Raw genomic sequence first — 57,671 nt, forward strand, 5'->3', positions numbered from 1 at the left:
AATAGGCTTCCAAACTTTGGAAAGAAAGGTTGGAGCAGGCGCTACTATTAATGTTGTTTTAAGTACCGAAACCAATACCTTAAATGAAGTTGTGGTTGTGGGGTACGGCGTACAAAAGAAAAAATTAACTACAGGGGCCAACCTTCAGGTTAAAGGAGATGATCTGCAAAAGCAAAACACGACAAATGCACTACAGGCATTGCAGGGACAAGCACCTGGAGTTCAGGTGACGTCTACTTCCGGACAGCCTGGATCAGGAATGAATGTGGTGATCAGAGGTAAGGGAACTATTGGTAATAGTTCTCCGCTTTATGTAGTTGATGGTGTAATTACTGGTGATATATCCTATCTCAACCCTGCAGATATTGAATCTATGGATGTGCTTAAGGATGCAGCGTCTGCCGCTATATATGGTTCCCAGGCAGCCAATGGTGTTGTCCTGGTTACTACACGTACCGGTAGGGTTAATCAAAAGGCTGTCGTTACTTTTGATTCCTACGTAGGTACACAAAATGTTGCCTCAAAAGCCCGGATGCTTAATGCGAAGGAATTTGCAACGATTATGAATGAAGCTGCTATCAACTCGGGCAGCGCGCCATTTTTCACAAATGCTGCTATATCGGGAATGGCTAGCGGGACTGATTGGTTAGATCAAATGTTAGTCAGCAATGCCGGTACCCAGAACTACTCCCTGGGTATACAAGGAGGAACAAAGGTTACCGCTTATTCAAGTGCACTTTCTTACACCACCCAGGATGGGATAGTTGGGGGAGGTGATCTTTCTAGCTACTCCCGTATTAACTTCAGGGTTAATACAGAACATAACCTTTATAAAGATATCATTAAACTCGGTCAGCATGCAACCTATAGCTATACAGAGAACAGAGGCATCGGAGTAGGGGGGCTCTATAACAATAGCCTGAGAGGAGCCTTTAACACCAGTCCTCTGCTTCCGATGTACGACGAAACCGGTAAGTTCTTCAACGCCAGGAGCTCTGACTGGAACAACGGGGAATCTAATCCTTATGCAGAATTAGTGTATAACAATCAGAACAAGAGTAACGGCCAACGCCTTTTGGGAGATGTTTACCTTTCTGTTGAACCTATAAAAAACCTAAGGTTCAGGACTAGCCTAAGTGTTAATTTTAATGATCACAACAGAAGAGCGTACCGCCCTGTTTATGATCTCTCTATCTACTCGTTCAATAACGTAAATAGCGCGAGCGACAGTACAAGCAGGGGGAGGTCAGTTATGTTTGACAACCTTTTAAGCTACCGTTTCAATGTTAAAAAAGCCCATAACATTGAAGTATTGGCCGGAACCTCATCCTATACGCAAAGGGGAAGTAATTTTAGAGGAGGAAATACAGATCTAAGGTTTGAAGGATTCGATTACGCTTACCTGGGTAATGCTGAGGGCCAGAGTATTGCAAATATTATTGTTTCAAGCTCGCCCTGGGAACAGGATAAAAGGTTATCCTACTTTGGTAGGGCAAATTACAATTACAAGGAAAAGTATTTGTTAAATGCTACTTTCCGTGCCGACGGGTCATCGAGGTTTGCAAGAGGTAATCGATGGGGATATTTTCCGTCTGTGGCAGCAGGTTGGGTAATTACAGGAGAAGATTTTCTAAGTAATACAACTAACTGGTTGGATTACCTCAAGCTTCGTGCTAGCTGGGGCCAGGTGGGTAACCAAAACATCGAATACTTCCAGTATTTACAAACTGTCCAGTTCAGTAATGCGAATTATACTTTTGGAAATACAGAGGGAACCTTAGCTAGAGGAGCCTATCCTGATCGATTAGGAAACCCCGATGTTAAATGGGAAACTTCAGAACAAACGAACATTGGATTAGATTCGAGATTTCTAAAAGGAAAAGTAAGCTTTACAGCAGACTATTATATCAAGGACACAAAAGACTGGCTTATTGCAGCTCCCATCCTGGCGACAGCCGGCGCTAATGCTCCCTTTATTAATGGAGGCGACGTTCGAAATTCCGGAATTGAATTAGGATTCTCTTTCCGCAATAGGATCAATAATCTAAACTATTCGATCGGACTTAACGGCTCTTATAATAAAAATAAAGTTGGAAATATCCCTAACCTTGAAGGGATCATCCACGGGGCTACAAATACATTGTACAACAACTCTCCTGAATTCTACAGAGCACAAAACGGATTTCCGGTCGGTTATTTTTGGGGATATAAAACACAGGGCGTCTTTCAAACAGAGGAAGAGGTTAATGCTTATCGCTCTTCAACAGGAAAAGTTATACAACCTTCTGCTGCCCCCGGCGACCTAAGGTACGTTGACTTTAACGGAGACGGCCTGATATCAGATCTTGATAAAACAAACATTGGTGATCCAAACCCTAATTACACTTTTGGTATCAATCTTTCAGCTGATTATAAAGGTTTTGACTTTTTCCTGCAGGCAGGTGGTGTGGCAGGAAACCAGATTGTACAATCATGGAGAAATCAATCAGACGGAAAGGCAAACTTCTCTGAGGCAATACTTGGCAGGTGGCACGGTCCCGGTTCATCCAATTCTGTTCCCAGGGTAACTGTAGACAACAGGAACTTTACTCAGTTTTCTGACCTTTATGTGCAAAATGGCGACTATCTAAGGATAAACACCCTTACTCTTGGCTACGATTTTTCCAGGATTCTAAAAAGAAGCTATTTAAAGAATTTCAGGCTTTATGCTTCTGCCTTGAACCTGTACACGTTCACCAAGTACACGGGAATGGACCCAGAAATAGGCTATTCTGGTACGGATGACAATGCAAACTCAGGCAGGGCATTTTCTTCAGGAGTTGATGTTGGCTACTACCCTCGTCCACGCACTTTTATGCTCGGCACAAACTTTAGATTTTAATGGAGAAGCAAATCATGAAAACGAATAAACTTTATATAATTGCTCTATCCATCCTTACATTGGGTAGCTGCCAAAAAGATTTCCTTGATTCTGAGCCGATAACTAAGGGCACAGAACAAAATTTTTATAGAACAAAAGCAGATGCTGCAAGAGCTATAGTTGGGTGTTACGACGGGTTGCAAACAGTGTGGGCAGCTGGGATTGCCCTGCCAGTAGCAGCGGAGATTATGTCAGACAATGCATTTGGCGGAACGGGTAACTCGGACGGCTTTGGATATCAGATGATTGATGAGTTTGATAAGCAACGTTCTCCTGCAGATGTTACTGTTTTCGGTAGTAACTGGTCTGCCTACTACAGAGCTGTGTACAGATGTAATGTTCTTTTGAGTAAGATCTCGCAGATTAATTGGGAAGGGGATGAGGCTGCCAGAAAAGTCACTGAATCTGAAGCCAGATTCCTGCGGGCTTATCTGTACTTCGATATGGTTAGACTATGGGGGAACATTCCTTTACTTACCACACCTTCAGCAGAAAATGTTCCCCAGTCCAATGCCGATGAGGTCTACAAACAGATTGCGGAGGATTTAAAGTTCGCCGCAGATAATCTTCCTGAGACGCCCTATACTGCCGAATGGGCAAAAACTAACGGAGGCCGGATCACTAAATGGGCTGCAGAAGCTCTTATTGGCAGAGTGTTCTTGTATTACACTGGGTATTATGGAAAAACAGATCTTGCTGGGGTTATCACTAAAGCTCAGGCAGTAGCTTATTTAGAAAATGCCATAACTAAAAGCGGTCATGGTTTATTAACAGACTATACCACCCTATGGCCAGCAGCATCGGTAGAAAAATATGCTGGTGAAGATAATAAGGAAACTGTCTTTGCTATAAAATATACTTATACAAGTAATTACAATGGAAATACAGATGGAAATCACTGGATGGTGATGACAGGTATGCGCGAGCAGGCTAGTTATCCTTACGGAAACGGTTGGGGAGGCGCCACTGTAAATCCTAAGCTTTGGAATACCTTCAGCAATACAGATACCCGTCGCAATGCTTCTATTATATCTATTGCTGATGAAGGGATAAATTTCAGCAATAAGCCAAAGCAGAGAGAGTACACTGGTTACTATAACAAGAAGTATTCTCCGATGATCAATAAGGATGGAACAAGCATGGTGGAGTTATATACCACTAGCGGGAACTTCATGATCAGCCAATACCAAGATTATGTTTCCATCCGCTACTCTGATGTGCTGTTAATGGCTGCAGAGCTTGGCAGCGCTAATGCTCAGGAGTACTTTAATCAGGTACGTCAACGTGCATACGGCAATAATTACTCAGAAATAGCTGCTACAAAAGATAATATACTTAAAGAGAGAAGATTGGAGTTTGTTGGTGAAGGTTTAAGGTATTGGGACCTGCTGCGTCTGGGTGTGAACACTGCTGCTGCTGCTATCGCCGAAACTGTAACTCTTGAAAATGGCGGAGTTGCAACCCCTAAAACCATTTCAGCTACAAAAATTATCGAAACTAAAGGGCTTCAACAGATTCCGACAGATCAAATCAACCTCTCTAATAATGTACTGAAGCAAAATCAGGGTTGGTAAATAGTGATTAACAATCAGGGCCGGTACAACAATAAATTAATCCGGCCATGAATAAAGCTTAAAGTAATGAAGACTTTCAAAAATATACATTGGATTTTCCTGGCAGCTATTTCCTTAATAGCTTCTTGTTCAAAGAAAGAATATGATTTGGGATCCTTACCCGATAAAGCAAACCTGAAGTTCGAGGTCAAACAAGACTTGCAGAAAGATCCTGGTGGAAATACTGTGATCCTCGTAAATAATACCCCAGAAACCACGCCAGTCTGGGATTATGGGACAGGTAAATCTTACCGTCAGCGAGATACAATCCGCTTTGCATTTAAAGGGAACTATACCGTTAAATTCTCTGCAGTTACAGGAGCAGGGGTGGTTGAGGGAGATTCAATTGTTGTTAAAGTAACACAGGATAACTTGCAGTATGTCAACGATCCGCTATGGACTGCTCTTTCAGGAGGGCCTGGAAATGAGAAAACTTGGATATTGGATATAAAAGCTCAGTATTTTGATGGACCGTTGTTTTTCTATGGAACTAATAACGGCTGGCTGGCTGGTGGCGATAAAGGTTGTTACGGCGCAGACTGCTGGAATTGGAGTCCCGATTATAAAGGCAATACCTGGTTAATGGAAAATGGTGATTATGGTACCATGACCTTCAGCTTGAAGGGAGGGCCGTTTGTAAAGTCGACACATTTAAAGATTCCCTCCAGAGGAACAGAGAACGGGACTTACTATTTGGATAAAGATGCTAAAACACTTACCCTATCTGGTGCTTCTCCCTTGCATGATATAACTCGAGATCCCTGTGTTGCTAACTGGGGTAGTATTAAACTAATGTCTCTTACAGAAAATACGATGCAGCTAGCAGTTCTTCGTACCTCTTGTGAAGGACCTGCATTACTCGTTTATAATTATGTAACTAAAGAATACTCTGATAATTATGTGCCACCTGCAACTCCGCCTACGTCAACCTTTGATGAGGGTTTCAATCCTAAGTTCGGGGCAGGAGAGTTGTTGGATTATTTAACTGCCGCTTCATCACGACTCTGGACCCTCGATGCTACGGGAAATCCGATCGACTGGATCGGTAAAGGGAAAGGCTGGACTACAGGGCACGCCAGTTCTAGAGAATGGGGATGGAATAACAGCTGGGATGAGGCAGTTTCTGGTGCTTATATCAAATTTGAGAAAAATGGAATGAAATACACAAGGTTTCAAAACGGTGTTAAAACCACAGGAACCTTCTCCATAAACGAAAGTAAGAATGAAATTACTTTAACCGGTGGCACCTTGCTTCAAAATCCCGGAAGCACTTTAAATCCTACTCAAACAACTTTGAAGGTTGTAAAGGCTTTCCCTAATGATGTGGCTGGTAAAGGAATTTGGCTGGGAACAAGCTATGACACGGAAAAGGATGAGTGGTTTGCTTTCCATTACGTATTGTTCTGAATTGGTTAGTATCTGAGGTGCGGCCGTAATAGCTGCACCTCTTACTACTTTTATTAATGTTTCCAATATTGAACATAGAGCTTCAACCAAGTAGAAAGAAGTAATTTACTGCAGAAACCAAAATTTCACATGCATAAACACAGACTTAGAATAATCTTTTTAATAGTTCCACTTTTATTTCAGCTAATCACTGCCAGAGCTCAGAACCGGGTTATTCAGAACTTTGACAAAGGCTGGAAGTTCTATTTGGGAGATGAGCCAAAGGCAAGCGACAATTCTTTCGACGACAGCAAATGGCGATCCCTTTCTTTACCGCACGACTGGAGTATTGAGGGTAAATTTGATGAAAAAAATCCTGCAGGTCAGGGTGGGGGTGCTTTGCCCGGAGGAATAGGGTGGTACCGTAAAGCTTTCACTATGCCGTCATCCTCAAAGGGAAGATCTGTATTTATTGACTTTGGAGGTGTATATCGCAATAGTGAGGTTTGGATTAATGGCAAATCTCTGGGTACTCGCCCAAACGGCTATATTTCTTTCCGCTATGATCTTACACCTTACCTTAATTACGGTTCAACGAATATCATTTCCGTTCGGGTTGATAATGCTGAGCAACCAAATTCAAGATGGTATTCCGGATCTGGTATCTACAGAAGTGTATACCTGACAACAACAGGAAAAGTGTTTGTAGACAACTGGGGAACTTTCATAACTACCCCCAAAGTAACTCAGGCTTCCGCTCTTGTCAACATTCAAACCAAAGTTCGGAATACCTCTAAAAATGCAGGGAAAGCAGTATTGATAACGGAAATTTATTCCCCTAAAAGCAAGTTAGTAACAAGTGCATCCTCTTCTTTTACTTTAAGTGATGATTCGAAGGACTTTGTTCAGTCTGTCGCTATACCTAATCCTTCATTATGGTCGGATGTCCAACCACACCTTTATAAGGCCGTAACTAAAATAAGTATTGGCGGAAGAGCAGTTGATTCTTATGAAACCACATTTGGTATCCGTTCTTTCAATTTTGATGCCTCTAATGGCTTCTCGCTTAATGGTAAAAAACTGAAGATACGAGGTGTTTGTAATCATCACGACCTTGGCGCTCTCGGGGCTGCTTTTAACGTAAGGGCTGCAGAACGACAACTCGAACTACTAAAGGAAATGGGATGTAATGGCATCCGAACTTCTCATAATCCGCCCGCACCAGAGCTTCTTGATCTTTGTGATAAGATGGGCTTTATCGTAATGGACGAATCTTTTGATTTGTGGAAGAAGGGAAAGAATCCTTTTGATTATAGTAGGGATTGGGATAAATGGCATGTGAAAGACCTAGAAGATCAGGTATTTCGGGATAGAAATCACCCCAGTGTCTTTATCTGGAGCGTAGGGAATGAAATTCAGGAGCAATGGGGCGACGAAGCGAAGGGAGACACCTCTGGCAGGGAAATAACCCGAGAACTGGTTGGTATTGTTAAACGGCTCGACAAAACCCGTCCTGTAACTACTGCAAATAATGAAGTTAATCCCTGGAACAATTTAATTAAGTCTGGCGCACTAGATATAATCGGATATAATTACAACCACAGTAAGTTTAAAGATTTCCATAAAACCTGGGGTATTGAAAAGAAATTTATTGTTACAGAATCCGTCTCAGCTTTACAAACCCGTGGGCATTACGATATGCGTTCGGACAGTATACGTCTCTGGCCTCCTGCCTGGGACAAGCCTTTACTTACCGGAAACCCCGACCTTACTTGCTCTGCTTACGATAACTGCCATGCACCTTGGGGATCCACTCATGAAGAAACTCTAAAGGAGTTTGAGCGACTGGATCATGTCTCAGGAATGTACATTTGGACTGGTTTCGATTATCTTGGTGAACCAACTCCATACCCGTGGCCTGCTCGTAGTTCGTATTTCGGGATCATTGATCTTGCTGGCTTTCCAAAGGATTCCTATTATATGTATCAAAGTGTGTGGACTAAAAAGCCTGTATTGCATCTATTGCCCCACTGGAATTGGACACCGGGACAGGATATCGACGTCTGGGCCTATTACAATAACGCCGACGAAGTAGAACTTTTTCTGAATGGCAGGTCTCTGGGCTCCAAATCAAAAACCGACGACTACCATGTAATGTGGAGGGTTAAATATGAGCCCGGAGTACTAAAAGCTGTATCACGAAAGGACGGAAAAGTAGTCCTGACTAGGCAAATAAGCACAGCTGGGAAGCCAACAAAAATTGTTCTCACTGCTGATCGCTCAAAGATCAAGGCAGATGGCAAGGATCTTTCTTTCATAACTGCCAAGGTTGAAGATAACAATGGCAATATGATTCCGGATGCGGAACACCTCATTACCTTCAAGGTGCAAGGTGAGGCTGAAGTGACTGCAGTAGACAATGGATCACCGACCAGTATGGAATCGTTCAAGGCAAATTACCGGAAAGCATTTAACGGTCTTGCCCTTGCAATTATACGATCAATGGAAAAGAAAGGAAAGGTGGTGGTAGAGGCTGGTTCTGCCGGACTTCAAAGCGCAAGGATAGAGTTAGAACTCGAATAAGCGGAATCAATAGGCATATATACTAAGAGGACTACCTTAGTACCCTCATTTATCTTAATTAATTATACAATTCTGCATGTTTTCCAGATTGAAATATTTTTTAGTTCTGCTTGCTGCCTCACCCGCAATTGCGCAAACATTTGATCCCTTTGTTGCTCCCGAGAGAGGCTTTACGTCCTGGCAACCAGCACAGAATTGGGAACATAGTTTGTTGACAGGAAATGGTACTATGGGTGCCATGGTGATAGGCCAACCCCATGCAGAAACAGTAATACTAAGTCATAATCAATTGTATATTCCAGTAGCTGAGCCGAAAACTCCAATTGATCAAGCATCCAGGCTTTCAGAAATCCGGAAATTGATTATAGAAGGTAAAGGATCCGAGGCCGCGAAGATTCCGGTAGCTCTTAGAGAAAAAGAAGGCTTTACCCAGGCAAGAGATCCTTTTATACCAGCATTTGAAGTTAAAATAGAGCAGGAACCATCTAATATTACTAAATATCAGCGATCTGTTAATTTTTCTACGGGTGAAGCAACGGTAGCATGGCAAGATGGAAAGGGAACCTTTTCCAGGACTGTCTTCGCGTCTCGTCCGGATAGTGTTATCATTATATCTATTAAAGGAACGACAAAAATAAACGCCTCTTTTCATTTGGAAATGGTTCCTTACCAATGGACACAGTCTGAATTTGTTAAGAGAAATGTGGCAGAAACTAAGATCCAAGCCGAAGGCTCCTGGCTGAACTATCGTTGCCGGTTTAAGAATAACTATAAAGATGGGTTACAGGGTTATGAAGGGCTCGGTAAACTTATTGTTTTCAACGGCAAAAGTGAAACGCAGGGAAACAAAGTAAAGATTACCGATGCAGACGAGGTGCTTTTGTTAATTAAGATCCGTCCAACAAGAAATTACTCCACCTCAGGAACCGAAACTCTTAAGAGAGAGATAGACGAGCTGGGAAAGAGCTATGAAAATCTTCTTTCAAAACATATCGCTATTCATGGAGCTTTGTTTAATCGATCAAAACTAAGTTTAAATGCTTCAAAAGAAGCTCGTTTGCTTCATGCAGAAGAACTATTACTTCTTGCAAAGCAGACCGTTTCGCCTGCCTTGATTGAGAAGGTTTACGATGCTGGTCGATACAATATCTTAAGCTCAACGGGAACAAATCCACCAAACCTTCAAGGATTATGGAGCGGTACCTGGTCAGCTCCCTGGAACGGGGATTTTACTCATGATGGTAATCTTGCAACTGCAGTGGCTAGTTTATTCAGTGGCAATATGCCCGAATTAATGGAGGCATTCTTTGCATACCATGAGCGTTATTTGCCCACCTACAGGGAGAATGCAAATAGGCTTTATGGAGCAGGAGGAATTCGAATTCCTGCCCATACAAGCAATAGCGGTTTGGATACTGATTTCGGCGACATTTGGTGTCTGACCTTCTGGAACGGAGCCGCCGGCTGGACGTCAAAGTTCTTTTATGATTACTACTTGTATACGGGTGATTTCAAATTCCTTAAAGAAAGAGCATATCCCTTTATGAAAGAATCCGCACAATTCTTTGAGGATTTCCTTACTAAAGATAAAAATGGTAAGCTTATTTTTAATCCCTCTTATTCACCTGAAAACAATCCTTCGAACAATCCATCTCAGGCAACTATAAATGCTACAATGGACATAATGATAGCCAAGCAGTTGTTCCGCAACTGTATAGCTACAGCTAAGCTATTAAAGACTGATCAGGATAAAGTGAAACTCTGGGCAACAATCCTTGCATCATTGCCAGAATATGAGGTAGCAAAGGATGGTAGCTTAAGAGAATGGCTATGGGCAGGTTTGGAAGAAAATCATGCTCATCGACATTCATCACAACTATATGCCCTCTATGATGGTGTCGACCCCGATTTTAAACAAAACCCGATACTTCTTACCGCAGCAAATCGAACAGTAGACGAAAAAATGAAATTCAGGATTAAGGAAGGCGGGGGAGAGATGGCATTCGGTTTAGTTCAATTAGGTCTGGTAGCAGCACATCTGCATGAAGCCGAAAAAGCAGGTCAACTAGTGAACTGGCTTTCTTCTAAATACTGGTCCACCGGTATGGGGTCATTTCATAACGTGGGGGAGCTCTTTAATACAGATATAAGCGGAGGTTTACCTGCGGTAATAATAGAGATGCTGGCGCAGTCTGAAGTTGGAAAACTTGAGGTACTTCCTGCTTTACCTTCTGCCTGGGAGACCGGAACAATAGAAGGTGTTGGTCTAAGAGGACAAGTTGTTCTAAACAAACTTTCCTGGGCGGGTAAAAGCGTTGAATTAAAGCTTTATTCTCGAATTGATCAAAATATTGAATTAAAGTTTCCTCATGAACTGAAATCTCATTCAGGAGCAAAGCTTAACAAAATAAGGGATGAATGTTATTCAGTTAAACTTCTCAAAGGGAAAGAAGTGAAACTACTGGTTGAATTAAAATGATCGTTAAAAGATCTGTATCCAATAATGATACCTACTTTGATTTGAGTTTGAATTCATTGTCCAGGTTTAATCGAATTAATCTTGAACCGAAAGAATATTAAGATGTTACTATTTCCTTAGAGGCAAAATACTATAAACTAATACTACTACTTAACCGCACATGAAAAAAAATGTAATAGGATGCTTGATCCTAAGCTTCTTTATCTTTTCAAAGGCCCCGGTAAAGGCTCAACAGCAAAGAGATCCTGCTATCGAGGGGAAAGTTGAGGCACTGCTGAAGCAGCTTAGTTTGGAAGAAAAAATCACTATGCTGCATGGGAACTCTTCCTTCACATCGGGAGGTGTTCCGCGCCTGGGTATACCCGAGCTTGTTACTTCGGACGGCCCCCATGGTGTTCGTCCTGAACATGGTCGCGACTGGGTGCTTGATAACAAAGGGAACGATTCGTCAACCTACCTGCCTGTTGGATTAAACCTGGCTTCTACCTGGAACCCTGAACTAGGGTATAAGTTTGGTGCAGTATTGGGAAGCGAGGCGAAATGGCGAGGTAAAGACGTGATCCTTGGACCCGGAATTAACATTCTTCGTACCCCTCTTAACGGGCGAAACTTTGAATACATGAGCGAAGATCCCTATTTAATATCCAAGATGGTGGTAGGCTATATAAAAGGAGTACAGGACCAGGGAGTATCTGCCTGTATAAAGCATTACCTGGCCAATAATCAGGAGATCCGGAGGGATGGGATAAATGTAGAGATGAGCGAGAGGGCTTTAAGGGAAATTTATCTCCCTGGGTTTAAAGCCGCTGTAGTGGAAGGGGGAGTAAATACATTGATGGGGGCATATAATAGGTTCCGGGGCGAGTTCTGTACATATAACGATTACCTTATAAATAAAATATTGAAAGGAGAATGGGGCTTTCAGGGCTTGGTAATGAGTGATTGGGGAGCGATCCATTCTACGAAGGAGGCCCTGATGGGAGGGGCCGATCTTGAAATGGGTACAGATATTGGAACGCCGGCAAAAACATTTGATCAATTCTATATGGCGGCGCCAGCCTTACAGATGGTTAAATCAGGTCAGGTTTCAGAATCAGTAATAGATGATAAAGTGCGCCGTATTTTAAGGGTGATGTTCAAGACCAATATGATCAATGCAAAGCGTAGTCCGGGGGCTCATGCAACCTCTGATCATGCCGCAGTTGCAAAAAGGGTTGCAGAGGAAAGCATCATTATTTTGAAGAATAAGAATAATGTACTTCCACTTTCAAAAACAGGGGTAAAAACAATAGCAGTTATTGGTGCTAATGCTAACCGGAAGAACTCAATGGGGGGAGGGAGCTCCCAGGTACGCCCAAGATATGAAGTCACACCCTTAGAGGGTATCAGGGCTTGCGTTGGAAATACAGCTGGAATTAAGTTCGCCCAAGGTTACGCTATTACAAGAAAAGCAAAGGCCGACGAGAAACTTATCGCTGAAGCAGTCGACGCTGCGAAAAATGCAGAGGTGGCTGTTGTTTTTGGAGGGTGGACGCACGGCTATAATTACAGTATTTGGAACGACAACGCATTCGATGCTGAAGGTGTAGATAAACCAGATATGAATATGCCTTTCGGGCAGGACGAATTGATTTCTGCAGTTATTGATGCAAACCCCAATACAATAGTTGTATTATTCGGGGGCGGTCCTTTAGATATCACTAAGTGGGAGGGCAAAGCAAAAGCTATTTTACAAGTTGGCTATCCGGGTCAAGAAGGTGGAAATGCAATTACGGAAGTTTTATTTGGAGACATAAATCCCTCAGGCAAACTTACCTTTAGTTGGCCTAAAAAGCTGGAAGACTCACCTGCACATAAATTAGGTGAATATCCGGGTGATAGCATTAATGTTCATTACAAGGACGATATTTTTGTAGGGTATCGTTACTTTGATACTTATAAAGTGAAGCCTCAGTTTGCTTTCGGACACGGATTATCCTACACTAAGTTCGATTATAAGGGTTTGAAGGTAAGTAAGTCAGGTAGTACGGTTAGAGCTAGCTTTACCATAACTAATTCAGGGCAAAGGGCAGGAGCGGAGGTTGTGGAAGCTTATGTTAAAGACCCAAAGTCAGCAGTGAAGAGACCAGAAAAGGAGCTAAAAGCCTTTGAAAAAGTGTTCCTGAATCCTGGTGAATCGAGAGAACTTACCCTTACGTTCGATGAAAATGCTTTTATGTTTTACGATGAGAAAGCAGGTCAGTGGAAAATGGAGCTAGGCAAGTTCGAAATACTGGTGGGTGCAGCTTCTGATAACATCAAATTAAAGAAGAGTGTAAGACTGTAGGAGTTATTGTAACGAATCACGAAGGCTATTCAATTAGCCCACTTTTCCGGATTCTTTTTTATAATCAGGCCGTCTTTGACAGACGGCCTGATTATTATTTATAGAGTTCCTATTCCCGATGCAGGGTCTGGATTGGATGCAAAGCCATTTGTTTTTGGTTTTTCGTTCTCAGTCATTTTTGTAAACTGATCCTTTACCTGATTAATGTAAGGTTCCACCTTGTCCATATAAGGCTTTGCTTTTTCCTTCCATTCCGGCGCTTTAGCTTTAAAGTCATCCATCATTGACGTTCCATCAGGACGTTTCTTAGTAACGTAATGTACCCCTGCTGCTACGGCAGCACCTGTAAGTAATAATCGAAATAAGCCCATCGTTTTTTGAGTTTTATCTAATCTAAACAATTGAGTATTGTTTTTGTGTTAACCACTTAACAATGAGTTGATACTTGCTGATAATAAATACTACAGGCAAAGTCATGGTTAACTTTGGTACCCTAACTTTGTTAAATCTTAAACAAATACCGCTTTAAAACCTCTTTCTATTATCGAAAAAATATATTTTTGAAAGCATGCAGAGAGAAATTCCCGAAACAAAAAGAAAAGCACTCAGAATAAATCTTGACCCAGCCATTTACGGAACCTTTGCAGAGATCGGGGCCGGCCAAGAAGTTGCAAGAAATTTTTTTACAGCCGGAGCAGCATCTGGTACCATAGCTAAAACAATGTCGGCTTATGACATGGTTTTTAGTAATTCTATATACGGCGCCGAAAAATCAGGCCGGTATGTAAGTAAGTCAAGACTTGAGAAGATGCTGGCACACGAGTATGCCTTGTTGTCAGAACGTTTAATAGGGGATAAATATGCAGGTCATAAATTCTTCGCTTTTGCAGACACTGTTAGTACATTAAACTTTAATAAGACTAACGATCCACATGGTTGGCTTGGAATACGCTTTCAGACCACTGCAGGTGGAGAACACAATGATATTATTCTCCATGTAAGATTATTGGATACAGATACGATCTTGCAACAAAATGTCTTAGGGGTGATAGGTGTTAACCTTGTTTATGCGGCCTATTATCATAGTCATGATATCCAATTAATGATAGAATCCCTGGTTGATAATTTGTCAATTGGTTCTGTAGAAATCGACCTGATCAACCTTCGAGGTCCAGTTTTTAAAAATGCAAATGACCGCCTTGTTAACCTTTATCTGATTGCTAAAGGATTTTCGGGAGCTGCAATATTTGATGAAAAGGGTAATGCTTGTCAATCAAAAGATCTTTTGTACAAGAAAGATATTATGATTCTACGAACCAAGTATAAGCAGAAATCTACACCAAATTTCGACCTCTTCAATAGGGCGGTGGAGCAATTCAAACGAACCCAGAATATAAAAGGTGAAAATCTGGAAGTGCTAATTGAGGTGCTGATGACAAGCGAGTTGAACCAGGATGAATCATCAGAGTTAACCACTGAAGAGCTTGAGGAGTTTGCGAATAGAGCAGAAGAACTTTGTGCAACCGGAAACAATGTGATAGTGTCTAACTTTACAAGAAATCACAAAGTTGCACAGTATCTTTCTCGCTGCCGGCCAAATAGCGTTGGTATTTCAACTAACATAGCCAATCTTAAGCGTATTTTTGACGCGGCAAGTTTCGGAGAACATTACACCGACGAGCTTTTAGCTTACGTGAGTGATCTGTTCAGTAGAAATGTGAAACTTTACGCATATCCCTACCTCGATAAGAAGAACAATGAAATTATCACAACTAAGAATATGCCTGTTTCGAAGGAAGCAAAGCCCCTTTTTGAGTTCCTAATAAGCAATAATTATATAACAGACATTGAAAGCTATGACGAAAAAGACGTGAAAACTGTTTAAACATTTTTACGTGTAGAACATTAATAGTTAAAAGTATCAGCACAAACACTGCTGATACTTTAACCCCGTTCCAATGCAATTGAAATTCATTTACATATTCGACGCACTCTGTACCTGGTGTTATGGGTATTCCCCGGTTATAAAGGCTGTGCAAAGTAAATACAAAGATAAATTTGAGTTCGAGGTTTTAAGCGGAGGGATGATCACCGGTACCCGGACAGGCCCTGTCTCTGTTGTGTATCCTAATTTCAAGGAAGATTACAAACAAGTCGAAGAACTAACCGGTATCGATTTTGGCGAAGCTTTTCTGCATGAATTGGATAAAGGATCCATGATCTTCGACTCGGAGCGACCTGCAATTGCCCTTAACGTTTTTAAAACTGTTAGTCCATCAAAAGTTTTCGATTTTATATACGATCTGCAACAATCAATTTTTTACGAGGGTAAAGATCCCAACGGTGACGATCTTTATCGCTATCACGCGGTCAATTTCGGTATCGATCCCGATGAATTTATATACAAGACGCATTTGGAGCAGTTTAAACAGGACGCTTATTACGAGTTTGCACTTGCGCGTCAGCTACAAGTAAGTAATTACCCTGCAGCCTTTATTCAATCGGCAGATAACCATTTCTTTATGGTTGCAAGAGGATTTGCTACCCTGGAAACAATGGAGCTGAGGATTGATAATGTTTTAAAAGAAATTGGATCATAGGATTCTCGTACTTTTATTCCTGCATTTCGATCTGTTAATTACTCATTTTGCCGGTGTTTCATCAATTCTCCACTTTAGTGGACAATTAAATTATTTATGATCTTCGCATATAAGTCTCCAAATATTGTTTTGCAAGGTCCCGCAAGCCCTATTTTGGAATTAGAAAACTTTTTCAAGGTTTTCTAAAGCATTCATAATCAGTTTCTTTTTTGTTTTTGTAAAATTTCTTTCTATCTTGTCGAAAGTTCGTTATTATTAATTTTCGGCCTTAACGCTTAAGGAAAAGCTAATTTGTTGGATTGGTTTTTGAAGTTTTAATAAGGAAAAGGAGAATTTATTATGATTCGATTCGGAGATATAAATGAGAAAACTTGCTCTAGATGTAATTCAAAGGATTTTGAAAGGGTAAGGAAATCTGCTTTGGTACGAATGATGACCTTTGGAACTCAATCACTAAAAAAGTACCATTGCGCAAAGTGCTGGAAGAGTTTCTACATTGTGACGAAAAAATCTTCAGAAACAGCACATTATCAATATCAATAATTATTATTAACGCAGAATCCCGGCCAGTGCCGGGATTTCTTTTTAATTCCTGGTGTTTTATCTTTTCTTTTTCATTCCCTGAGCAGTATATTTGAGTACTAACCATTTCAGTCGGGCCGATTAAAATGGATATACTTAAAATTGTGAATCAATATCTTTTATTCATAGACACCGAAGCATCTGGTCTACCAAAAAAGTGGAACGAACCTTACTCGAAACCGAATAACTGGCCCCACTCAGTCCAAACCTCCTGGCTTATTTTTGATAAAGAGGGTAGAGAAATTAAACGCGAAGACCATTATATTAAGGATCAGGACTTTACTATTAGTTCATCATCGATCAAAATTCACGGAATAACTTCAGAGTATCTCGCAACGCATGGGGAAAACCGGAATGAAGTTATGCAGAAACTATATGATGATCTGGTGAATTACCAACCAATGGTAATTGGACACTTTATGGAACTGGATTACCATGTTCTTGCTGCTGACTTTTATCGCTCTAATATTCCTAACCCAATAGAAGGCTCCGGGCTTCCAGCATTTTGCACCATGATGGCAACTACTCAGTTCGTAAAAAATCCCCAGAGGAAATTCATGAAGTTAGGCGAGCTGTACGACCATCTATTTCATGCTCATTTGATTAAACCTCACAATGCTATATATGATGCTAAAGCTACAGCTGATTGTTTTTTCGAGTTATTAAAGCGGGGTGATCTTTCCGAACAGCTGGTAGACAGTAGTCCACTTGATCTAGCTTTAAAGCCAAAGAAAGAAACCCGTAATTCGTGGGCTTTCTTTTCTATAATTCTTCTTTTCATTTTATTGATTGCCCTTTCCGTATGAACGAACGTTTTGAAATTATAAAAAAGGTTAAACCTTTTAATGTCCTTCCTGATAAGGTGTTACGTACCGTTGCCGAACTTCTAACAGAAGTAACTTATAGCAAAGATCTTCTGCTATACCATCAGGAAGTGACTAAGATGAAAGGCGTAGATATTATTGTAGAAGGCGAATACGAGTCATTCTTCTATGACACTGCCCATAACAAACGCCTCGTTGAACACCATGGTCCGGGCTATTGTTACGGCGGTGTTTCTGTGTTGTTAAATCGAAAGAAATCGCTACGCTCAGTAATTGCTAAGAAAGGAACCAAAGTTTTTTCTCTCCCGCGTAAGGACTTTAAAGCTTTATGTAAAGCTTCAGAGGAGTTCTTTCATTACTTCTCCAAAGAATATGGACGGCGAATGTTAAACGACGATTTCGCCCATTTCGCAAAAGCCCCTGCAACTTTCGAAGAGAGCTACATCGCCTCAGAACAACTGTACACCCGGAGAGTCGATAGTGTTGAGCCTCGTGAAATAATATCTTGCCTTCCTGATACACCAGCACATGAAGCCGCAACATTAATGGCAGAAAATAGGTTAAGCTGTCTTTTTGTAAGAAATTATGAGGGTAAGATCATCGGTTATCTAACAGATATTACCCTTAGGGACAAGATTATAGCTAAACGTGGGGATGTCGCAGAGCCTGTAGCTAATATTATGGATAATCCCATAGTCTCGATAAGTGGTCAGGCCTATGTATATGAAGCTATCCTGATGATGTTCAGAACAAAAACGCGGTATCTGCTTATTGAGGAGGATGGAGGGTTTAAAGGCTTTATAAGCAGGAATAAGTTATTAAGCGAGCAGGCCCAATCCCCACTAGTATTTATTCAATCTGTTAAGTTGGCCCTTTCGGTTGACGAGTTGAAATCAAAATGGGAGATGGTTCCTCAATTTGTAAATCAGCTGCTCGGTAGAGGAGTAAACTCTGAGATCGTTAATGATGTGATCACCACCGTCGCGGATACCATAGCAATAAAGGTAATAGAAAGTGTAATTGAGGAAGTGGGTCAGCCACCTGCAAAGTTCGTTTTCATGGTATTAGGATCAGAGGGAAGAAAGGAGCAAACCTTGAAAACCGATCAGGATAATGCCATCATTTACGAGGATAAAGCAAATGAGCAAAGGGAGCTGGTAAGGGAGTACTTTTTGAAATTTGCAACCATGGTTTCGGATAAGCTTAACTTTATTGGATTTAGCTATTGTACTGGTGGGTTTATGGCAAGTAATCCTAATTGGACTCATTCTCTTTCTCACTGGAAGAGAAATTACACCAGCTGGATGCAAGAATCTCTGCCAGAAACGGTCATAAAGTTTTCAACCTTCTTTGATTGCCGCTTTGTTTACGGGGAAGAATCGATTATGAACGAGCTTTTTGATTTTCTGGATGAGGAACTACAAAAGCCTATGGAGAAGTTGTTTGCGAATATGGCGAAGAACTCTCTTCAATACGAGCCTCCACTTACTTTCTTTAAGAACATTAAAACTATCACAATCGGTTCTCAGGAAGTCTTTGATATAAAGAAAACGATGACACCAATTGTTGACCTTGTGCGTGTTTATAGTTTAAAGAATCGTATTTTTAAAGTTAATACAGGCGAGCGTTTGAAGGCTTTGAAAGACCGTGGTGTTTTTAGCGATGTAGAATACAACGAGCTCATGCAGTCCTATTATTACTTGATGGGGCTTCGTTTAAAGAAACAGGCAAGTCAAATTATTTACGATAATACCCCTCCTGATAATTACATTGATCCAAATCGCCTTACAAAAATTGAACGAGTAACGCTTAAAGAAATCTTCAGAACAATTGAAAATTTCCAATCAAAAATTAGAATGGAGTTTACAAATAATCTTTTTGGTTAAGGCTTCAGAATTTATCCGCAAAGGCTTTCGGCAGTTTTCTGATCTCTTTGCGGATAATTCCTAAACTGTTATCAACTATTTACTTTGCTGTACTGAAACTTTTCCCCATAGGAACATCCAGATCTGCTACTTGCATTTTGTATTCTTGAGGAAGGATGGCATTCTTCAATATCTGCTCCAATCGTACCATTCTTATAAGCTTATAAACATAAAGCACTGGTAGAAGCAAGGGTAATTGTCCCAAGTCTAATAACTCGCTTACCTTCTCAGGCACAACAAGTTTTTGGACTTGTTTCAAAAGCTGAAATCTTACCATTCCAAGATGTTTACGATATTGTTGATAGAGGTGGCCAGTGAACGAACTAAATTCAAGATTCTCTTTAAGATGGCCCTGACGCATTTTCTGCCAGTCGGTGTAAGTTAAAGGTAAAGAGGCAATTCCCATATGCTCTCCAACCCTGTAAAATACGTCAAATACTTCTTCTTTTTCAGCCTTGGTAAGTTCTCGCTCTAATACTTCAAATGACCTGATACTATAATCAATAAGCATAAACAACACGTCTCGGTAGGCCCAGTCAGGAATTTTTGCACCTCTGTTTTTTTCTACCGTCGCATGTATTTGAGTTATTTTTTCTATTGCTTCGATTGCCTCTACATAGTTAGAGAAAACTATGCTCCGTGCATAGGCTACTGTTGAGAATAATCGTCCCAATGGATCTGCTGGTAGTTTCCCAGTGAAGTAAAGCCAGTCGACCGCTTTGTTTAAAGCAAATTCCGCAGATGCGCCTGCAAAAATGAACAGGATCGTATCGCTTTTCCCCCATATCTTCCTCACAATGGAATCAGTTTTTACAAAATATCTCATGCTTCTGGCTTGCTGTTAATTAAAGAGCTGTTTTTCAACGGTAGTGTTTTTGGACTAAACTCTAGTATTAGTGTAGAAATGGCACCCAAAGAATAAGCCAAAATATCACTCCAGGTAAAGTAGTTACCCAGGACTAAGTTGGCAATTGTTGAATCCCGAAGTCCTATCATGTCAAGGAAGTTAAGGTATTGAAGAGCTTCAATTATATAAGATATTATCAAAACTGTAAGAACAGCGGCTTTGACAGGAATATTTATGAAGGATTTCAATAAGCAATAAAGAAAAATTACAATAAGAAAGTCGCCTACGTAGGGTCTTACAAAGTTGTCGTGAACATATTTTCCGATCAAAAATTCTACAATAAAAAGAAAAATGGCGATTATAAAGTATCGTTTATTGAATGCAAGTTGTGACATAATGTGTAATTTAAGGATCTTATTTGTTGAACTTTTCTACAGTGTTTGTTTAATTTCCCCTTTGGGCAGGGAACAGATAGAACCGAGTTTTATTATTATTAAAGGTTAACAGGTTGCCCATTTAATTCAAACTGTTCCTGCCGAGGGTATATTTTAATAGTATTCTAATAGGGGGCAATTCTTCAGCCCCTTTTTCTAGCTGCAATTTCTGTTATTTATTTCGGAAATGTTAGTAGTAAAGTACTCTGTACTTCAAAGTATGAGCATAAAAAAAAGCCTATTTTTTTTGCTGTTTAATTAAATTTTCAAGTGCTTCGAGGTGTTTTCTAAAAGCTTCTCTTCCCTTAGGAGAGGCTGCATATTGTGTGTTCGGTTTTCTCCCGATAAATGATTTGGTAACTGTGATATACTCTTCCTTTTCTAAAGCCTTGAGGTGAGAGGCTAGATTACCATCAGTAACATTCAAAAGATCTTTCAGAGAATTAAAGTCATAATTCTCATTAGCAACCAGTACGCTCATTACTTGTAATCGTATCCGGTTTTCAAAAGCTTTATCGAATTGTTCTAATGATATTTTCACTTGTCGTATTTAAAATGCATAATGGCCCCATATAAAATATGTAGAAAGCCAAATCCTATTACCCAGAAGATAAGTCCGAAACCGGGTGTGATAGCAGCTAACAAACCTAATGCTATTTCCAGAAAACCAAGAAATTTTACATCAGAATATGTGTACTGACTACCAGAAACAAGTGCAAGCCCATAAAAAATCAGCGATACAGGTGCTATAATGTCGTATTCACCACGTACAATAAGAGCCAGGATAAAGAGTCCACCGGTAAAAAGAGGGATACATAAATTTGCAAGCAAGCGCTTACTTACCGGATTCCAGTAATTTTCTCCCTTTCTTTTTGCCTGTCTGATTGTTAGCCACACTCCAGTAAAAACGGATAGCACCAATACTACCATCGCAATAGCAAAAAGTGGCCAGAGTACAAGTGGATCATTAGCATAAAAGTCCCTTAACCGTAACCCACTATCTTCTTTGTAGACTAGGCGGTACGCTATAAATGCTCCCGTTAGCGCGTAAACTCCGGCCAGTACTCCTGAGAGTCCGCTTAAAGAAATAAAACGGCTAGACCGTTCCATCAGGTTCCTGATCGAACTCAATTCTGAGTAAATATCTTCCTCTTTCATCTAAAAGAACTTTGTTGTTCAAAGTAATGTTAAAAATATCACATGTGCAATAGGGGAGAGAAAATTTTCAGGATATTCCTTTAGATACTATTCATTTGATTTTTCTTGAATGTCTGATTGTTTTTTAACGACAAGAAAAACAATCAGGCTAGTTTCATCCTCCGTTTGTGAGATTTTGCTCATGAAGGTTTTTTCATAAGGAAAACACCTCCAAGCAGCATAATAATTGAGATCAAAAGAAAGCCTATATTCCAAAGCTCAGGATTTGCAGAGATCTCCCTTACATTATGCAGTTTCAGCAATTGATGGTCTATAACTCCTTCAATTATATTAAAGAGTGCCCATCCCACTAATAGTCCTCCCCATAGGAGTTTTCCCGACTTATTAATGTTGTTCCTGAATAAGAGTCTCCATATGAGGAATATTCCAACAAATACAACAATAAGGCAGAAAAGATGAAATATTCCATCCCAAAACATATTTACACTTTTATTGATCAACGTGGCGGGTGGCAGGCGATAGGATATCATTTCGTGCCATTGCAGGATCTGATGAAGGACAATTCCATCTATAAAGCCACCAAGGCCAATTCCTGTTACCACTGATGCTGTGGCCAAAGGTACTGGGTCAGGAAGCGCAACCCCATTTTCCTTTGTTAATTTAGATTTATAGCTCCTTGTGGATAAGTAGGAAAATACAAATACTGCTATCCCAAGAACGATAAACGCTGAGAGCATTGTGATAAGGTTTGGTAAAAAGCGATCATCATAGATCGCTTCCTGTACCTTAGCGTTGCAGCTTACACAAGCCCAAACATCATGAACTAGCAGTAGAGCAGCCAAGCTCAAACAAGTTTTCTTCATAAATTGTAATTCAATTTCTTTCTTTGCTTTCTGAAGATATAGAGTTAATCCTCCAAGTCATTCCTGTTAGGCCTTTTGATTTCTGGGCGGTGAATTTTACCTTTCTTCCCTTAACGCTGATCTCTTTCACTATGGTAGGTTCCTTCGCAAGATTAGGGTCTGGTAATTGCCTTAGAAATACCTCCATTGCTTCAGACAAATTATCCTGATGCCTCATATTTTTTTATTAGGTTTCTCTTTTAGGAATACAACACTCATACCAGAACTGCTCCAGCTGATCCTATTACCGTATATAATCAAAACATTGAGTAGAAATACTTTGGCCGATGGGTTTTTCCTGGTTATGTTCTAATCGAGTACTTAAAACTTCTTGACGCTACTCTGATTAATCTCTCTGCCTTTCATTCTGTAAATCGTAATGTATTTGTAATTTTGCGGCACCGTATTCGTTTGTCAGTAGTACACACACAATATTCATGAAGAAGAGTTCAATTATTGGAATTATTATTATTGCTATTGCTATAGGGGTAATCATTAGCACTTATGCTGATTCCAGCACCTATGGTACCTTTGCTGATGCTCAGAAGACAGAGGATGAGCTACACGTTGTTGGCAAGTTGGACAAAGGGAAAGAGTTGATATACAATCCAAAACAGGACGCCAACTACTTTGCTTTCTACATGCATGATAATAAGGGCAAAAATTGTAAGGTTGTTTTCAATGGAACAAAACCGCAGGATTTTGAGCGTTCCGAGCAGATCGTTTTGACAGGGAGAATGGTAGGTGAAGAATTTCATGCTTCTAAGATATTAATGAAGTGTCCATCGAAATACAATAAGAACGAGGTTGAAGTTAGGGGAGCAGACGCGTCTGAAGTAAAAATATAAGAAGTATTAATGGATATAAAATTTGAAGGAGAACACCTTCTGCCTGGTAGTTTAGGCCAGTTCTTTATCATATTGTCTTTTGGTTCGGCCCTTCTCGCGGCTATATCATACTATTTTGCCACAATAAAAGACTTACCAGACAATTCCTGGCGCAACCTCGGTCGCTTAGCTACCTGGGTCAATAGCCTTGCTGTCATTGGAATAGGCTCTTGTTTATTCTATATAATTTACAACCATCTATTCGAATACCACTACGCTTGGGCTCATTCTTCTAGATCTCTGCCTACACATTATATCATCTCGAGTTTTTGGGAGGGTCAGGAAGGCAGCTTCTGGCTCTGGATGTTCTGGCAATCTTTCCTGGCTAATATTTTGGTTTGGCGGGCTAAGAGTTGGGAAAATTCTGTTTTAGCTATTGTGATGTTATCACAAGTATTCCTTGCCTCTATGCTATTAGGTGTGGAGATACTTGGAACCCGGATCGGTAGTTCTCCTTTCATTCTTTTAAGGGAGGCAGTAGAGGCTCCAATCTTCTCGCGGCCGGATTATCTTTCTCTAGTTGCCGATGGTAATGGTTTAAATCCATTATTACAAAATTACTGGATGGTTATTCACCCTCCAACCTTGTTTTTGGGCTTTGCTTCAATGATAGTTCCATTTGCTTACGCTATCGGTGGCCTTTGGGAAAAGAGATTTAAAGACTGGACAACAGTTGCTTTACCATGGGCATTATTTGCTGTAATGGTACTGGGGGCGGGTATCATTATGGGGTCTTTCTGGGCTTACGAAGCGCTTAATTTCGGTGGTTTCTGGGCATGGGATCCTGTTGAAAATGCCTCTATTATCCCTTGGCTTACGCTAATTGCTGCTGTGCACGTAATCCTTGCTTATCGGCATTCAGGTCATTCTTACTTTACCGCTACTTTTCTCACCTTAATAAGCTTTGTGCTTGTATTATATGCTTCGTTCCTTACACGAAGCGGTATACTTGGAGAAACTTCGGTTCACTCGTTTACCGATCTTGGTATGTTTGGTCACCTGATCGTTTATATCGCTGTATTTGTACTTCTTACTGTAGGTTTTATTGTAGCAAGGTGGAAGGAAATGCCAATTACCAAGAAAGACGAGGAAACTTACTCGCGCGAGTTTTGGTTATTTGTTGGCGCAGTGGTTCTTGCTTTGTCATGTGGTCAGATCTTATATACTACTTCCGGTCCGGTGATCAATGCTATCCTAGGAACTAAAATAGCTCCTCCTGTTGATGTTATTGCTCACTACAATAAGTGGCAGGTGCCGTTTGCTGTGGTCATTACCTTCATTTCCGGGTTCACTCAATTTTTAAAGTATAAAAATACAGATCCGAAGAAATTCTTTTCATCAATGTTAACCACGATCGTTATCGCTGTGGTTTTTACAGGGGCATTCGTTTACCTTGCAAAAATCCATAGCAACTTGATGTATATCGTACTAACTTTCGCGGGATTTTTCTCCTTAATATGTAACGGTAAGATCCTTTTAGAGGCCTTTAAAGGAAAATGGAAGCTTGCGGGTTCATCTGTAGCTCATATGGGCTTTGCTTTGTTGGTTATTGGCGCTCTGGTGGCGGCTGCAACAAACAATGTTATTTCAATAAATAATTCTGGCGCTGGGTACGGAGAAGAGTTCGCAAAGGAGAATAATCCTAAAGAGAACATCATGCTTTACGAAAACGAGCCCGTTAGCATGGATAAATACACTGTCACTTACCTTGGTGATTCAATTGCAGGACCAAACACCTTCTATAAGGTTAACTACAAAGTGGTTAACAATGGTAAAATAAAGGAGAACTTTACTCTTTACCCAAATGCTCAGCAGAATGCTAAAATGCGCTCTATTGTAGCGTCACCAGATACCAGACATTATCTTTTAAACGATATTTACACTCACGTAAGTAGTGTTCCCTTGCAGGAGAAAACCGGAGGGCATGAGCACGAACTTGAAGAGAGTTCACATTCTGACGAGTCTTACGACACCCCGGCAATCACTATGGTTTCACCTGGAGACACTGTAAGGTACAGAAATGGCTTTATTATAGTGAAGGGGGTGAACCGGAATGCAAATATTGAGAAAATTAAGTTGGCTCCCGGTGATTTAGCAATTGGTTTAGATCTTGAAGTACATAACAACAACGGCAAGGTTTATAATGCCCAGCCATTATACCTGATAAAAGGTGGCAACGTCTTTGATTTTGGTAAAGCTATTGACGAAGAAGGTCTAAAGCTACGTTTTTCTAAAATAGACCCACAGCAGGGAAAACTTGAATTAACAGTACTCGAGAAAAAGCCTGCTGAAAAGAAATGGATTGTTATGAAGGCAATTAAATTCCCTTATATCAATCTCTACTGGGGTGGAACTATCATAATGGTTATAGGTTTCCTTCTTTCAATTTTCAGAAGGAATAAGGAAGTAAAGACTGCATAAGATGAAGGTTGTTCTGCTAGGAAGCGGAAATGTGGCTACTCATTTGGGCAAAGCTTTGAAGGAGAACCATCACACAATACTTCAAGTTTGGAGTAGATCTGAAGAGAATGCAAAAGAACTCGGCGCTCAACTTTCTGCTGAAGGAATTAGCTCCTATGATTTATTAAATCCCAATGCGGATATATATATAATCTCCGTACCCGACACGGCAATAGAGGGAGTAAGTGAAAGTTTTCCTTTTAAAAGTAAATTGCTCGTTCATACTTCAGGAACCACAGGGATAGAGGTGCTGGAAAAAGCATCTGACAAAATTGGTGTGTTTTATCCTCTTCAAACCTTCTCTAAACAACGAGCTGTGAATTTTGAAATTGTTCCGATAGCTATCGAAGCAAGAACTTCAGAAATTGAAAGCACGCTTAAGGAATTAGCAAGCTCAATTTCTGAAACTACTGTTACTTTTGATTCTGAAAAAAGAAAAGCCCTGCACGTGGCGGCTGTCTTTGCCTGTAACTTCAGTAATCACTTCTATACTATCGCCAACGGAATACTAAAAGATAGTGGGCTGGACTTTGGTCTACTTCGGCCTTTGATAGCTGAAACTTCATTGAAAGTTCAAAGTTTTTTCCCACATGAGGTGCAAACCGGCCCGGCTGTGAGGAATGATCAAATAACTGTAAATAAGCACCTTGAATTCCTGAAAGGCAAGGCTGAATTAGAAGAGCTGTATAAATTGATCAGTCAAAACATTATCAATTTCCATCAAAAGTCTTAATGAGGAGACAATTTTTATAATTTTGCGCAGCAATGAAGATTTTTAATATAAAAATAAATTTTGAAGAAGCTGACCATGAAAGCGTAGTGCTTCCTATTGCAGAGGGCGAATCTGTATTGGATGTTTGTATGGATAACGGCATCGAACTTCAGCATAATTGCGGAGGTGTTTGTGGTTGCAGTACCTGCCATATCTACATTAACAAAGGAATGGACAATCTTCAGGAAATTTCTGACAAGGAGGAAGACTTTATCGACCGTGCTGTTGATCCCCGTATTAATTCACGTTTAGGCTGTCAATGTGTAGTGATTGATGGTGATATTGAAGTAACTCTACCAGATCAAACTCAATTTTTAGGACATTAATATTTTATGAGTCAGGATAAATTTGCATTACCTTTTACCTGGAGCGACTATGAAGATATCGCCATGGGATTATATGAGAAATTTGGCGACGACTTCGACGAGTCGAAAATATATCGCATTCGCTTTACAGATCTTATGGAATGGGTTTTAACTCTTCCTAACTTTGTAGGTAAACGTGAAGATTGTAACGAAGGTCACCTTGAGCAAATCCAGTCCACCTGGGTTTACGAGTGGCGCGACAATCAATAATGATTTTTCATCCCGGATAAGGAACCTTTTCCGGGATTGTTATTTTTAAACCTCCCTTTTTTTACACTATGTCCTTCCTTTCTAAACTTAAAGATATTAAAGCCTTTGTTCTTGACATTGATGGTGTCCTTACAGATTCCACCATATTAATCACTGAAACTGGTGAGCAGTTGAGAAGATTTAATGTAAAGGATGGTTATGCCTTACAATTGGCAGTAAAAAAGGGCTATCTCTTCTGTGTGATTTCAGGAGGTAAATCACAAACAGTTTTGTCACGCCTGAATGGCTTGGGAATCACTGATGTTTATCTGAAAGTTGATAAGAAGATCGATGTCTTTAACGACTTCCTGAACAAGCACCAGCTCACTGCTGATCAAACTGTTTATATGGGCGACGATATTCCCGATTTGCCTGTAATGAAAGTTGTGGGTATCGCTGCTTGTCCTGCTGATGCAGTAGAAGAGGTTAAAGCAAGCAGTTCCTATATATCCCCCAAAAGTGGTGGCGAAGGCTGCGTAAGGGACGTAATTGAAAAGGTATTAAAGGCGCAGGGAAATTGGTATGATAATAATCCCTCTGGTCAGGAGGAGTTGATCCCTTCTGTATAAAATGCCTGAAGCCTGAGCTATTGAAAAATATTCAGACTTCAGACATTAATAACGCTTATATATATTCTGTTCCGAATCTACCTTTTACATCAGCAACAATTTGCTTCACAGCTTGCTCTTGTGATTTAGGGCAGATCATTAAAGTATTATTAGCTTCTACTACGATGTAATCGTGCAGGCCTTGAAGAATTACCAACTTTTCTTCAGGTACGTTAACCATACAATTAGAAGAATCATACATGATAACCTTATCTGAAGGTATCACCGCATTTCCTACGTAATCCTTTTCTGCCAGTTCGTACACAGAAGCCCATGTTCCCAGATCAGACCATCCGAAATCTGTTGGTAAAACGTATACATTATCAGCTTTTTCCATAATACCATAATCAATGGAGATATTGGTACACTGGTAGTAGGCATTCTGGATGAAAGCTTGTTCACCCTCGGTATTAAATACACTTTCACCTTCAACAAAGATATCATTCATTTCTGGAAGGTAACTTGCAAATGCTTTTAATATTGCTGTTGCAGACCATACAAATATTCCTGCATTCCATAAGAAATCCCCGCTTTGTACAAACGTCTTAGCGAGTTCAAGATTAGGTTTCTCTGTAAAGGTCTTAACCTTGTGGAAATTCTCACCTATAGTATGTGAATTAAACTGAATATAACCATATCCTGTGTCCGGACGAGAAGGTTTGATTCCTAAAGTAACGAGACACTGATGCTCTACTGCTGTTTTCAATGAATCGTTGATGTTCCTCACAAACTCATCAGTATCCACGATTAGGTGATCTGATGGTGCAACCACAATTGCAGCATTTGGGTTCAGGAGACTAATTTTATGACATGCGTAAGCAATGCATGGCGCCGTATTTCTCATTACCGGTTCACCTAAAACTTGCGAATCAGCTATTTCTGGTAATTGCTCTTTAACAAGATTTCTATAAATGTCGTTGGTTACAATATAGATATTCTCTTTGGGTACAATTTTAAGGAAGCGTTCATAGGTGTGCTGGATAAGAGTTTTTCCCGTGCCTAGAATGTCAATAAATTGTTTTGGATGTGCGGTTCGGCTAATCGGCCAAAAGCGGCTCCCAATGCCACCGGCCATAATTACGGCATAAAAGTCCTTCATTTGTATATATTATAAAAATCCTTCTTTTAGTAAATCGTGTAAATGTATGATTCCTTTGTAAATATTTCCTTCAGTAACTATTAATTGAGTGATATTATTTGCACGCATTACATCAAGAGCAGTGGCTGCAAGTTCATCGCTAGCTATCTGTTTCGGACTTGTACCCATAATATCCTTTGCCGTTAATCCTTCATACGTATCAAATTTCTCCATCATACGCCTGATATCCCCATCCGTAATTATGCCAGCTATCCGTTCCTGATCTACCACAGTTACAGCTCCAAGCCTATTTTTTGTGATCTCTAAAATTACCCTTTTTATTGATGCTTCAGGATCAACTTGTGGTTTTTCATTATGGATATAAATATCGGCTACTTTCAGGTATAACCTCTTTCCCAGCGAGCCACCTGGATGATACTTAGCAAAATCTGCAGTAGTAAATTCCCGGCACTCTAAAAGACATACAGCAAGAATATCTCCCATTACTAATTGTGCTGTTGTGCTGGTGGTAGGCGCCAGGTTATGCGGGCATGCTTCCTTTTGAACAGTGGTATCCAGAATATAATCGGCTTGCTTCGCCAGGTAGGATGAGCGGTCGCCAACCATACCCACCAATGGATTTCCCGAAAGTTTAAGCAAAGGAACAAGCACTTTAATCTCAGGAGTGTTACCACTTTTCGAAATACAGATAACCAGATCATCTTCCTGAATAATGCCAAGGTCTCCGTGTATAGCGTCGGCAGCATGCATAAAAATAGCAGGAGTACCGGTTGAATTAAAGGTAGCTACGATCTTCTGGGCAATGATGCCACTTTTTCCAACCCCCGTTATAATTATTCGACCTTTTATTTTAAGGATCGTTTCTACTATCAGAGCAAAGTCATTATTTAGTTTTGACATTAACTCTGAAATGCCTTCCGATTCAATTTGTAGTGTCCTCTGGGCAATTTGTATGATATCGGTAATTGCTTTCAAATAATCTTTTTTTAAATAATCATACGATTTTCCGGCAAAAATATGTTATTTTGACGTTAAATTTAGCCTTTCTAAATAATTTCCCGGTGAGGACGATGGAGATAAAGAAATCATTATTCGATAATTTACAGAACTTTTTTGGCTTCGATAATTTCAAAGGAGAGCAAGAAGCAATCATAACTAATATACTACAGAAAAAAGATACATTCGTAATAATGCCGACAGGCGGTGGTAAATCAATCTGCTACCAATTGCCTGCTTTAATGAGTGAGGGAACAGCCGTGGTAATTTCGCCGCTGATCGCTTTGATGAAGAATCAGGTAGATCAGCTTCGCGCTTTTGGAGGAACAGACAGTATAGCCCACTTTCTAAATTCTTCACTAAATAAGTCTGAAATAACTAAAGTTAAACAAGACGTACTTAGTGGAGAAACAAAACTGCTTTACGTTGCGCCCGAATCTTTAGCAAAAGCAGAGAATGTCGACTTCCTGCGCCTGATTACAGTTTCTTTCGTTGCAGTAGACGAAGCTCACTGTATTTCGGAATGGGGACATGACTTCCGGCCCGAGTACAGAAAAATCCGTCAGGTAATTAGCAACCTCGGCGAAAATATTCCGATTATAGCTTTAACAGCTACAGCCACGCCTAAAGTTCAGCAGGACATTATCAAGAACCTGCAGATGAATGACGCCACTTTGTTTAAATCTTCTTTTAACAGATCTAATCTCTTCTATGAAGTAAGACCGAAAAAGAATATTATGAAGGAGATCATCCGCTTTATCAAAGGACATAGTGGTAAAACGGGTATTGTGTATTGCTTAAGCAGGAAAAAGGTAGAGGAGGTTGCAGAGGCTTTAAACTTAAATGGAATCAAAGCCCTTCCTTACCATGCTGGTTTAGATGCCAAGGTTCGCGCCGATACGCAGGATAAGTTCCTGATGGAAGAAGTGGAGGTAATTGTAGCCACAATTGCATTTGGTATGGGCATCGATAAACCAGACGTTCGTTTCGTTATCCACCATGATATTCCAAAAAGTATGGAGGGGTACTATCAGGAAACTGGTCGTGCCGGGCGTGATGGCGGTGAGGGCGTCTGTGTAGCTTTCTATTCTGAAAAAGATATTGATAAGCTGGCCAAGTTCATGAAAGATAAACCTGTTTCCGAAAGGGAGATAGGCACTCAGATATTAAAAGAGGTGATCGATTATGCTGAGTCTTCTGTTTGTAGAAGAAAGCAGATCCTGCATTACTTCGGGGAGAATTTCAATGAAGCGGGTTGTGGCGAAATGTGTGATAACTGCCGAGCTACTAAAACCCATTTTGATGGTTCTGAAAAGCTTCAGCTGGTATTAAAGCTAATAGAAGAGTTTGGTGAGAAGTTTGACGACCATCACATTATTAATTTTATGATGGGAGAGGATACCTCTCAAATTTCAGCTTACGATCAAAATAGACATCCGCTGTTCGGTAGTGGTAAGGAAGATGGAATTACGCTCTGGAAGTCACTTCTTAGACAGGCATTGCTGAATAACTATATTTCAAAAGATATAGATAATTACGGCTTGCTTCATTTAACAAAGTCTGGAAAAGCATTTATAGAGGCACCTCATTCCATTCGTTTTATTCTGAACAGACCGATGGAAACTGGAGAGGATGAGCAGGAAGACGGCCCTCAACAGGGTACCGGTGCCTTAGATACTGAGCTCCTTCAAATGTTGAAGGATCTACGTAAGAAGATTGCTAAACAAAAGAACCTTCCACCTTTCGTTGTTTTCCAGGATCCTTCTCTTGAAGAGATGTGCACGCACTACCCGGTTTCAATTGACGAATTGAAGCAGATACAGGGAGTAGGAGCAGGTAAGGCAATGAAATTCGGCGCACCGTTTATCGAGCTAATAAAAAAGTATGTAGAGGAAAACGACATAGACAGGCCGGTTGATCTTGTTATAAAAAGCACCGCTAATAAATCAGCACTGAAGGTTTCTATCATTCAGAACATTGACCGGAAAATATCCCTTGAAGATATTGCATCTTCTAAAGGTATCAGCTATGAGGATATTATTCGGGAGGTTGAATCTATTGTTAATTCAGGAACTAAACTGAATCTTGATTATTATATAGATGAAATTATCGATGAAGATCGCCAGGATGAGGTGTTTGATTATTTCCGGTCGGCTGAGGCTGACTCTGTGGAAGATGCTCTAAAGGAATTGGGTAGCGACGACTATACCATCGAGGAACTTCAGTTAATGAGGATTAAGTTCCTTTCAGAACTAGGAAACTAATTAAAAACTTTTATAAACATGGAGTCGGAACGCTTAACCAGATGGTTATGTCTTCCGACTTTTTTATTTTCGTACCATGATCTCCAACGTCCCAAACATTAAGCACACCGACAGTAAAAACTTTTTCTTGATGGCAGGCCCCTGCGCTATAGAAGGAGAAGACATAGCTCTTCGAATAGCAGAGCAAATAGTGACAGTTACCGATCGGCTGAATATTCCTTACATATTCAAGGGCTCTTATAAAAAAGCCAATCGTTCCAGAATAGATTCCTTTACAGGAATAGGGGATGAGAAGGCTCTTAAGATACTTGCAAGGATCAGTAAGGAATTTGGAGTGCCAACGGTAACAGATATTCACGAAAGTGATGAGGCCGAGATGGCCGCGGAGTATGTTGATGTTTTACAAATTCCTGCTTTCTTATGCCGGCAAACCGATCTGCTCATTGCAGCGGCAAAAACCGGAAAGACGGTGAACATTAAAAAAGGACAGTTCCTATCTGCCTCCTCCATGAAATTTGCAGTAGACAAAGTTAAAGACTCAGGAAATAACAACGTTATATTAACAGATCGTGGAAATACTTTTGGTTATCAGGATCTTATAGTCGATTATAGGAATATTCCCGAGATGAGATCATTTGGCGTGCCAGTTGTCATGGATTGTACACATTCTTTACAACAGCCTAACCAAACCTCAGGAGTAACGGGTGGAAAACCACAACTTATTGAGACAATAGCGAAGGCCGCAATTGCAGTCGGAGCAGATGGTTTATTTATTGAAACACATCCGGAACCAGAAAATGCAAAGTCAGACGGAGCAAATATGTTACACCTTACATTGTTAGAAGAACTACTTGAAAAGCTAATTAGAGTTAGACAAGCAGTACTTTAAGCACAAAATAAAAGCGGCTTCCTGTCCTGGAAGCCGCTTAATTCCTTATAGTTTTTTTACAGTAATCCTAAAATCTCTATCTTCTTATTGGTTGTTTAAAGAAGCTTGTTCTTCTGCTGCTTTAGGATGTCCGTTAATTACAAAATATTTTGAGTTTGTACTATTTGCAATAGCAACCTGTTTATTTTTCTGGCCAGCATAGTGTCCATATCTTAGGACATGTGCCTTGTAATTAAGATACGGTTCAGGACGATTAATTACAACTTTATAAACCGAATAAAGGTCAACGTCCTTATAAACCTCAGCAAGAGTTTCTGATTTCACCCACTCGCCTTTATCTAAAAAGATAAATTTTTTCTCAGCTACACTATAGTAAGCTTTAACGTCTGGGATAAAGTAGTAAGACACAGTGTTATAACCCACCGGTCCCCAAAGTGGTTGATCTGAAATGTTACCAGAAGAGCGTTTTTGTTCCTGTGCATTCACGGTACCCACGAGCAGGGTCAAGCACAGCATTAATGCAGTGTAAATTATTTTTTTCATAAGATAGATTTTGATGTATTACCAAATTTTCAAAGTTCATGCCATCAATTATAAATTTTGACGAGAAGTAGTATATTTGGCGTAATGACTTTAATGGCTGCGGAACCAAAAAAACTTAATGACGAAGTTCTAGATAAGTATGAACTTGTAATAGGATTAGAGATTCATGCTCAATTGTCTACCAAAACAAAAATCTTCTCTTCAGATCCTGCATTCTTTGGCGCTGAGCCAAATAAACATACAACTCCAATATCTCTCGGTTTGCCGGGTACCTTACCAAAGGTAAACAGGGAAGTTGTCACCTATGCAGTTAAATTAGGATTGGCCACTCACTGCCGTATCAATCTTGTTAATAGATTCGACAGGAAGAATTACTTCTATGCAGACTTGCCCAAAGGATACCAGATCACTCAGGATGAGTTACCGATCTGTAAAGACGGTTACGTAACTATTTCTTTAAAGGATAAGCCTTCTAAACAAATCAGGTTGAACCGGATCCACATGGAGGAGGACGCAGGAAAAAGCATGCACGATAAAGACGATAAATATTCACTTATTGATCTGAATCGCGCTGGAGTTCCCCTTTTAGAAATTGTTTCAGAGCCCGACCTCCGTTCTGCCGAAGAAGCAGCTGCATATTTATCAGAAGTTAGAAAGATCGTTCGTTACCTGGGAGTGTGTGATGGAAACATGGAGGAGGGGAGTTTGCGTTGCGATGCTAATATTTCCGTAAGGTTAAAAGGAGCAACGGAATATGGATGTCGGTGCGAAGTGAAGAACCTAAATTCGATCAGAAATCTTCAACGAGCAATAACTTACGAATTTAAACGCCAGGTTAGAGTTATTGAAGAAGGCGGAAATATAGATCAGAATACATTGAATTTTGATGCAGCAACAGGAGTTACTTCTGTTCTTCGGTCAAAGGAAATGGCTTTAGATTACAGATATTTTCCTGAACCCGATATGCCGCCGCTTCATTTGACTGAAGAGTGGGTTGAGGGGCTAAGAAAAACCTTACCCGAACTACCAGAGCAAAGGATTAAAAAATATGTTTCTGAATTTGGTTTGTCTGAAACCGATGCCGTTCAATTAACTAATGATAAGTCGGTTGCAGATTTCTATGAAGAAATAGTAACATTTACTAAAAACTATAAATCTGCTGCTAATTGGGTTAACGGGCCGGTACAATCCCTCATTAACGAGAAAGGGAAAGATATTTCAGAATTAGCTATTTCTGCAAAGTCTGTTTCGGAAATAATCGACCTGGTAGATTCAGGTAAGATCAATAACTCAGCGGCAACCCAACAGGTGTTTCCTGCATTAGTTGCTTCTCCTAGTAAAACAGTAGATACTATAGTACATGAGTTGAACCTGGTTATTGATACAGACGAAGATCAACTATCCCAGCTTATAGAACAGGCAGTAAATAAATTCCCTGAAAAAGTTGCCGAATACAATAAAGGCAAAAAAGGCGTTTTAGGTTTGTTTATGGGAGAGTTGATGAAACTTTCCGGGGGCAAAATAGACCCTAAAACAGCGAACAAACTACTTATACAAAAAATAGAATCATTAAAGTGAGAAGGATTTCAGGAGCGGCACTTGTGCTGATAGCATTACTTGCAGCTTGTAAGAACAAAGATCAGTTTACCTTAAATGGTAAACTTGAAAATGCAGACACGGTTAAGCAGGTTTATCTTTACAAGCAGGGGATAGTAGTAGATTCGGCACTATTAAATGAAGACAAAGAATTCAAGTTCAACGTCGCTTCACCAGATCCTGACTTCTATTTTATAGTTGCTCCAGGCGAGAAGAACTACCTTTTTCTTGCCCAGAATGGCGATGAATTAGACTTTAATGCAGATTATAAAAATCCCTCTGGAGAGTATACAATCGATGGTTCTGATCTCGCCGATAAGCTAGAGGAGTTTAACAAGATCAGTAGCGCACATCAACAGAAATTTGCCGACTTACAAACCCGTTACGAGGAGAGCGTTTCCAGAAACCCTGCTTCAAGAGACTCTTTAGTAGCTGTTATGACTCCTGTTTTTCAGAAGAACATGGATGAATTTGCTCAGGCTTCAATAAAGTTTGGAAACGAAAATAAGGATAACCTGGCGGGATTTTATGCTATGAGTTCACTGGACAGAACCCAGTACGAACAGCCTGTGGTGGCTTATGCAGAGCAGATCAAAGGCAAATTCCCTAATAATAAAGCCGTACAAGAGTTCCTTGCTTATACAGATAAGATTAAGAGCCTGGCAGTAGGGCAAACCGCTCCTGATTTTGAAGCCCCTTCTATTGGAGGTGGTAATATGAAACTTTCAAGTTTAAGAGGGAAATATGTGTTAATAGATTTCTGGGCTTCCTGGTGTCCTCCCTGCCGCGAAGAGAATCCGAATCTTGTGAAACAGTATAAAGCCTTCAGCAATAAAAACTTCACCATCCTTGGCGTTTCGCTGGATAATTCCAGAGATGCCTGGAAAAAAGCAATAAGCGATGACAAGCTAGTCTGGAATCATGTGTCTGAGCTTAATCAGTGGGAGAGTAACATTGCTAAGAAATACCAGGTAGAAGCGCTTCCTTCCTCGTTCCTTATAGATCCTCAGGGAAAGATCGTTGCAAAGAATCTCCGAGGAGGTCAGCTTGAAGAATTTTTAAAGAAAACATTGAGATAAATACACGAATGTGTTAAGGATTTGTAATTCTTAACAATAATTTAATATTGTCTTAACTGTTTCGTGCAGTTCTCGTTATACTTTAGTGGCATAAAATAAAGTCATGAGTTCAACAAAGCAAAAAATTCTCATTGTAGATGACGAACCGGATATCCGTGAGCTTATAGAATATAATCTTAAAAAAGAAGGTTACCAGGTCTATACCGCTTCCAATGGACAGGAAGGTGTTTCTGAAGCAAAAAAAGTTCATCCTGATCTAATCATCCTTGATATAATGATGCCTAAGATGGATGGTATTGAAGCATGCAGACTCTTACGTACGATGAACGAATTTAAGAACACTTTCATGGTGTTTTTAACTGCAAGAAGTGAAGAGTATTCGGAGATTGCGGGGTTCAACGTTGGAGCTGATGATTATATCGCAAAGCCTATTAAACCGCGTGCCCTTGTAAGTCGTATAAATGCCATCCTTCGCAGGAATAGTCAAACCGAGGAGGTTGCAGAAAATAAGCTGGAGATATCAGATCTGGTTATCGATCGCGAAACCTATCTTGTTTACCGCCACGGTGAAAAAACAGTACTTGCTAAAAAGGAATTCGAGCTTTTATATCTACTAGCATCTAAACCCGGAAAGGTTTATACTAGAGAGGTTATCTTAAAAAGCATTTGGGAAGATTCAGTAGTGGTAACCAATCGCACCATTGATGTGCATATCAGAAAGCTTCGTGAGAAATTGGGCGATAGCTATGTAAGCACAGTTAAAGGAGTAGGGTACAAGTTTGAGGCCTAGTTCAAAGGCCTTAACTTACTACAATTGACGTTATACCTGCTACGTTCTATATAGATTTTTTCCTGTACTTTATCACACAAAAACCCTTTGTCTGCAAGCTGCAAACGAAGGATGAAAGTAATCTCAATCTTCTTTGAGACTTAAAAACCGAATTTTACTTTCAAAAAAAAAGCATTTCCCTTTTTAGGAGAAATGCTTTTCCGATTAATATTTCTATAGTAATTAAACTACCTTCACATTTACCGCATTAGGTCCTTTACGACCTTGTTCTACTTCGAACTCTACATTGTCATTCTCGCGAATGTTATCAACAAGTCCTGTAGAATGAACAAAGATCTCGCCTCCGCCATTTGACGGGATGATAAAACCGAAACCTTTTGTTTCATTGAAAAATTTTACTGTTCCTTTTTGCATTATATTATTTATTAAAAACATAAAGGTAGACTAAATAATTCGGAAAGATGCAAGGTTTCAAAAATAAAGTTTAACGTATTTTTTTTCTATACCAATTGCATATGCTCTTAATCTCATTGTTAAAAATGACGCCCGTCATTGAGTGAGTTAAGTATTTGATACAAATTAGCCGCATGTATGTAATTCCCTCAACAAATCTTCAGAAGAAAGAAAAACTGGTCATTATCTGGCTTCTTGTTGGAGTTGCCATGTTAATTATTCAGATCGTTCTAGGAGCTATTACAAGGCTAACAGGGTCTGGATTATCGATCACTGAATGGAAACCTCTCCTGGGTGCAATTCCTCCCTTAACTGAACAAGCCTGGCAAGAAAGTTTCGAAAAGTACCAGCAGATAGCCCAGTTTAAGAAGTTAAACAATCACTTCGTTTTATCAGATTATAAAGCCATATTTTTCTGGGAGTGGTTCCATCGTGAGTGGGCACGGCTCATAGGCGTTGTTTTTATTATTCCTTTTTCTGTATTTGTTTTAAGGAAGCAAATTAGCCGGAAGATGGTATTACCTCTTATAGTGTTATTTTTATTGGGAGGCCTCCAGGGTCTAATTGGCTGGATCATGGTGAAAAGCGGTCTTAATGATACAGCTGTCGTGGTAAATCATGTAAAGCTCGCAATACATTTCGTTAGCGCCCTTATCTTATTGGTTTACCTGCAATGGTTTACCATGGGGCTGTCTGTTCCTCCTTCGCAGATCCGATACCGCGCCGGACTTCAAAAAACCACCTCATTGCTGCTGTTCCTATTATTTCTTCAAATGATCTATGGTGCTTTTATGGCCGGATCACATGCTGCTCTATATGGTGCTACCTGGCCCGACATTAATGGTCAAATTTTACCTCGTGGTATGTTTAGTTCTGTAAATGCGTTTCATGATCTTGTGAATAATCCGATCACTATACAATTTATACATCGCTCTCTCGCATATTTAATCGCTGTTGTAATCCTCTTCTGGTATTACCAGGCCAGCAAGATCGAGCGAACATACTGGCTTCGGAAATATCGTTCTCTCGTACTATTGCTTATGCTGGTGCAGATTGTATTAGGCATTCTTGCCCTTGTTAACAGTATGTATTCTCAAGCTATTTATTATGCTGTAGTTCACCAACTCGTTGGTATTCTGCTTCTGCTAGTTATTGTAGCGGCCGCCTTCCTTGTCAGAAGAAGTCCATCCTTGTAAAATCAGCTGACAGGTCTTTTTCATTTATGACTAAGGTCATTTTAATGAAACAAAAAAAAGCGAACTTACTTTGGATATATAAACTAATATAAAACCAATGGAACAAATTGAATTTACAATTGATGGTCAGTTATATGAAGTAGAAGAAAGCGAAGGAACTTTCTCTGTAGTACAAAATTCGGTTTTCATAGGGCAGCTCTATAGGGAAAAAGGCAATTCCTGGTCCTGGGAGTCCGCCAAAGGAGGCGTCTCAAATAATTTTCCCTGGGTCGAGATAGGGAAGAAGATTGATAAGCATATTGCAAATCTTGCATAAGAAAGAAGTAAAATTGCGACAGAATGGCTGGCGTAAAATAAAACGCCGGCCATTTTGTCTTTGAATTGAAGAAATTTTCGCAAAAATGCGAGTGGTACAGAACTTGAAATAATGCTGGTAAATCATTAAAAAATTAATAGGAGGAAATAAAAATGGCACTAGTAAAATTTTCAAACGGAAACAATAACAATGCTTTAAGTCCTTGGTTCTCTGATGTGTTTGAGAATTTCTTTAATGACTCTTATGTATCAGATAGATTAACCACTCGTGTACCTGCAGTTAATATTGCAGAGACTGAAAATGGATTTCATATAGAGCTTGCTGCTCCGGGTTTGAACAAGGAAGATTTCAAAATTAACCTTGAGAAGAACGTGTTAAGCATTTCTGTTGAGAAAAAAACAGAAAATACAGAAGAAAATAAGAGGTTCAGCAGAAAAGAGTACAGCTACAGCTCTTTTGTAAGGTCCTTTACCCTGCCAGATTCAGCGGATCAAACCAATATAGATGCTGAATATACAAACGGTATTTTAAGAATTATTGTAGCTAAAAAAGAAGAAGCTAAGCTTCTAACAAGAGAAATTTCTATCAAATAAAGTATTTTGTAGGTTAGGTTGATTGAAGCGCTGCTTTTGGAAACAAAGGCAGCGCTTTTTTATTAACTACATTTGGTTAAGTACCTTTTGTAAATCGTCCGGTGTATCTATTGCAGTAGTTTCAATATCGGTTACCGCAACCTTAATCCGGTACCCATTCTCTATCCAGCGCAATTGCTCCAATGCTTCTGTTTTTTCGAGGATAGAAACTGGTAATTTTGTTATGCTAAGCAAAGTATCCATTCGATAGCCGTAGATACCGATGTGCTTATAAAATTGATGACTTTTAAGCCATTCAGTTTGTTCTTTCCCTCTTACATGAGGAATTGTAGATCTGCTGAAATAGATGGCTTCAGATAGTTTATTTAATACAACCTTTGGGGAGTTTACATTAAACAGCTCTTCTTCGCTAGTGATTGGTTTTACCAATGTTGCCAGGACCGTATCGCTTGATGCAAAGCAGGTGCAAACCATATCGATCTGCTTAGGGTCTATAAAGGGCTCGTCTCCCTGAATATTGATAATAATATCAAATCCCGGTAACTTTTGAGCAACCTCAGCACATCTGTCGGTCCCACTTTGGTGTGTGTCTGCAGTCAAGATTGCGCGACCACCAAATGCGCGTACATGCATTAAGATTCGCTCATCGTCTGTAGCAACCACTACTTCGTCCAGCTTCTCGGTTTTCAAAGCCTGTTCATACACCCTTTGTATCATGCTTTTTCCTTCGATATCGATCAAAGGTTTCCCCGGAAACCTGGTAGAGGCGTACCGGGCAGGAATTACTCCTAAAATTTTAGTTACTGTAGGTGCAGATGCATCTGCTGTTGAACTTTGCTGCATGTTAAGGATATGGGTATTAAAACAATCCGTGTATTTCTCGTTCGATGCTCTGAATAATAAAGCCTAGGTCTTCAGGGTTATTGGCAAAATCCAACTTGTCCTTATCCAGAACAAGTAGTTTACCTTCCTTATAGCCCCCAATCCATTTCTGGTATTTCTCGTTTAGTTTAGAAAGGTAGTCCAGTCGGATACCTGCTTCGTACTCGCGGCCTCGTCTTTGTATATTGTTCACCAAGGTAGGAACCGAGGCCTTGAGGTAGATCAAAAGGTCTGGAGCCTTAATGAAAGAGGTCATATTATCAAAAATAGCACGATAGTTATCATAATCGCGACTAGTCATTAAGCCCATCTCATGAAGGTTCTCCGCAAAAATGTAAGCGTCCTCATAGATCGTCCTGTCTTGTACAATATTCCTTTCGCCACTGGTTATCTCCCTGATCTGATTAAACCGGCTATTCAAGAAGTATATTTGAAGGTTGAAACTCCAGCGCTTCATATCACTGTAGAAATCCTCTAAATAAGGATTGTTGTCTACCGCTTCAAAATGAGCTTCGAATCCAAGGTGTTTTGATAATAATTCAGTAAGCGTAGTTTTACCTGCTCCAATATTTCCTACGATGGCAATATGCATACTGTAAAAGTATAATTTTAATTTACGATTTATAAAGTACGACCTACGTTTTTCTTCTCATCAATAGCACCAAGCTTTCAATGCAGGGGAAGAAGCCGTGTTAATTGCCGATAATTTACCATTCAGCCCCTAATGATAACAGTCTGGGTCAAGCTTTATGAAGCTTTGAATCAGAATGATCGGAAGCCGATTATTTCCCTTACTTCGCGGATAGTTTTAGATGCGCTTTCCCTCGCCTTTTCCGCTCCCAGTTTCGCTACCTTGCTCAGGTAATCCGTATCTGCTGCTATAGCATTGATCTTTTCGCGCACAGGTTCTGTCGCAATGATCATATCCTCTGCTAATTGCTTTTTAAAGTCGCCATAACGGATCTGACATTTATTGTAAAGCTCATCAAAGTGGCTATAAGTATCTGCAGAAGAAACGATCTTCATCAAATCGAACAGGTTTTGAATAGGCTCAGGCTTTGGCTGATTTTCCTCTGTTGGTCCGCTGTCGCTTACCGCCCGCATAACTTTTTTGCGTATCACTTCAACGCTGTCTGAAAGATAAACCGCATTTGCTTCACCTTCAGACTTACCCATTTTACCTTTGCCATCAAGACCAGGAACCTTTACCAACTTATCGCTGAAGCTAAAAGCAAAAGATTCAGGGAAGTATTCAGTATTATATAAACGGTTGAAACGATTACCGAAAGTACGAGCCATTTCAAGATGTTGCTCCTGATCTTTACCCACAGGCACTTTAGTAGCCTTGTGAATTATAATATCAGCAGCCATTAGAACCGGATAGGTGAGAAGGCCTGCATTCACGTTATCTGGTTGCGATCTTACCTTATCTTTAAATGAGGTGCTTCTTTCTAACTCACCCATATAAGCGTTCATATTCAAAAACAGATATAACTCTGCTATTTGAGGAACGTCAGACTGAACATATATAGTAGCCTTTTCAGGATCTATCCCTGCAGCAAGGTACTCTATCAGAACCTGTTTCACGTTTCCGTGAAGATCGTCAGGGGTAGGATGTGTAGTTAATGAATGATAATCTGCAATAAAGAAGAAGCAATTATACTCGTGCTGCATCTTAACAAAATTCTGCACTGCACCGTAGTAATTACCTAAATGAAGTTTGCCGGTACTGCGTATACCGCTTACAACTGTTTCCATACGGGTGACGAAAGTAAGGAATTTTTATATTTTTGGACTGAATGAAACAATTTTTAAAGAAGGTACACAAGGGGATTTATATTGCAGTAGTAGTCTTTTTCTTCGTGTTATTTTTTCCCTTTCTGTATTTCTTGTCCCGCAAGAAGGAAAGGTATCCCATCCTGAACCATTTTCGGAGAGCTTATGCCTATATAAGTTCAACGTTGGTTGGTTTTAACTATAAATACAAGGTAGAAAAAGAGATAGACTGGACCCGTACCTATATTTTCTGTGCCAATCATACTTCTAACCTTGATATAACTGTTATGACCTTGATTGCCAAGAATAACTTTGCTTTCCTTGGTAAGGATGAGTTATTGGATAATCCTTTGCTGAAAATGTTTTTCAAAACGATAGATATCCCTGTAGATCGGAGTAGCCGTATTTCTTCGTTTAAGGCTTTTAAAAGAACCGCGGAGTATCTTAAGGAAGGGATTAGCGTTATTATTTTTCCGGAGGGAGGGATAGGTGATGAATACCCACCCGTACTTTTGCCATTCAAGAACGGCCCATTCCGTCTGGCAATTGAAAATAAAGTTCCCATTATTCCAATCTCAATAAATGATGCCTGGAAATTGATGTGGGATGATGGAAGTAAATATGGAAGTCGTCCGGGAATTTGCCATATTTGCATTCACGCTCCTATAGAGACTGGCGATCTTACTGCTGAAGATGCAGATGTTCTTAAGGACAAAGTTTACGATAAAATAAAAAGCGGCTTAGCCTGAAATGAATATAGATAACGAAACAATCACCAAAATTGCAAACCTGGCACGACTTGAGGTTGCTGATGCTGAAAGGGAATCATTACTTAAGGATATGAATAATATTCTTCATTTTATGGAGAAATTAAACGAAGTGGACACCAGCAATGTGAAGCCTCTGATCTACCTGACTGATGAAATAAACGTTTTGCGTGAGGATGAGGTAAAGAAAGAAATTTCTGTTGACGAAGCATTACAAAATGCCCCTTTACATGATGGAACTTATTTCAAAGTGGCTAAGGTTATAGATAAAGGATAAACTAGTTTATTAATAATATTTTATCTTAAGAGCAATGGCGAGGGTTTTCCTGAGCTTATTGCTCTTTTTTGATTCCAGTGTTCTATCCCCATCAATATTCTCTTCCTGTCGTCGAGATAATTCCAGCAGTTCAGCAGGAATTAGAAACCGCTAATACATTAATAGTAGCGGCGCCTCCTGGCGCCGGCAAAAGTACCCTGCTTCCTTTAGCTATGATAGATGAATCGTGGTTAGAGGGGAAGAAGATTATTATTCTTGAACCACGTCGCTTAGCCGCGAGTTCAATCGCTACCCGGATGGCTTCTATGTTGAATGAAAAGGTAGGGCAGACGGTTGGTTACCGTATTCGTTTTGAAAACAAGATATCTGCTCAAACCCGGATAGAGGTAGTTACCGAAGGGATTTTAACGCGGATGTTGCAGTCAGATAATGCACTGGAGGAAGTAGGGATGGTGATTTTCGACGAGTTCCACGAGCGTAGCATACATGCTGATCTTGCCCTGGCTTTATGCCGGGAAACTCAACAGATCCTTCGGCCTGATCTTCGAATCCTTGTAATGTCGGCCACCTTAGACCTAGCCATCTTGCCACAAATGCTTCAATGCAAAGTGGTGGAAAGTAAAGGGCGAAGTTTCCCTGTCGAGTTGATCTATACGGGTGAGCAGGATATCCAGCAAATAGCAGAACTATGTGCACAAACCATTAACAAGGCACTAAAAGAAAGAGAAGGAGATATTTTGGCATTTCTACCCGGCCAAGCCGAGATACGAAAGTGCGAAGATATTCTAAAACGTTCTGCGAGGGCTGAAGAAGTTTTTCCACTATATGGTCAATTGTCATCTGCAGAGCAACAGACAGCAATACAACCTCACCCTTCAGGACGACGAAAGATCGTACTGGCGACTTCAATAGCAGAGACAAGTTTAACGATCGAAGGTATTAAGATAGTGATAGATAGCGGCTTTACCAGAAAATCTCAGTTTGATTATAAATCGGGGCTATCAGGGTTAAAGACTGTTCAGATATCCCTTGATTCTGCTGATCAGAGAGCGGGAAGAGCGGGACGCATGAGCGAGGGCTGCTGCTACCGGATGTGGTCAAAAGCAACAGAAAGCAGGATGGCAGAATTTCGTACACCTGAAATCCTCGAAGCAGATTTAAGTCCTTTAATGCTCGACCTTTATAACTGGGGCATCACCAACTTTTCTGACCTAACCTGGTTAAACACCCCTCCAGCTTCGAATATTGAAAGTGCGAAAGAACTTTTACAGTCGTTAAATGCTATTGAGAATAATCAAATAACACCTTCAGGAAAACGTATCAACCAACTTCCTTGTCACCCACGCATAGCTAATATGCTAATCATAGCCGAAGGGGATGCAGAGTTACCTTTGGCAACCGATATAGCAGCTTTATTGGAAGAACGAGATCCTTTGGCATTAGCTGGCTCAGACCTTAACCTGCGTATAGAAGCACTTCGGCGATACAGATTGGAAGCAAAACGCGAACGACGTTGGGATAATATAGACCGGGTAGCAGGTGCCTACAGAAAACTATTCAGAATTAATGCGGATAACGGTGCTGTAAAACATTACGAAACAGGAAAACTGCTTGCTTATGCCTATCCCGAACGTATAGCCTCATTGAAACCGGGAACCGAGGGGCAATACCAATTAGCTAATGGGCGCAGCGCTTTGATGGATAAGGAGGATGATCTCTCAGGCGAAGCCTGGATCGCCATTGCCCATTTAGATGCTCGTAAAGGAGCGGGTAAGATCTTCATAGCAGCTCCTCTGCAAGTCAGCGATGTCATTCATTTGGCTCGTGAAACGGAAAGTGTTTCCTGGGATACGCGGAAAGGTGGGCTCCTTACCGTAAAAGAGCAAAAAGTTGGGGGACTGGTATTGAAATCATCAGCACTTGCTACGGTAGCAGAGGAAAAAATTGTAGATGTAATATCTAAGGCTATTCAGTTGGAAGGAGAGAGCCTTATGAATTTTGACGAGGAGTTTACAACTTGGCAAAACCGGATCTTGAGCTTGAAGAAATGGAATAACGAAGATCAATGGCCTGACGTTAGTACCGTATCCCTTCTTCAGAACAATAGAGACTGGCTATGGGCGTACTTACCTAAAATACGCAAGCCGGATGACTTAAAGAGATTAAACCTGGTCAAGATCCTTCATGATCATCTTGACTATAATCTTCAGTTAGAATTAGACAGACTTGCCCCAGAGAGCCTGACAGTACCAAGTGGTTCAAAGATCAAGCTTGAGTATTTTCCAAATGGAGAAACACCTGTACTTGCAGTGCGCCTTCAGGAAGTTTTTGGCCTATTGGATACTCCATCCATCAATGATGGAAAGCAAGGGGTTGTCCTGCATTTATTATCCCCGGGCTTTAAACCAGTTCAGGTAACTTCAGATCTCAGAAGCTTTTGGTCTAACGCCTACTTCGAGGTACGAAAAGAGCTTAAGAGGAGGTACCCTAAGCACTCCTGGCCCGAAAATCCGCTTGAAGCGCAAGCTGTGAGTGGGGTACGGCGAAAGCATTGATCTTTAAGTACCAACTCAAGGAATTTTGGATTTTTTTTTAGATTAGCAACATAATCACACAAATAGATATGAAATTGTTTAAAATGTTACTTACGCCAATGCTGGTTGCGAGCTTGGTTATCTCCTTCAGTTCCTGTAAATCCAAAAAGAAACTTACTAAAGAAGTTCCTCCCCCGGCAGTAGAACGCGAAAAGCCAGCGGTGGAAGAGAAAGCTAAAACAACTGAACCTGTTGAACAAACGTCAACCAACACAGCTTCAGCTTCAGAGAAATTAAACTTCAACTTTAAGAATATTCAGTTTGAATTCAACTCGGCAGTATTAAAAACCTTCTCTTATGAGGTATTGGATAAAATAGCTACAGAGATGAGGAAAAGTCCTGATACAAAGTTTGAAATCAGCGGGCACTCTTCAGCAGAGGGATCAGAGCAGCATAATAAATCTTTATCGGAAGACAGAGCAAATGCTGTAAAGGCTTACCTGGTTAATGCAGGGATCAGTGCCGCTAACTTAAGTACTATTGGCTATGGTGAAAGCAAACCAATAACTAAAAATACAACAGAGGCAGATAGAGCTCTTAACAGAAGGGTTGAAATAAAGAAAACCAACTAAAAATTAAAGCGGCGATGAGAATCGCCGCTTTTTTATTACCAATATTAAGCCCCTGTTGGGAAGTTAACTACAAATCGCATTCCGTCAGGAGTAATACCTTCTATACGTACCATACCGTTTCTTGAAGCAGTTAATGCAGTGTTAATATCAGCATCACTATTTACCGACTGCCCGTTAATCCTAAAAATAACCGTGTTTTTCGGAATACCAGCTCTTTCAAAATAACCACCACGTTCTACTCCCGTTACCAGTACACCCCGACTTACGCCGTAATATTGTTTAACATTGGAAGGTAAAGCACCAAACGAAGCACCTAGTTTGCTTTGAAGCGCAGTTGAACTACTTTGGGGGACTGAAGCTGTTTGTTCTCCCTTAAGTGTGACGCTCGTATTAGCTGTACGGCCATTCCTTAAATAAGATAATTGAACTTTATCTCCAGGCCTGTGGCGTGCAATCCTTTCTGAGAATTCGGCGGAGGAAGCTACTTTTGTTCCATCAATACTTTGAATAATATCACCCTCTCTTAAACCAGCACTCGCAGCAGCACTTCCTTGTTGTACTCCAGTAATATACACCCCTTGAACCGAGCCCGGATTTATACCCTGTTGCTTCAACAATTGGTCCTCAGCAGATGGGGCTGGGAAGCTAACGCCCAGGTATCCTCGTCTTACTTCTCCGTAACTTCTCAGGTCGCTAATGATCTTTTTAGCGAGATTAATCGGAATAGCGAAACCATAACCTGCATAGCTTCCTGTTTGGGAAGCGATAGCCGCATTAATCCCTATCAGTTGACCATTAGAATTTACCAGGGCTCCACCGCTGTTTCCTGGGTTTATTGCAGCATCGGTTTGCAAGAAAGACTCAACTGCCGTACTTCCAGCTTGTTCTCCCTGTCTCTGCCTTTGTCCGGGTTCTGCCTGGTCCAGGATACCTATACTACGTCCTTTTGCACTGATAATACCTGCGGTAACTGTTGAGTTTAAGGAAAGTGGATATCCTACAGCCAATACCCATTCACCAACTTGTACCTGATCTGAATTACCAAGCTCAACTACAGGAAGATTACTGCCATTTACCTTTAATAGGGCCAGATCAGTATTCGGATCCCTGCCTATTAGTTTTGCGGTAAAAGACCTTCTGTCGGGTAAAGAAACTTCTATTTGATTAGCGTTCTCAACCACGTGATTATTAGTTACAATATATCCATCTGCAGATATAAGGACGCCGGAGCCTGAAGCTCTCGCAGGAGTGCCTGACTGCCCTCCGCCTCCAAAAAGGTCATCGAAGAAACTTCTTGAAGATTGATTAGATGTATAAGTGGTTTTTATATGAACTACAGCCGGGCTTGCTGCGGCAGCCGCTTGTACGAAGTCGGGTGCTGCAGGTGCCTGAGTGGATCCAGGAAAATTAGCATAGTTTATTTTGTAATTGGTTGCCGGTGTAACGGATACATCATGGTCCCCCTCAAGGTACCGGTAACCACTAATGGCCATGATGGCCGAAACCAAACCAGAAGCAAGCATTAAGCCTGCATATTTTACTATTGTATGTTTCTTCGTGCTCGCCATAGTCAGCTTTGATTTTATATTAAATTATATTCAAATAAACATTAACTAAACAACTTGTTTTAGAAAGTACGATTAGGAACAGACGGCAAATTTATTTATTGGAATTCTGAAAATCAATTTCCTTTAACGATCAATTCTTCCCTTAGGCTTCAGTAGTTTTTTCAATTTTTTACAAACATTCCCCGCTAAGCTACGTCTCATCTAAAACAGAAAGGAAAAATTATGCTAGCTATGAATTATAGAGGGCCCTTCAGGGTCCGACTTGACCAGAAGCCTTATCCTGAGATACTTCACCCTAACGACGCCATCGTACGGGTAACGCGGTCCTGCATTTGTGGTTCCGATTTACACCTGTATCACGGACTAGTTCCTGATACCAGGGTAGGCATGACTTTCGGCCATGAGTTCATAGGTGTGGTGGAGGAAGTAGGACCTTCTGTACAGAAATTGAAAGTAGGAGATAATGTCCTTGTTCCATTTAATATTGCCTGTGGCCAATGTGCTTTTTGTAAGCAAGAGCTTTACGGTAACTGTCACGAATCAAACTCCCAGGCTACTGCTGTAGGTGGTATTTTCGGTTATTCACATACTGCCGGTGGATATGATGGAGGGCAGGCTGAATACGTAAGGGTTCCTTACGCAGATGTTGGTCCTACCGTTATTCCTGCGGATATGGATCCGGACGATGCCGTTTTGTTAACCGACGTGGTGCCTACAGGTTACCAGGCAGCAGAAATGGGAGGGATCCAACCAGGAGATACTGTAGTTGTATTTGGAGCTGGTCCTGTAGGGATAATGGCTGCAAAATGCTCCTGGTTATTTGGAGCTAAACGGGTTATCGTAATAGATCATATTGACTATCGCCTTGAGTTCGTGAAGAACTATGCAAACGCCGAGGTGTATAACTTTAAGTCGCTGGAAGACCCGGTGTTATTTTTGAAGAAAACTACTGATTGGTTAGGTGCCGATGTGTGTATCGACGCTGTTGGTTGTGAGGCTGCTGGAAGTGCCATGCAAACCATTACCGGAAGGAAAACACTAATGCAGGCAGGTTCTGCAACAGCCTTACACTGGGCTATCAACTCGGTAAAAAAAGGAGGTATTGTATCGATCGTTGGCGTTTATGGACCAACGGGCAATCTTATCCCGATTGGTAATGTAGTGAACAAGGGTATCACCATCAGGGCAAATCAAGCATCAGTAAAAAGACTTCTGCCCAGATTGATCGAACATATTCAGGAAGGCCGATTAAGTCCGAAGGATATCATTACCCACCGTGTGCCATTAGAAGAAATTTCTGATGCTTATCATATCTTCTCGCGTAAGCTGGATAATTGTATCAAGCCGGTTTTAATTCCACCATCTGCCAGAGCTTAAATTAATCTACTATGGAAAACACAACAGAATTTAAAAATATAAAAGGTTGGGCCCAGGATGCGGATCCTATCAATGATCCAACCTATCCCATGAAGCATAAAACAGATGAAGAACACAAGGGCTATAATTGGGAGAGACCTCCGCAACAGCTTGCCAATGTGGAGATCCTTCAATCGAACGAACGTCCAAATCTGACGGCTGTTTTTGGTACATCTACGCCACCCTCGGGTTTAAGTGGTCGTATCCGCCGCTATGCATTCCAATACAGCGAGGGGAGCTACGGGCACTGGTTGCCTTTAATCCTGGCCGACAGGGTAAATATGGTCGAAGGGATCATCGACGATCTGAAACGCGGCCATATTCCAAACATTTTTGCCGAAAGAGGCTGGAATGCCGAGTGGAAATACAACCGCGAGGGATTCATTAAAAAAGTGGTTATTGGTACTGTTGCCACAGCTGCTATAATTGCATTGCTAAAAGCACGTAAAAAGTAAAACCCTCCTCATACTATTTTTCCGGGCGGTAAGAGCGATAACCTCTTACCGCCTTTTTATTTTTTTAAGCTGTAAACAGATTTATCGCGGTTGGTTCATTTAATGCAGCACAAATGGGATAGTTGTTTGTTAATCAAACTAATAAAAAACCACTCTTATGAAGAATCAGCTTGTACTTTTACTCTTGGCGGCATTCATGCTTGCATGTAAGCAAGGAAGTTCCACTTCTGAACCAGCCGGTGAAATTGTAGTCGAAGGCGATAGCGCGCAAACCACTCCGGTAAAAGTTAAGCTGCAAACACTTCACGAGAACTTCTCTAATCCCTGGGGAATGGCCTGGCTACCTGATGGTAGATTATTAGTAACAGAACGCTCTGGAGAGATATTGATATTTAAGGACGATAAGTATACGGGACAGAAATTATCGGGGGTTCCGAACGTATATGCCATGGGACAGGGCGGCTTACTCGACATACAAACACATCCAAAATACAATGAAAACGGCTGGATCTACCTTGCCTACGCAAAGCCAGTGGGTGGCGGTGGAGCTACTGCAGTAATGCGGGCTAAGCTTAGAGGAAACGAGCTAGTGGATAAGCAGGAGATCTTTGTGGCTAGTCCGGCAAACTCTGCTGGGATTCACTTTGGAAGTCGCCTGGCTTTTGATAATGAAGGCTACCTGTATATCGTGGCCGGAGAGAGAGGAATAAATGAAAAAGTACAGGAACTAAGTAATGACCTGGGTAAAATCCACAGGGTATTTGATGATGGAAGAGTGCCTCAGGATAATCCCTTTGTGGGAACTGCAAATGCCCGTTCTACTATTTGGAGTTACGGGCATAGAAACCCACAGGGAATGGTATACGACAAAGAAAATAATCGTTTATGGGCTGTAGAACACGGACCAAAAGGAGGAGATGAACTAAATCTTGTAGAGAAAGGAAAGAACTACGGCTGGTCTGTTGTAACTTACGGAATAGGTTATGATGGCCGTCCGATTTCCGATAAAACAGAGATGGAAGGGGTACAGGAGCCTGTGAAATACTGGGTACCATCTCCAGCTCCCTGCGGAATGGCCCTAGTTACTAGCGATAAATATCCAGGATGGAAAGGGAACCTGTTGATTGCCAACCTAGCTTTTAAGTACGTTGGGCGGATTGAGCTGAACGGAACAAGCTTCGTGAGTGAAGAAAAACTGATGGAAAACGTAGCGAGAGTAAGGCACGTAGCTCAAAGTCCGGATGGATTTATTTATGTAATTACTGAAGGGCCAGGGAAACTCATCAAACTCGTACCTTCAAGCTAAATTCCATCATCTTGTCAAGTTAAAATTATCTATTTCCCCCACCTGCTGCTTATTGCTACCTTTGCAGCAATGTATCATGCTGTTATTATTGGGGGAGGTGCCTGTGGATTGATGTGTGCCGTTCAGGCCGGATATCTTGGTAAAAAGGTGCTGGTTTTGGAGAAGGCAGACAAACCCGGTTCGAAGATCCTTATTTCTGGAGGTGGACGCTGCAACTATACCAACCTTTATGCCTCAGCCTCAAACTTTATTTCTGAAAATGAACATTTCTGCAAGTCGGCATTTTCACAATGGACAGTAGAAGATACAGTTAGCTTCTTCGAAACCTACGGAATAACTGGCAGCGAAAAAACATTAGGACAGCTATTCCCTGAAAGCAATAAGGCCAAAGATATAGTAGATGTATTTGTAAACCTATGCGCAGATTTCGATCAAACCATTCTTTGTAATGCTGAGGTGAAATCCGTTGAACAAACAGCAGATGGTGATTTCAAGGTTATATATACAAATGGAGTTAAGACCAGAGAAGTAAGAGTACCTTCAGTAGTGATAGCTTCAGGAGGCTTACCTGTGCAGAAAATGGGAGCCACTGACTTTGGTCTTAAGGTTGCCCGTAATTTTGGTCTTCGTGTTACTAAAACCGCACCGGCACTGGTTCCGCTGACGGTTACCGGAAAGGATGCTGAATGGTTTGCGGCTTTGTCTGGAAATAGTATCTTTTGCAGAGTTAGTAATGATAAGATCAGCTTCGAAGAGAACATATTATTTACACATTGGGGACTAAGTGGCCCTTCTATCCTCCAAATATCGTCTTACTGGCGACCAGGCGAAAGCATTGAGATTGATATGCTTCCACAGCAATCGATCTTAGATTTAATCGAATCTGAAAGACAGGCTAACGGGAAGAAGCTGTTGCTAACTATGCTGTCGCATTTATACACCAAGAAGTTCGCAGAAGCACTCCGTAAGTATCTTCCTATTGATAAAAACCTTGCATCACTAAGTAAAGACGACCTTCACCAAATAGAACATTTTATTCATCATTTCGAAGTAAAACCTGCTGGCGACAAAGGCTACGACCGGGCAGAGGTAATGCGTGGAGGTGTTGCAACTGACGAGCTTTCTTCTAAAACACTGGAGGCTAAGAAGGTGCCTGGCTTATTTTTTGGAGGAGAGTGTGTGGATGTGACCGGATGGTTGGGCGGCTACAATTTCCAATGGGCCTGGGCCAGTGGTTTTGTGATCGCACAAAATATCTAGTTGAGTTAATAATTTGCTTGGTTACCTAGCCGGAAAACATCCCTCAGTTAGCTGTGTTAATATTCTATAAACTTAATTGTATGAAACACTATTTACCCCTCTTTTTAATTTTCACCTTCTTTTCCTGCAATGCATTAAAACCCGAAAATGAGGTGATAGGCCTTGATGGCAATCGTTGGGTTTTAACAGCTATTAAGCATAAGCCTGTAGTTACGAACAAGAATGCTTACCTGGAATTTAGCAAGAAGCAGGAAGTTAGCGGGAAAGTATTTTGCAACTCCATCAAAGGCGATTTTGAGCTTATGGGCAAGGATCAATTGACATTTGATGGTTTGATTTCGACGAAAATGTACTGCGATGGTGTGATGGATCTGGAGAATGAAATGGTATCTAGTTTGGAGAACGTGAAACGATATGCGATTAAGAACCGCATGCTTTATCTCTACAACTCCGACGATGTGCTGCTCACCTTCAAAAAAGGCGATTAATGATTCCAGGATAGTGCTGCTAAATTTCTTCACACTATTCATAATCAAGATTATAATCATCACTTCAATTGTTCTCATAACCATGTTTCCTTATTGCCTGGTGCAAAAATAAGGAGGTTGTGATCCTTTTTTATGGCTCCAAAAGCGCCTTGCGGCCTTTTGCGGAGATTTGCGGCGTTTTGCGGTTAATTGCGGAAGGATTGGTACTTTCTTCGGAAAGTGTTCGGGAAAAGGGGGTACTTTGTTCGGAAAAATGGGGGGTCTTTCCGAACCTGCCTCGAACCTGTCCCGAAGCTGACCCCTGTTTGTCTCAAAATATTTCCCGACATTTGTATCTCATGATTACAGCTAATTCAGATACCATCATAGCCCTTGCCACTCCAACAGGATCTGGTGCTATTGCAGTTATCCGACTGTCGGGACCAGAAGCGATCTCCATCACCAACAGAGTATTTAAAGGGAAAGATTTAAGTAAACAGGCAACGCATACCATTCATTTTGGAACCATACGGGACGGTGAAACGATCCTTGATGAAGTGCTTGTTTCTCTTTTCGTTGCTCCTCAATCATACACCAAAGAGAACGTGGTAGAGATCTCCACTCACGGTTCTATGTACATCATTGAAAGTATCATAAAGCTGATGGTGCGCAACGGTGCAAGAGCAGCAAAACCTGGCGAGTTTACCTTAAGGGCCTTTTTAAATGGAGGGCTAGATCTATCACAGGCAGAAGCAGTTGCCGATTTAATTGCATCTAATTCTGCGGCCTCTCACCAGGTTGCGTTACAGCAGATGCGGGGAGGGTTTTCTAACGAGTTGAAACAGCTTCGGGAGCAGTTGATCAATTTCGCTTCGCTGATCGAATTGGAGCTTGATTTTTCTGAAGAGGACGTTGAATTTGCCAACCGGGATCAGTTAAAGCAATTGATCTTAACCATCACCAATGTTATCCATAAGCTTATCCGTTCCTTCGAGCAAGGTAACGTAATGAAGAACGGAGTGCCGGCGGTTATCGCCGGAAAACCCAATGTGGGCAAATCTACTTTATTAAATGCTTTGCTGAATGAAGAACGTGCAATCGTATCCGACATAGCCGGTACCACTCGCGACACCATAGAAGACGAGCTGACTATTGGCGGAGTATTATTCCGTTTTATTGATACTGCAGGTATCCGCCAAACAGAAGACCTGATCGAAGCAAAAGGAGTGGAGCGCACCCTTGAAAAAATGAAACAAGCCAAGCTGATCATTTACCTGGTAGATCCCTTGCAGAACCTGCAGGATATTAATAAGCAGGTGGAGGAGTTGAGCGAATTACAAATTCCTACGGTTATCGTTGTTAATAAAAGTGACTTACTTAGTCCGCAACAGCAGATCGAACTTGCCATGCTTGATCCGCTTTACATCTCAGCGAAAAACAACCTCGGCATTGAAGAGTTGAAGGGTGAAATCCTACGTAAAGTGAACCTGCACAGTATCAATACAGATGACGTTTTAGTAACAAACGTACGGCATTTAGAGGCCCTCCAACGCACGCAGGATTCGCTGGAAAAAGTGTTATACGGTATAGATAATCCAGTTACCTCTGATTTTCTCGCAATGGACATCAAGCAGGCTTTATATTACCTGGGAGAGATAACGGGAACGGTTACTACTGATGATTTGTTAGATAATATTTTCTCGAAGTTTTGTATTGGAAAATAGTTGCTTAAAATTAGGTAATACAAGCCTAGGGCAAATTTAAAAAAGCCGGTTAACGCTAGTTAAGCGGCTTTTTTACGTTTGGCCAATCTTCATCTACCTAAGCGTTGACATGAAAGTGACATTAAGAAAACGCACCATTCCCGAAGGTCTGAAAGCCTTGTAATTAGACTATCTGAATTCTGTTTTTGAAAAGCTATTATATTAAGACTCTACGCTTAATAATTCCATGTTTTATTCCCCTTCTGGTACTGATTATATTTTTAATCTACATTCCAATTCTTACCTTTAATCCTCATTATTGCATAAAAACGGCCTTATTCAATTTAAATACACTTGAAACCCAGCTGCGCAATGATCAGGTAACGGACAATTTTTAATACGCAATACAGTTTATACTATCATTCAAACGTATATCCCTTGCATGGGAAGGATTGGAAGAAAAGGAATTAATCACCAAAACAAAATAGGAGTGGAGGTAATTAGAATTAAGATTGAAAATAGATCATTCATGGTGTAATAAAGAGTGATAACGATTACTTATTAGCTTCAGATTATCTGATCAACGCTGGTTAAATAAACTCCCGAATCTCTTCAAAAGTCTGGCCTCATCCGTACTTAATGTATCTAAATTTGGCTTGGACAAATCAATGAGATAATAAAAATTTGAAGTATCCACGGTAGTATCATTCTCATCATCCAAACTATTATCATGACTCTCCGTGTACCAGGAAAACGCTTTGTACCCTTTATTCTTATCTTTAAAAAGCCAGGTTATTTTTTCAGAAGAATCACCGGCGTCACCGAATACATCAGCTAATTCCAAAACACAAGTAGAAACATTTTTTTCCTTGTTAAACACAAAAAGTTTGATAGCAGAGGAATTGTATGTAGATGGGGCTCTTGTAATAAGGGCGGTCCTGTTTTTATCAATCGGAAATTTATTACAAGCGAAGTAACCTTCTCCATCATAGTACTGCTCATTAATGTGGCTTCGCAGTAACAATACCTCTGAGCTATCAAGTCTGGTTCCTTTAAACTTATTTGTATTGCTTTCCAGTTCTATAACAGATTGAACTTCTAAAGTGTCGAAGGATATGGATTGGTATTTAGAAAGCAGCATTTGGGATTTGTAGGGCTTCGACATATTTTCCTTTTTATAGTTTCCGATTTTAGGATTAGGCTCACCGCAAGCGAACCCGCAAATTAAGCTTATAAAAAAAAGCACCTGCCTTGCTTGGAAATAATTTAACATAACCATTGTTTGATTTATAAAAAGGATGATAAATACCTACAAATTAAAACATTATAGCAGCATTTGCGTACTGTTCCCCAAATACCCATCCAAGACATCGAACTCCTCATTCCAAAAAAAGAACGACCAATAATAATATCACAAGAGTGCTTATCCAGCACATGAAAAATAAGATAACCCTTCACGTAACTATAACCAATCAATAACTCCCGTTTACAAAAAAAGACTTCTCACTATCCAGATAAGGAAACCCATACCGATCAAAAACATATTCCCAATGTAAATCGAAATCCCCTTTAATATGAACCAATGTGATAAAATTGCAAATACAATTGAATTAACCACATTAAACCACTGGAGCACGATCCAAATCACTATAAGGATAATGGTCGGCAGCCTTTAGCTTACCCAATAACTCCTCTCCACCATGCATCTGAGCAAACTCCATCTCACTACGAAAAATTTCCATACATAAAAGAAGATGATGTCTTCTGTCACCAACCTTGAATTTAATCCCATCTGGCTCATAAAAATCAAACACCAGACACTTACCACCCTCATCCTCATCACCCGGAATCTCACAGGTCTCCCTAGGGTTCAATAAAGCTTGACGCGAAAAGAAACCAATTGTCGTAAATATCCCACAGATCCTTCGTTCAATCAAATTGAAAGAAGTCTCAGTACCCTCATCAGGATTATAATCATGTTTTGAAAAAGCAACCAACTCATACGTACCGAAACGATTAGGCAGAGGACCTGAACCATCAGGATCCAAAAGTTCCATCGTAGCAAAGCCGCACCCCGGGATATGATTCCTAAAATAATACATATCAACAGCACCACCGACAGAAAACGGGATGATAGCATGCCCCACCATATTATGCATCTTACCAAGGACTTCTTCCAATCCCTGAGACTTCAATTCATAATCCTTTTCAAATTCCTCCTCAGAAAAATCCGAAGCGGGTTTAGGTTCGGTTTTTTTGCTGAATAGATTTTTTAAAAAATTGCGCATTTCTGTAATATTAAATGGTATTTGTCTTAAGTTTAATCATTAACTCTCTCTTTATCCGAGCGCCACAATACGAAACAAATTGGATACGCTTAATGTAAAAAGCATCAAATCTTTAAGTGGGCAATTCTGTCTGGATTGCGTTCCTATTGCAGTAGAAAATATCCGAAAATAAGAACTATTTTCTAAAAGTTCTAGGTTGCAATAAAGGGCTGAGAGAATTCTTAGGCAAAACATATGAAGACGAAATAAAGGCAAATCTGGAGAAATTTAAAGAGCAATTGTCTTCTGGAAACTATACAAATAATATGATTACTTTTTTCCTCAATCAACCTATTAAAGACAATTCTAAAAAAAGTGCCTTTTACAAGAAGGTTGAAATTGACATTTTAAAGAAAAGGATCCATATTAATAACGCTATAATGCAGCCCTTGATAATGATTGATTCGAAAAGAGCCTGATTTATTTGCTTCTGTTATCTCAAATATTAGTATATGTACTTCTATTGATTCCGGCATATTTATGCCAAATTCACAGGCCAACCAAACAAACCCCGTAGCACGTACCCGATGAATAAATTGTTACAAAAAATACTGACAAACCTTTTTA

At 40.5% G+C, this 57,671-nt stretch carries 52 protein-coding genes (2 of these 52 only partly in view); 35 read left to right on the forward strand and 17 right to left on the reverse strand.

Going from position 1 to position 57,671, the window contains the following annotated elements; translation table 11 throughout:
• From J4N25_RS12670 to J4N25_RS12695, 6 genes are all read left to right on the forward strand, one after another.
• Positions 1-2,881, forward strand: partial view of a SusC/RagA family TonB-linked outer membrane protein gene (locus J4N25_RS12670; protein ID WP_207422578.1) — the 3' portion only. 248 nt of this gene lie to the left of the window's left edge; 2,881 of the gene's 3,129 nt are visible here — the last part of the coding sequence; its start codon lies off the left edge, out of view; its stop codon occupies positions 2,879-2,881.
• 14 nt (positions 2,882-2,895) lie between these two features.
• Positions 2,896-4,494, forward strand: coding sequence for a RagB/SusD family nutrient uptake outer membrane protein (locus tag J4N25_RS12675; protein WP_207422579.1), 1,599 nt, complete (start codon positions 2,896-2,898; stop codon positions 4,492-4,494).
• 66 nt (positions 4,495-4,560) lie between these two features.
• Entirely contained in the window at positions 4,561-5,940 is a 1,380-nt protein-coding gene (locus J4N25_RS12680) for a hypothetical protein (protein WP_207422580.1), read from the forward strand.
• A 129-nt stretch (positions 5,941-6,069) separates the two neighbouring features.
• The gene (gene galB, locus J4N25_RS12685) at positions 6,070-8,502 is read left to right on the forward strand and encodes a beta-galactosidase GalB (protein ID WP_207422581.1); all 2,433 of its coding nucleotides are present in this window, start codon (positions 6,070-6,072) and stop codon (positions 8,500-8,502) included.
• Between the two features lie 88 nt (positions 8,503-8,590).
• The gene (locus J4N25_RS12690; RefSeq protein ID WP_207422582.1) at positions 8,591-10,981 is read left to right on the forward strand and encodes a glycosyl hydrolase family 95 catalytic domain-containing protein; all 2,391 of its coding nucleotides are present in this window, start codon (positions 8,591-8,593) and stop codon (positions 10,979-10,981) included.
• Between the two features lie 160 nt (positions 10,982-11,141).
• Positions 11,142-13,307, forward strand: a complete 2,166-nt coding sequence (locus tag J4N25_RS12695; RefSeq protein ID WP_207422583.1) for a glycoside hydrolase family 3 C-terminal domain-containing protein — start codon at positions 11,142-11,144, stop codon at positions 13,305-13,307.
• A gap of 98 nt (positions 13,308-13,405) precedes the next feature.
• Here the strand turns inward: J4N25_RS12695 and J4N25_RS12700 are convergent, their stop codons facing one another.
• Positions 13,406-13,678 (reverse strand): hypothetical protein, encoded by a 273-nt coding sequence (locus J4N25_RS12700; RefSeq protein WP_207422584.1) that lies wholly within the window; start codon positions 13,676-13,678, stop codon positions 13,406-13,408.
• A gap of 197 nt (positions 13,679-13,875) precedes the next feature.
• Between J4N25_RS12700 and J4N25_RS12705 the strand changes: the two genes are divergently transcribed.
• The 4 genes from J4N25_RS12705 (at position 13,876) to J4N25_RS12720 (ending at position 19,199) form a co-directional block, all read left to right on the forward strand.
• Positions 13,876-15,192: a nicotinamide mononucleotide adenylyltransferase gene (locus J4N25_RS12705; protein WP_207422585.1), complete on the forward strand. Its 1,317-nt coding sequence runs from the start codon at positions 13,876-13,878 to the stop codon at positions 15,190-15,192.
• 73 nt (positions 15,193-15,265) lie between these two features.
• The gene (locus tag J4N25_RS12710; RefSeq protein WP_207422586.1) at positions 15,266-15,907 is read left to right on the forward strand and encodes a DsbA family protein; all 642 of its coding nucleotides are present in this window, start codon (positions 15,266-15,268) and stop codon (positions 15,905-15,907) included.
• 668 nt (positions 15,908-16,575) lie between these two features.
• The gene (locus J4N25_RS12715; RefSeq protein ID WP_242695895.1) at positions 16,576-17,295 is read left to right on the forward strand and encodes a 3'-5' exonuclease; all 720 of its coding nucleotides are present in this window, start codon (positions 16,576-16,578) and stop codon (positions 17,293-17,295) included.
• Positions 17,292-19,199, forward strand: a complete 1,908-nt coding sequence (locus J4N25_RS12720) for a DUF294 nucleotidyltransferase-like domain-containing protein (protein ID WP_207422587.1) — start codon at positions 17,292-17,294, stop codon at positions 19,197-19,199. The genes J4N25_RS12715 and J4N25_RS12720 overlap by 4 nt, the downstream gene beginning before the upstream one ends.
• A 79-nt stretch (positions 19,200-19,278) precedes the next feature.
• Here J4N25_RS12720 and J4N25_RS12725 read toward each other — a convergent pair whose 3' ends face one another.
• From J4N25_RS12725 to J4N25_RS12750, 6 genes are all read right to left on the reverse strand, one after another.
• Positions 19,279-20,064, reverse strand: coding sequence for an oxygenase MpaB family protein (locus tag J4N25_RS12725; protein WP_207422588.1), 786 nt, complete (start codon positions 20,062-20,064; stop codon positions 19,279-19,281).
• The gene (locus tag J4N25_RS12730; protein WP_207422589.1) at positions 20,061-20,480 is read right to left on the reverse strand and encodes a ribosomal maturation YjgA family protein; all 420 of its coding nucleotides are present in this window, start codon (positions 20,478-20,480) and stop codon (positions 20,061-20,063) included. Before J4N25_RS12730 ends, J4N25_RS12725 begins: the two co-directional genes overlap by 4 nt.
• Positions 20,481-20,757: 277 nt before the next feature.
• Positions 20,758-21,060, reverse strand: a complete 303-nt coding sequence (locus J4N25_RS12735; protein WP_207422590.1) for a winged helix-turn-helix domain-containing protein — start codon at positions 21,058-21,060, stop codon at positions 20,758-20,760.
• Entirely contained in the window at positions 21,057-21,677 is a 621-nt protein-coding gene (locus J4N25_RS12740) for a hypothetical protein (protein ID WP_207422591.1), read from the reverse strand. The genes J4N25_RS12735 and J4N25_RS12740 overlap by 4 nt, the downstream gene beginning before the upstream one ends.
• Positions 21,678-21,856: 179 nt before the next feature.
• Positions 21,857-22,540, reverse strand: coding sequence for a DUF2243 domain-containing protein (locus tag J4N25_RS12745; protein ID WP_207422592.1), 684 nt, complete (start codon positions 22,538-22,540; stop codon positions 21,857-21,859).
• A 10-nt stretch (positions 22,541-22,550) separates the two neighbouring features.
• Positions 22,551-22,757: a hypothetical protein gene (locus tag J4N25_RS12750; RefSeq protein ID WP_207422593.1), complete on the reverse strand. Its 207-nt coding sequence runs from the start codon at positions 22,755-22,757 to the stop codon at positions 22,551-22,553.
• A 259-nt stretch (positions 22,758-23,016) separates the two neighbouring features.
• On the opposite strand from J4N25_RS12750, the gene J4N25_RS12755 reads away from it, so the two are divergent.
• The 6 genes from J4N25_RS12755 (at position 23,017) to J4N25_RS12780 (ending at position 27,881) form a co-directional block, all read left to right on the forward strand.
• Entirely contained in the window at positions 23,017-23,427 is a 411-nt protein-coding gene (locus J4N25_RS12755) for a cytochrome c maturation protein CcmE domain-containing protein (RefSeq protein ID WP_207422594.1), read from the forward strand.
• A gap of 9 nt (positions 23,428-23,436) precedes the next feature.
• Positions 23,437-25,887 carry a heme lyase CcmF/NrfE family subunit gene (locus J4N25_RS12760; protein WP_207422595.1) on the forward strand — a complete coding sequence of 817 codons (2,451 nt, stop codon included), beginning with the start codon at positions 23,437-23,439 and terminating at the stop codon, positions 25,885-25,887.
• 1 nt (position 25,888) lies between these two features.
• Entirely contained in the window at positions 25,889-26,659 is a 771-nt protein-coding gene (locus tag J4N25_RS12765) for a Rossmann-like and DUF2520 domain-containing protein (RefSeq protein ID WP_207422596.1), read from the forward strand.
• 32 nt (positions 26,660-26,691) lie between these two features.
• A complete protein-coding gene (locus J4N25_RS12770; protein WP_207422597.1) occupies positions 26,692-27,024 on the forward strand; it encodes a 2Fe-2S iron-sulfur cluster-binding protein in 333 nt (110 codons plus the stop codon).
• A 6-nt stretch (positions 27,025-27,030) separates the two neighbouring features.
• Positions 27,031-27,273: a Fe-S cluster assembly protein IscX gene (gene iscX / locus J4N25_RS12775; protein WP_207422598.1), complete on the forward strand. Its 243-nt coding sequence runs from the start codon at positions 27,031-27,033 to the stop codon at positions 27,271-27,273.
• A 68-nt stretch (positions 27,274-27,341) separates the two neighbouring features.
• Positions 27,342-27,881: a KdsC family phosphatase gene (locus J4N25_RS12780; RefSeq protein WP_207422599.1), complete on the forward strand. Its 540-nt coding sequence runs from the start codon at positions 27,342-27,344 to the stop codon at positions 27,879-27,881.
• Positions 27,882-27,936: 55 nt separating this feature from the next.
• On the opposite strand, the gene J4N25_RS12785 is transcribed toward J4N25_RS12780, so the two are convergent.
• Both J4N25_RS12785 and J4N25_RS12790 read right to left on the reverse strand, forming a co-directional pair.
• Positions 27,937-29,019, reverse strand: coding sequence for a mannose-1-phosphate guanylyltransferase (locus J4N25_RS12785; RefSeq protein WP_207422600.1), 1,083 nt, complete (start codon positions 29,017-29,019; stop codon positions 27,937-27,939).
• A 9-nt stretch (positions 29,020-29,028) separates the two neighbouring features.
• Positions 29,029-29,994: a KpsF/GutQ family sugar-phosphate isomerase gene (locus J4N25_RS12790; RefSeq protein ID WP_207422601.1), complete on the reverse strand. Its 966-nt coding sequence runs from the start codon at positions 29,992-29,994 to the stop codon at positions 29,029-29,031.
• 95 nt (positions 29,995-30,089) lie between these two features.
• Between J4N25_RS12790 and recQ the strand changes: the two genes are divergently transcribed.
• Positions 30,090-32,279, forward strand: coding sequence for a DNA helicase RecQ (gene recQ, locus J4N25_RS12795; RefSeq protein ID WP_207422635.1), 2,190 nt, complete (start codon positions 30,090-30,092; stop codon positions 32,277-32,279).
• A 76-nt stretch (positions 32,280-32,355) separates the two neighbouring features.
• Complete coding sequence (kdsA, locus tag J4N25_RS12800; protein ID WP_207422602.1) at positions 32,356-33,168, forward strand: 3-deoxy-8-phosphooctulonate synthase; 813 nt, start codon at positions 32,356-32,358, stop codon at positions 33,166-33,168.
• A gap of 84 nt (positions 33,169-33,252) precedes the next feature.
• Here the strand turns inward: kdsA and J4N25_RS12805 are convergent, their stop codons facing one another.
• The gene (locus J4N25_RS12805) at positions 33,253-33,711 is read right to left on the reverse strand and encodes a hypothetical protein (protein WP_207422603.1); all 459 of its coding nucleotides are present in this window, start codon (positions 33,709-33,711) and stop codon (positions 33,253-33,255) included.
• 57 nt (positions 33,712-33,768) lie between these two features.
• On the opposite strand from J4N25_RS12805, the gene gatB reads away from it, so the two are divergent.
• The 3 genes from gatB (at position 33,769) to J4N25_RS12820 (ending at position 37,176) form a co-directional block, all read left to right on the forward strand.
• Positions 33,769-35,289, forward strand: a complete 1,521-nt coding sequence (gene gatB, locus J4N25_RS12810) for an Asp-tRNA(Asn)/Glu-tRNA(Gln) amidotransferase subunit GatB (RefSeq protein WP_369410858.1) — start codon at positions 33,769-33,771, stop codon at positions 35,287-35,289.
• A complete protein-coding gene (locus J4N25_RS12815) occupies positions 35,286-36,386 on the forward strand; it encodes a redoxin domain-containing protein (protein ID WP_369410859.1) in 1,101 nt (366 codons plus the stop codon). The genes gatB and J4N25_RS12815 overlap by 4 nt, the downstream gene beginning before the upstream one ends.
• Positions 36,387-36,489: 103 nt before the next feature.
• A complete protein-coding gene (locus tag J4N25_RS12820; RefSeq protein ID WP_207422604.1) occupies positions 36,490-37,176 on the forward strand; it encodes a response regulator transcription factor in 687 nt (228 codons plus the stop codon).
• A gap of 222 nt (positions 37,177-37,398) precedes the next feature.
• On the opposite strand, the gene J4N25_RS12825 is transcribed toward J4N25_RS12820, so the two are convergent.
• The gene (locus J4N25_RS12825) at positions 37,399-37,590 is read right to left on the reverse strand and encodes a cold-shock protein (protein WP_207422605.1); all 192 of its coding nucleotides are present in this window, start codon (positions 37,588-37,590) and stop codon (positions 37,399-37,401) included.
• 173 nt (positions 37,591-37,763) lie between these two features.
• On the opposite strand from J4N25_RS12825, the gene J4N25_RS12830 reads away from it, so the two are divergent.
• The 3 genes from J4N25_RS12830 (at position 37,764) to J4N25_RS12840 (ending at position 39,734) form a co-directional block, all read left to right on the forward strand.
• Entirely contained in the window at positions 37,764-38,825 is a 1,062-nt protein-coding gene (locus J4N25_RS12830; protein ID WP_207422606.1) for a COX15/CtaA family protein, read from the forward strand.
• A gap of 97 nt (positions 38,826-38,922) precedes the next feature.
• Entirely contained in the window at positions 38,923-39,141 is a 219-nt protein-coding gene (locus J4N25_RS12835) for a hypothetical protein (protein WP_207422607.1), read from the forward strand.
• 152 nt (positions 39,142-39,293) lie between these two features.
• Positions 39,294-39,734: an Hsp20/alpha crystallin family protein gene (locus J4N25_RS12840; RefSeq protein ID WP_207422608.1), complete on the forward strand. Its 441-nt coding sequence runs from the start codon at positions 39,294-39,296 to the stop codon at positions 39,732-39,734.
• Positions 39,735-39,800: 66 nt separating this feature from the next.
• Here the strand turns inward: J4N25_RS12840 and kdsB are convergent, their stop codons facing one another.
• From kdsB to trpS, 3 genes are all read right to left on the reverse strand, one after another.
• Positions 39,801-40,577 carry a 3-deoxy-manno-octulosonate cytidylyltransferase gene (kdsB, locus tag J4N25_RS12845; RefSeq protein ID WP_207422609.1) on the reverse strand — a complete coding sequence of 259 codons (777 nt, stop codon included), beginning with the start codon at positions 40,575-40,577 and terminating at the stop codon, positions 39,801-39,803.
• A gap of 16 nt (positions 40,578-40,593) precedes the next feature.
• Positions 40,594-41,208, reverse strand: a complete 615-nt coding sequence (locus tag J4N25_RS12850) for a deoxynucleoside kinase (RefSeq protein ID WP_207422610.1) — start codon at positions 41,206-41,208, stop codon at positions 40,594-40,596.
• 170 nt (positions 41,209-41,378) lie between these two features.
• Complete coding sequence (trpS, locus tag J4N25_RS12855; RefSeq protein ID WP_207422611.1) at positions 41,379-42,374, reverse strand: tryptophan--tRNA ligase; 996 nt, start codon at positions 42,372-42,374, stop codon at positions 41,379-41,381.
• A 41-nt stretch (positions 42,375-42,415) separates the two neighbouring features.
• Between trpS and J4N25_RS12860 the strand changes: the two genes are divergently transcribed.
• The 4 genes from J4N25_RS12860 to J4N25_RS12875 all read left to right on the forward strand — a co-directional run bounded on the left by J4N25_RS12860 (position 42,416) and on the right by J4N25_RS12875 (position 46,602).
• On the forward strand, positions 42,416-43,141 hold the full coding sequence (locus tag J4N25_RS12860; RefSeq protein WP_207422612.1) for a lysophospholipid acyltransferase family protein: 726 nt from the start codon (positions 42,416-42,418) through the stop codon (positions 43,139-43,141).
• Between the two features lies 1 nt (position 43,142).
• Positions 43,143-43,436 (forward strand): Asp-tRNA(Asn)/Glu-tRNA(Gln) amidotransferase subunit GatC, encoded by a 294-nt coding sequence (gatC, locus tag J4N25_RS12865; protein WP_207422613.1) that lies wholly within the window; start codon positions 43,143-43,145, stop codon positions 43,434-43,436.
• Between the two features lie 77 nt (positions 43,437-43,513).
• On the forward strand, positions 43,514-45,991 hold the full coding sequence (gene hrpB, locus J4N25_RS12870) for an ATP-dependent helicase HrpB (RefSeq protein WP_207422638.1): 2,478 nt from the start codon (positions 43,514-43,516) through the stop codon (positions 45,989-45,991).
• 68 nt (positions 45,992-46,059) lie between these two features.
• The gene (locus tag J4N25_RS12875; RefSeq protein WP_242695897.1) at positions 46,060-46,602 is read left to right on the forward strand and encodes an OmpA family protein; all 543 of its coding nucleotides are present in this window, start codon (positions 46,060-46,062) and stop codon (positions 46,600-46,602) included.
• Positions 46,603-46,646: 44 nt separating this feature from the next.
• Here the strand turns inward: J4N25_RS12875 and J4N25_RS12880 are convergent, their stop codons facing one another.
• A complete protein-coding gene (locus tag J4N25_RS12880; RefSeq protein WP_242695898.1) occupies positions 46,647-48,170 on the reverse strand; it encodes a trypsin-like peptidase domain-containing protein in 1,524 nt (507 codons plus the stop codon).
• Positions 48,171-48,401: 231 nt separating this feature from the next.
• Here J4N25_RS12880 and J4N25_RS12885 point away from each other — a divergent pair, with 231 nt between their 5' ends.
• The 6 genes from J4N25_RS12885 to mnmE all read left to right on the forward strand — a co-directional run bounded on the left by J4N25_RS12885 (position 48,402) and on the right by mnmE (position 54,798).
• Entirely contained in the window at positions 48,402-49,547 is a 1,146-nt protein-coding gene (locus tag J4N25_RS12885; protein ID WP_242695899.1) for a zinc-dependent alcohol dehydrogenase, read from the forward strand.
• 11 nt (positions 49,548-49,558) lie between these two features.
• A complete protein-coding gene (locus J4N25_RS12890) occupies positions 49,559-50,041 on the forward strand; it encodes a hypothetical protein (RefSeq protein ID WP_207422615.1) in 483 nt (160 codons plus the stop codon).
• 157 nt (positions 50,042-50,198) lie between these two features.
• On the forward strand, positions 50,199-51,347 hold the full coding sequence (locus J4N25_RS12895; protein WP_207422616.1) for a PQQ-dependent sugar dehydrogenase: 1,149 nt from the start codon (positions 50,199-50,201) through the stop codon (positions 51,345-51,347).
• A gap of 69 nt (positions 51,348-51,416) precedes the next feature.
• The gene (locus J4N25_RS12900; protein WP_207422617.1) at positions 51,417-52,607 is read left to right on the forward strand and encodes a BaiN/RdsA family NAD(P)/FAD-dependent oxidoreductase; all 1,191 of its coding nucleotides are present in this window, start codon (positions 51,417-51,419) and stop codon (positions 52,605-52,607) included.
• A gap of 80 nt (positions 52,608-52,687) precedes the next feature.
• Positions 52,688-53,095 carry an META domain-containing protein gene (locus tag J4N25_RS12905; RefSeq protein WP_207422618.1) on the forward strand — a complete coding sequence of 136 codons (408 nt, stop codon included), beginning with the start codon at positions 52,688-52,690 and terminating at the stop codon, positions 53,093-53,095.
• Positions 53,096-53,433: 338 nt separating this feature from the next.
• A complete protein-coding gene (mnmE, locus tag J4N25_RS12910) occupies positions 53,434-54,798 on the forward strand; it encodes a tRNA uridine-5-carboxymethylaminomethyl(34) synthesis GTPase MnmE (protein ID WP_207422619.1) in 1,365 nt (454 codons plus the stop codon).
• Positions 54,799-55,357: 559 nt separating this feature from the next.
• Here the strand turns inward: mnmE and J4N25_RS12915 are convergent.
• Together J4N25_RS12915 and J4N25_RS12920 are read right to left on the reverse strand one after the other, a co-directional pair.
• Positions 55,358-55,942: a hypothetical protein gene (locus J4N25_RS12915; protein ID WP_207422620.1), complete on the reverse strand. Its 585-nt coding sequence runs from the start codon at positions 55,940-55,942 to the stop codon at positions 55,358-55,360.
• A 454-nt stretch (positions 55,943-56,396) separates the two neighbouring features.
• Complete coding sequence (locus tag J4N25_RS12920) at positions 56,397-57,065, reverse strand: suppressor of fused domain protein (RefSeq protein ID WP_207422621.1); 669 nt, start codon at positions 57,063-57,065, stop codon at positions 56,397-56,399.
• A gap of 566 nt (positions 57,066-57,631) precedes the next feature.
• Here J4N25_RS12920 and J4N25_RS12925 point away from each other — a divergent pair.
• Positions 57,632-57,671: the 5' end (the start) of a hypothetical protein gene (locus tag J4N25_RS12925; protein WP_207422622.1), read on the forward strand. The gene runs 299 nt beyond the window's last position; only the first 40 of its 339 coding nucleotides appear in the window; the start codon lies at positions 57,632-57,634; the stop codon falls past the right edge of the window.

The organism is Desertivirga brevis, assembly GCF_017355835.1.

What these genes read in the sequence shown, in the direction of transcription:
- J4N25_RS12675 (WP_207422579.1), top strand. Translation starts at nt 2,896, where the DNA reads ATGAAAACGAATAAACTTTATATAATTGCTCTATCCATCCTTACATTG.
- J4N25_RS12680 (WP_207422580.1), top strand. Translation starts at nt 4,561, where the DNA reads ATGAAGACTTTCAAAAATATACATTGGATTTTCCTGGCAGCTATTTCC.
- galB (WP_207422581.1), top strand. Translation starts at nt 6,070, where the DNA reads ATGCATAAACACAGACTTAGAATAATCTTTTTAATAGTTCCACTTTTA.
- J4N25_RS12695 (WP_207422583.1), top strand. Translation starts at nt 11,142, where the DNA reads ATGAAAAAAAATGTAATAGGATGCTTGATCCTAAGCTTCTTTATCTTT.
- J4N25_RS12700 (WP_207422584.1), bottom strand. Translation starts at nt 13,678, where the DNA reads ATGGGCTTATTTCGATTATTACTTACAGGTGCTGCCGTAGCAGCAGGG.
- J4N25_RS12705 (WP_207422585.1), top strand. Translation starts at nt 13,876, where the DNA reads ATGCAGAGAGAAATTCCCGAAACAAAAAGAAAAGCACTCAGAATAAAT.
- J4N25_RS12710 (WP_207422586.1), top strand. Translation starts at nt 15,266, where the DNA reads ATGCAATTGAAATTCATTTACATATTCGACGCACTCTGTACCTGGTGT.
- J4N25_RS12715 (WP_242695895.1), top strand. Translation starts at nt 16,576, where the DNA reads ATGGATATACTTAAAATTGTGAATCAATATCTTTTATTCATAGACACC.
- J4N25_RS12720 (WP_207422587.1), top strand. Translation starts at nt 17,292, where the DNA reads ATGAACGAACGTTTTGAAATTATAAAAAAGGTTAAACCTTTTAATGTC.
- J4N25_RS12725 (WP_207422588.1), bottom strand. Translation starts at nt 20,064, where the DNA reads ATGAGATATTTTGTAAAAACTGATTCCATTGTGAGGAAGATATGGGGG.
- J4N25_RS12730 (WP_207422589.1), bottom strand. Translation starts at nt 20,480, where the DNA reads ATGTCACAACTTGCATTCAATAAACGATACTTTATAATCGCCATTTTT.
- J4N25_RS12740 (WP_207422591.1), bottom strand. Translation starts at nt 21,677, where the DNA reads ATGAAAGAGGAAGATATTTACTCAGAATTGAGTTCGATCAGGAACCTG.
- J4N25_RS12745 (WP_207422592.1), bottom strand. Translation starts at nt 22,540, where the DNA reads ATGAAGAAAACTTGTTTGAGCTTGGCTGCTCTACTGCTAGTTCATGAT.
- J4N25_RS12750 (WP_207422593.1), bottom strand. Translation starts at nt 22,757, where the DNA reads ATGAGGCATCAGGATAATTTGTCTGAAGCAATGGAGGTATTTCTAAGG.
- J4N25_RS12755 (WP_207422594.1), top strand. Translation starts at nt 23,017, where the DNA reads ATGAAGAAGAGTTCAATTATTGGAATTATTATTATTGCTATTGCTATA.
- J4N25_RS12760 (WP_207422595.1), top strand. Translation starts at nt 23,437, where the DNA reads ATGGATATAAAATTTGAAGGAGAACACCTTCTGCCTGGTAGTTTAGGC.
- J4N25_RS12765 (WP_207422596.1), top strand. Translation starts at nt 25,889, where the DNA reads ATGAAGGTTGTTCTGCTAGGAAGCGGAAATGTGGCTACTCATTTGGGC.
- J4N25_RS12770 (WP_207422597.1), top strand. Translation starts at nt 26,692, where the DNA reads ATGAAGATTTTTAATATAAAAATAAATTTTGAAGAAGCTGACCATGAA.
- iscX (WP_207422598.1), top strand. Translation starts at nt 27,031, where the DNA reads ATGAGTCAGGATAAATTTGCATTACCTTTTACCTGGAGCGACTATGAA.
- J4N25_RS12780 (WP_207422599.1), top strand. Translation starts at nt 27,342, where the DNA reads ATGTCCTTCCTTTCTAAACTTAAAGATATTAAAGCCTTTGTTCTTGAC.
- J4N25_RS12785 (WP_207422600.1), bottom strand. Translation starts at nt 29,019, where the DNA reads ATGAAGGACTTTTATGCCGTAATTATGGCCGGTGGCATTGGGAGCCGC.
- recQ (WP_207422635.1), top strand. Translation starts at nt 30,090, where the DNA reads ATGGAGATAAAGAAATCATTATTCGATAATTTACAGAACTTTTTTGGC.
- kdsA (WP_207422602.1), top strand. Translation starts at nt 32,356, where the DNA reads ATGATCTCCAACGTCCCAAACATTAAGCACACCGACAGTAAAAACTTT.
- J4N25_RS12805 (WP_207422603.1), bottom strand. Translation starts at nt 33,711, where the DNA reads ATGAAAAAAATAATTTACACTGCATTAATGCTGTGCTTGACCCTGCTC.
- J4N25_RS12820 (WP_207422604.1), top strand. Translation starts at nt 36,490, where the DNA reads ATGAGTTCAACAAAGCAAAAAATTCTCATTGTAGATGACGAACCGGAT.
- J4N25_RS12825 (WP_207422605.1), bottom strand. Translation starts at nt 37,590, where the DNA reads ATGCAAAAAGGAACAGTAAAATTTTTCAATGAAACAAAAGGTTTCGGT.
- J4N25_RS12830 (WP_207422606.1), top strand. Translation starts at nt 37,764, where the DNA reads ATGTATGTAATTCCCTCAACAAATCTTCAGAAGAAAGAAAAACTGGTC.
- J4N25_RS12835 (WP_207422607.1), top strand. Translation starts at nt 38,923, where the DNA reads ATGGAACAAATTGAATTTACAATTGATGGTCAGTTATATGAAGTAGAA.
- J4N25_RS12840 (WP_207422608.1), top strand. Translation starts at nt 39,294, where the DNA reads ATGGCACTAGTAAAATTTTCAAACGGAAACAATAACAATGCTTTAAGT.
- kdsB (WP_207422609.1), bottom strand. Translation starts at nt 40,577, where the DNA reads ATGCAGCAAAGTTCAACAGCAGATGCATCTGCACCTACAGTAACTAAA.
- J4N25_RS12850 (WP_207422610.1), bottom strand. Translation starts at nt 41,208, where the DNA reads ATGCATATTGCCATCGTAGGAAATATTGGAGCAGGTAAAACTACGCTT.
- trpS (WP_207422611.1), bottom strand. Translation starts at nt 42,374, where the DNA reads ATGGAAACAGTTGTAAGCGGTATACGCAGTACCGGCAAACTTCATTTA.
- J4N25_RS12860 (WP_207422612.1), top strand. Translation starts at nt 42,416, where the DNA reads ATGAAACAATTTTTAAAGAAGGTACACAAGGGGATTTATATTGCAGTA.
- gatC (WP_207422613.1), top strand. Translation starts at nt 43,143, where the DNA reads ATGAATATAGATAACGAAACAATCACCAAAATTGCAAACCTGGCACGA.
- J4N25_RS12875 (WP_242695897.1), top strand. Translation starts at nt 46,060, where the DNA reads ATGAAATTGTTTAAAATGTTACTTACGCCAATGCTGGTTGCGAGCTTG.
- J4N25_RS12880 (WP_242695898.1), bottom strand. Translation starts at nt 48,170, where the DNA reads ATGGCGAGCACGAAGAAACATACAATAGTAAAATATGCAGGCTTAATG.
- J4N25_RS12885 (WP_242695899.1), top strand. Translation starts at nt 48,402, where the DNA reads ATGAATTATAGAGGGCCCTTCAGGGTCCGACTTGACCAGAAGCCTTAT.
- J4N25_RS12890 (WP_207422615.1), top strand. Translation starts at nt 49,559, where the DNA reads ATGGAAAACACAACAGAATTTAAAAATATAAAAGGTTGGGCCCAGGAT.
- J4N25_RS12895 (WP_207422616.1), top strand. Translation starts at nt 50,199, where the DNA reads ATGAAGAATCAGCTTGTACTTTTACTCTTGGCGGCATTCATGCTTGCA.
- J4N25_RS12900 (WP_207422617.1), top strand. Translation starts at nt 51,417, where the DNA reads ATGTATCATGCTGTTATTATTGGGGGAGGTGCCTGTGGATTGATGTGT.
- J4N25_RS12905 (WP_207422618.1), top strand. Translation starts at nt 52,688, where the DNA reads ATGAAACACTATTTACCCCTCTTTTTAATTTTCACCTTCTTTTCCTGC.
- mnmE (WP_207422619.1), top strand. Translation starts at nt 53,434, where the DNA reads ATGATTACAGCTAATTCAGATACCATCATAGCCCTTGCCACTCCAACA.
- J4N25_RS12915 (WP_207422620.1), bottom strand. Translation starts at nt 55,942, where the DNA reads ATGTCGAAGCCCTACAAATCCCAAATGCTGCTTTCTAAATACCAATCC.
- J4N25_RS12920 (WP_207422621.1), bottom strand. Translation starts at nt 57,065, where the DNA reads ATGCGCAATTTTTTAAAAAATCTATTCAGCAAAAAAACCGAACCTAAA.